Raw genomic sequence first — 52,731 nt, forward strand, 5'->3', positions numbered from 1 at the left:
GGTGGAAGGGAATGTCGTGGTTGACCACGACCTTCTGGTAGTCGAAATGGTTGGAGACGACGCCGACGATGTCGATCGGCAGCGCGCCGATCTTCCAGCGGTAGAGCAGGTCGTTGAGACAATGGCCAAAGCGCGACACCATCAGCAGCACCTTCATGCGCTTCTCGCTGTCGTGAAACTCGTAATCCATCGAAAAGGGGGCGGCGACCGGTGGAAAATCGGCGCCGATCTCGGTGCCCGAAAGACCCTCTTCCGAGATGAACGAGACGCGCATGAAGAACTTGCCGGTATCGAGATCGTCGAACTGCGAGCTGTCGATGATGTTGCAGCCCTTGTCGGCCAGATAACTCGAAATCGCCGCCACGATGCCGCGCGTCGACTTGCAGGATACCGTCAATACATAGCTTCTCATGTCTCTCGCTCTTCCCTCTTCAAGACCGCCGCCGTGCTTAGATCAAAGCCCCGGCGGCGAACAGGCCGGCGCACTTTCATTCATGCGACAAATTGCAAGATGAACCGTCATGTTTCTGCAAGTTCTCTCACGTTGGGCATAGCTTAGGAGAAGTTGCGCGAAAAACTGTGCCGCCAGCGCCGCCGGGATGCGTATTCTCGCCTTCGAGCGCTGAATCTTAGGCCGGCGGGCGGCCTGCCACGGCGACCTTGCGGCGGGGCGTGGTGATTTCGTGGATGAGTGCGCCGCCGATCGACGAGAGCACCAGCGACAGGATCACGAAGAGGACCGGCTGCTTCAGGATGCCGATCGGCAGGCGGTCGGCGGCGACCCTGAGGAAAGCCAACGTGAAGGCGTGGGTGATATAGATGCTGTAGGAGCAGTCGCCGAGATAGTTCAGCCAGCCGATAAAAGGCAGCCTGGAAAAGTCGATGGAGACCGCGCCGTAGACGATGAAGATCGCCGGAATGCCCCAGGCGTAGAACCGGCTTTCCGGCCCCATCAGCGCCTCGTTGATGAAGAGAAATGCGAACCCCAGGGCCAGTGCCGCCCATGCCCAGCGGTTCGGCAGAAGCACCTTTTGCCGGTAGAGCCAGCCGAGCACGACGCCGGCGAGAAACTCCAGGATGATCGGCTCGCCGTAGAACCGGCTGGCCGTCATCTCAGGCAGCAGCCGACAGCCGATCAGGATCATGGCAAAGACGGCCAACATCGCTGGAATCCGGCGGACTTCCGGGAGTGCCAGCAGCAGCGCAAACACGAGGTAGAAGAACATCTCGTAATTCAGCGTCCAGCCCGGCACGACGACGGGGGCGATCGTGCTCGGATCGGCGGCATTGGCCCATGGCAGAAAGAACAGCGAGGCGATGAGATGCGGCAGGTCGAACACTGTCGATTTCAGCAATGACGGGGCCGCCAGCGCCACGACGGCCGAAAACAGCGTTGCCAGCCAATAGAGCGGCACGATGCGTTTGATCCGCCGGCGGGCAAAATCGATGGGGCTCATCGCCCGCCCACTCGTTGTTAGCCACATTACCAAACCGCTGAGCACGAAGAAGATGTCGACGCCGGTCTCGCCATAGACGAAGGCGGTGGCGTCGACGGCGGGGTTGACCTTGGCAAGCTGCAGTATCGCGTGGAAATAGACGACCATCAGCGCAGCGATGGCGCGCAGATATTGAAGCTGGACAAGCATCGAGCGTCTTGCTCCTCGGGCTCGCGCGGGCGCCGTGCCGCTACGGTCAACTCATTACATCTGCCGCACGATCCTGCCGGATGCGCGGGCTGTCGTGGAAGCGCATATATCCGACGACGAACCACAGGAGACCGGCGATCTTCATCGAGAAAACAGCGGTCCCCCCGATCATCATATTCAGAAAAATGAAAAGAGAAAGTGAATGGGCGCAACGCCGCTGCGCCGCCGTGCGTCCCGCCGGAAAAAGGCAAACAAACAGCCAGAAGGCGATGACGCCGAAGATCGTCGCCGCGTAGATCAGATAAACATAGCCACTGTCGGCAAATTCGGCGACCCGGTCGACCGAAAGCCCGAGGATGGCGAGAGGATCGAGATCCATGACCTTCTTCATCGTCAGGTTGATGCGGCCGGTGAAATTGTCGCCGGTCGCATTGGGTTTCAGAGTGTAGACGAGGAAACCAGCGGCGACGATCAGCGGCATCAGCGCCAGATTGAAATTCTTCGGGATCTTCGGAAAGACGAAATAGCCGCCGATGCAGGCAAGGCAGAAGATTAGCATCGTGCGCGTATCGTTCGTCACCAGGATCAGCACCGCCGTGCCGATCATGAGCAACCGGTCCCAGCGACTAAGCCTTTCCCACATGGAAATCAGATAGATCGCGATCACGCCGCAGAAATTGGCGAGCGACACCTGTTCGAGGAAGATCGACGACGAGCGGTGGTCGATAATGCCGAAGGAGAAACGCTCGGGAAAGCCGAGCGCGTTCTGGAACAGGCCTGTCGTGTTGTAGCTCAACGGCAGCAGCCCGCGCGTATTGGCGAAATAATCGGACGGATGGACGATGCTGACGTAGAACGGCACGCTGACGATCTCGAAGATCAGGAAGATCATCACGGCAAGGCTCGCCCAGCGAAAGGCGAGCTTCATGGTTTTCTCGTTGCTCCAGCCGCCGAGGCCGGTAAAGCAGAAGATGATCAGCACGTTGCGGAAATGATCGACGAACAGCATGCGGTTCAGCACGCTGACGTAGATCGTCACGACAAGCGTGAACAGCAGGAACAGGAAGGCCGGGAGGTCCGTCTCGTAGATCCCCTTGTGCAGAATGTAGAGGATGGCGCTCGCCATGATCAGCCCCTCGCTGGCGGCGACATGCGTTATCGAGAGCGGCATGATGTTGTGGTTGATGAAGGCGAGAATGCCGTTGTAGAGCACCGACAGCAGGCCGAGCCAGAGCACCGGGTAGTCGATGCGCGACGCTTGACCGGCGGCATTGAGCCGGTTGCCGGCTATGGTGAAACTCGCTGCCTTCTGGTCGAGGATCGCCATGTCAATTCCCCGCCGGCTTGACGGTGACGCAGGCGCCGGCTTTGGCTTTTGCCGAGGCGGCGAGAAGCCGCATCTGCGGCCGCTCGGTGCCCTTTCGCGGCTGAACGTTGAACGGTTCGTCGGCCGGCCACCATTCGCCCGCCGCCCAATAGGACCAGCCAAGCCAGGCGTCGCCATTATCAGACATGGTGGAATAGATCTCGGTTAGCCCGCTCATGCAGTCCTTGTCGGCGGAGGCGCCGAATTCGCCGAGAAAGCCGCGCTTGTGGTTCTTCTTCAGCCAGGCGGTGACGCCGGTGATCGCCTCGACGGCGGCGCCTGAGCCTTCGCAGGTCGGGTGGGTTCCGGAGGAATCGGCGTCGAGATACTGGTGGACCTCATAGGCGTAGAAGTCGAGCGGATCGCGCACGCCGAGCATCACCGTGCCGTTGGCGCCGCCGATCACGTCCTTTTCCCAGCTTGCCGCGCCGCTCCAGGCGGTGCCCGGCACCAGGATGAGGTTGCGGGCGCCGACGGCGCGGATGCTGCGGATCGCCGCATTGGCGGCATCGAGCCAGTCCGTCGCCTTGATGTCGTGCGGTTCGTTCATCAGGCCGAAGAGCACGCCGTCCTGATTGGCGAATTCGACCGCGAGCCTTGCCCAGAAATCACCGAAGGCTGCATCCGTCGCCGGCACCGTGCCGATCTGCGTCTTATCGTAATAGCCGAAATTATGCGGGTCGAGCAGCACGGTCATGCCGTGCTTGCGGATCAGCCCGACGGTATCCTTGATCCGCTCGAACTCGTCCTCGTCGAGCCGCCCGCCGAGCGCCGGCTGCAGCCGCTCCCAGCGGAAGGGCAGCCGGATGATCGTCATGCCTCTTTCTGCGAAATAGCCGATCGTGTCTTCACTGGGATAGGTATAGTTGATGCCGAAGGCGCCGCCGCGCTCGCCATATTCGCCGCCGGAAAGATTGACGCCGCGAAAACAGGGCGCGTCGGCGGCAAGGGCCAGCGACGGGACGAGAGCGGCCGCAAGCAGCAGCGCCGTCAGATGTCGTCTGGTCCTCATGGCTATCCTCGCAATCGCGGCAAATCGCAACATCGGCGTTGCAGAAATTATTTTAACGGTCCGTTAGCTAAGAATTTCTAAAGTCTCAGCACCTCGGCTTCAGTCTTTCACGCTGGGCGGGACACGAGTGCGCGTATGGACCAGTATGACAGGAACAGGGTAAGCCGGCTCCCTGGCTGGCGCAGTTATGAGTCAACTCAGACTGCGCCGGAAGGCGTGCGCATGCGCAGCCCCGTCGTCCGTCCGGACGATTTCGTGCCGCCGGTGCCCGAACCCGCCGCTCCTGCCTTTGTGCCGCCACCGGCAAGTGTCGTGGAACCCCGCCGGTCCGAGCGCCCGGCGCCTTCGCCTCCGACCACACCTTTGAAACAACCGACCGTGGACGCGCGGTCGAACGCAGCGCCCGCGCCTGCCGCACCGCTTCTCGATCTCCGCTCCAGCGTTGCGGCGATCTGGAGCCGACGGCTGGTCGTGCTTGGTCTGGCGCTGCTCGGCGCCGTTGCCGGCGGGGCGGTGGCGCCGTCCATCGGGCAGAAATTCACCGCCATCAGCAGCCTCTATTTCGATCCGCGCCAGATCGGCCTTGCCGATGCAGGCGGGCAATCGTCGGGGCCTTCGCCGGAAATGATCTCGACGTTGATCGACAGCCAGGTGCAGATCCTGACCTCGGGCAATGTGCTGCGCCGCGTCGTCGAGACCATGAAGCTTGACCAGGATCCGGAATTCACCGGTGGCCGCACCGACGGCGCCGCCGTGATCGGCGCCCTGCAGAAGGCATTGGTCATCACCCGTCAGGCCAGCACCTATGTCGTTTCGCTTGCCGCGACGACCAATGATCCCGAGAAATCCGCAAGGCTCGCCAACCAAGTCGTCACCTCCTTCACCGAGGAGGAGAACAGCGCCTCGAACGGCATCTACGAAAACACCTCCTCGACGCTCGACGGACGCCTCGACGATCTGCGCCAGAAGGTACTGGAGGCCGAGCAGGCTGTCGAAACCTTCCGCGCCGACAACGACATGGTCGCCACCGAAGGCAATCTGATCTCCGATCAGCGGCTCGTCTCGCTGAACACGCTGCTGGTGACGGCACAGGAAAAGACCATTCAGGCGAAGGCCCGCGCCGATGCCGTCGCCAATCTCCGCGTCGAGGACATCGTCGCCGGCAACCAGGCGGAGGGTGGCGTCACCTCGCCGCTGGTCAGCCTGCGCCAGCAATATGCCACCCAGGCCGCCGCCGTCGGCAGCCTCGAAAGCCAGATGGGCACGCGCCATCCGCGCCTGCAGGCGGCCCGCTCCTCCCTGCAAAGCATTGCCGGTGAAATCAAGGGCGAATTGCAGCGTCTCGCCACGTCCGCCAGGGGCGAGTACGAGCAGGCCAAGGCCGCCGAGGACAGCATCGCCAAAGAACTTGCCGTGCAGAAGGCGCTGCAGGCGAGCACCTCGGACAAGCAGGTGGAATTGAACGAATTGCAGCGCAAGGCGACGGCGGCCCGCGATATCTACGAGACGGTGCTGAAGCGCTCCAGCCAGACGAACGAGGAGCAGAACCTCAACCAGAGCAACATTCGCGTCATCTCGCCGGCCGAGCCGCCGGTCAAGGCCGATGGCCCGGGAAAGAAGATCCTGCTGGTCGCCGGCGTCATCGGCGGTCTTCTCGCCGGTTTCGTCGCCGGCGCGGCCTTTGCGATCCTTGCCGGCCTCTTCGGCCATCCCGTTATCAGAAGTTATTTCAGGAAATCGCCCGCGACCGCCGCTTGATGACGGTCTCCGGTTTTCCTACATCCTGTGAGTGCCCTATTGCCGGCAGGAGAATTCCCATGCGGCTCATGATGATGCTTCTGATGTCGCTCGTTGCCGTGTCCGGCCTCGCGCCCGCGTCCGCCTCTGCCGTCGACTGGACGAAATCGGCCGATTCCAGCGTTCAGCCTCTCTATCCCTACAAGGGTCTGCCCGGCGTCAAGGCGCAGCCGGACAAGAAGGAGGAAGAATCCTATAATTGCCGCACCGAAACCGTCCAGATCCGCCGCCGTTACGACGAAATCTTCCGCTCGGGCGGCATGCCGACGCTGATGTATGTCTGCGAACGCGACGGCTTCATCTCGATGGACGACAAGGTTCCGCTGCGCGGCCACTATCAGCCGGTGCGATAGAGCCTTTCCTGGTCAGATTGAAGCATTCTGTTGGCTCAAACGGAGTCGGATGCTCGACCGGCCGGCGCGCGTCGTAGCCTAGCTCTACGGCCAAGCCGGCCGGTCGAGCAGGCGGCCCGTTTCAGCCAACCCTCCCGCAGATTTGCCTGGCAAATCTGCAAGACTTGGAAATCGCCGGACGCACTTATCGCTTTGCCATAGCGAAGCGGTGCGGCCGGTGGGCCGGACATCTTTCCGCCAGGATCAGAGGCGATCGGCTCGGATGTACCTGGGGTATGCCCATCGCCAATCGCCTCTGCCCTGACGAAAGCCTGCTCCGGCAGAGTGCTTCAATCTGACCAGGAAAGGCTCCAGGCGCTTCAGCCGGTCAGCAAAGCCGCTGAATGCGCCTGTCGGAAACGTTCGATCGGAAATTCCATCCTCAGATAGTCGAAGCCGGCATTTGCTTCTGGTCGATCAACGACCGAATATTTGACCATGTCCTCTTCCTCGATGCGCCGCAGCGGCAGGCTTTCGGCTGCCGAAAAGCCCAGCCGTTTGTAGAGGCCGATCGCTTTTTCATTGTGGGAGAAGACGTGCAACTCGGCCGTTTCGGCCCCAAGCCCGGCGAACGTCCACTCCAGCATTGTCATGCCGCAATGGAACATCAAATTGCGGATATCGCTCGCCCGGCCGCGGATGACATTGTCGAATTCGGCCGAGCCGGGCCGGATGTTGCAGACGCCGAAATTGCCCAACCGGTTTCCGCCGGGATCGCAAATGACGAATAGGATTCGGTCATGGGCGGGCAGCGAGATGCTTTCGAGCCACCGCCGCGTACGTTCCTTGCTGGCGCTAAACTGGGTGAGGAAAAACGGCATCGACTGGTTGCGCCACGTCGTCAGGTCGTCGATCAGGCCAGGCTCGTCGAGTATCGATCTGTCGATGCATTGCAGGTCGCCCACATGCCTGCCGCTATCGTCCCTGATCGGAAGTCGGAGCCGTCGTGCCGGATCCGCATTGTCCTTGAGGTTGACGATATCCACTTGCGCCATGAACGGCTATCCCTGATTGTCCGCTCACGCCTTGCGGCAGATGCAGTAGCCGCCCGGCGACGAAGACAGCACGAGCTTGCCGTTCAGGACCGGATCGACTTCGAAGCGGTCGGTTTCCGCCAGATAATCGGTGACTGCCTTCAGCGGCTCATTGCCGCGCAGCCAAATCTGGGAGCGCTTCGTGAAGGCCTGCTCCTCGGTCAAGTGGCCGATGAGCGTGTCGGCGACGACGAGGTAGCAGCCTTCCGTCACCAGCGGACCGTAGGCTCGGCATTCCGCCAGAACATGCTCGTAGGAATGGTCGCTGTCGAGCACAACCATGACGCGGGCGCCCGGCGGGATCTCGGCCTTCACGGCGGCAAGCACGTCGTCGTCGACGGAACCGCCCTGGATCATCTTGATCCGGCTCGACATCGGATGGGATTCGATCGACTCGCGATTATGGGCGCGGATGTCGATGTCGACCCCGACAACTTTGGCCTTGTCATTGCCCGTGGCGGCGAGGATCGACGCCATGAAGATCAGCGAGCCGCCGCGCGCGATGCCCGTTTCGATGATGACATCGGGTTTGGTCGCCCAGATGACTTCCTGTGTCGCCAGGATATCGACCGGAAGCTGGATGATCGGCACGCCCATCCATGACCAGAGATAGAAGTAGTCGAACTTGTCGAGCCCGATCAGCGTGTTCAGCGACTGTTGGAAACTTGCCTCGTCCTTGCCGAGCGCAAGCGACATCTCCCGCCTGTGGGCTTCGAATTCGAGACGATCGTCCTTCGTGGTCATGACTGTTCTTTGTCCTTCGCTGTAGGGCTGCCTTAGACCGACTGCCGCAATGCCGTGCTGTTATGGTAGATCCGCCCGGCCGCCACATCGAGCAGCGTTGCCGCCACCCGGTCGATATCGGCTTCGCTCATGTCGTGATAGCTGGGCAGGTTGATCGCGCGGCCCGGAATGCTCCAGGCGTTGACGTTCTCGGGCCGGTCATCGAACATGGAGAGGCTGGAGAGGGGATGGAAGAAGACGCGCGCGTCGATATTGGCGGTCTCGAAGGCCTGCTGCATCATCTCGCGGACAATACCCGTCGACCGATGAAAGACCGCGGTCGGCATCCACGCGCCGTTAATCGTGCCGCTATATTCCGGGTTCATCGAGATGCCCGGCAGGGCGGAAAGCCGGACCATGTAAGCGGCGAGGATTTCCCGCTTGCGGGCGACGAGTTCTTCGATGCGCTCGAGCTGTGCGCAGCCGATGGCCGCCTGGATGTTGGACATTTTGTATTTGAAGCCGATTTCGTCGGGCCAGAACTGCTTGGTCTGGCCGCGCGCGCGGCCGTGGTTGCTGAGCGTCAGCACCCGTTCGTAAAGCGCGGCGTCGTTGGTGACGAACATGCCGCCTTCGCCCGTCGTCAACGTTTTCGTGCCGTGGAAGGAGAAGGTGCCGAAGGCGCCCATCGAGCCGGCGCGGCGGCCGTTCCAAACGGAGCCGATCGCTTCCGCCGCATCCTCGATCACTGGGATGCCGGTGCGCTTGCCGATCTCGAGCAGCGCATCCATGTCGCAAAGATTGCCGTAGATGTGGGTTGCGATGATCGCCTTGGTCTTCGAGGTGATGTGCCGCTCGACCTCGTCTGGATCGATGCACCAGGAGTCCGGCAGCACGTCGACGAAAACCGGCTTGGCGCCGAGGTGGACGATCGGCGAGACGGTGGCGACCCAGTTGGTGTCAGCGAGGATCACTTCGTCGCCTTCGCCGACACCGAGCGCGGCCAGGCCCATGTGCATGGCGCCGGTGCAGCTCGATGTAGCGATGGCGAAGTCGCTACCGAGATGGGTCTTGAAGTCGCGTTCGAAGCGGTTGATGTAGTCGTAGCAGCGTGCGCCCCAGCCGGTCGCTGCCGCGTCCGTGGCATAATCGATTTCAAGCTGGGTGATGGAAGGCTTGGTGTAGAAGATCCTGTTTGTCATGCCGCTAATTTCTGTTGAATTGAAATCGAGACGCGGGCGCCCGCCACGACGCTAGCTTTTGAAACTGGCGCGAGGCTCACATGATGATGTGCCGGGCGACATCGTGCTCGTGGAACACCAGATTGGGCAGGTAGCCGAGTGCTACGAAATATTCCCGGTCGCTGTCGACGTTGATGAAGACGGCAGTGCTTTCCAGTGGGCTGTCGCTGATTTCCACCGTAACCTTCACCTTTTCATTGAGGCCGAGTTCGCGCATCAGGCCTTCGAGTGCGGTGATTTCCGAGAAGCCGCCGAGAAGCAACGTGTCGATGCCGATTGCCGAATTCACTTCGCTCACCAGCGTCTGGATGGCGACCATCAGAGGCAGCCCTTCGCGGAAGGGGCGAATTTCCGGGTGGTCGAGCATCCCGCCCCACATGATGCGGGTATAGAGCTCATAGGCCTTGATGAAATTCTTGCGCGCGGCCCAGAAGCGGAAGGCGACCGCCATGCGGTTGAGCGTGAAGATCTTGCACATCTCTTCATACTTGAGACGTGACTCGGGCGTCAGGATCACCGCCCCGCGCCTGGCGCCCGTATAGAGGAAATATTCAAGTCCGCCGCGATAACGATCCCAGCTCGTCATGACGTCATTGGCGCCTTCCTGTGGACGGTCACGAACGATCGCCGAATTGGCGATGGAGCGATAGAACGGCCGCTGCAGGAAGGCGACCGCGCCTTGATCGAGGAAATGCGCAAGGAACGGGAACGGGTAGAAGCAGATGTCCCGCGGGATCCAGGCCGACCGCAGGGCCGACGCGCGGTAGATCGCGATTTCCGGAAAGATGTGGCGTTCGAAGATATACTGAAAGACGTCGCCGAAGCTGCCGCGCGGAAACTTCCGATCCTCCTCGACATTGTAGAACTTGGTGATGTCGTTTTTGGCGACTTCGTCATAGAGGAACCAGGGCGCATGGGCGCAGGTCACATCCTGGTTCTCATCGAGATATTTGACGGTGTTGGCCACCGCATCGGCAATCAGGATGTCGTCGTCGGCGAGATAGACGACGTATTCCCCCCTGCCGAGGCGAAGAGCGCTCGTGACGTTGGCGTTAGCGCCCGCATTGACCTCACGCTTGTAATAGCGGATCGGCAATCCGTGCCCGATGAACTCCTCGACAACTTGCTGGGTGTGATCAGTGGAGGCATTGTCACAGATGACGATCTCGAAGGGAAAATCGAATTTATAGTCGTTCCGGCAATAGGTCAGCGCGTTTCTGAGGTAGGCCTCGCGATTGTACGTCGGGATGCAGATGCTGAGTTTGATGCCGCTCAAAGGCTTGTCTCCTGGCCGTAGCTCTCAAGCGCGGCGTCGCGCTCGCTGATGATGCTCGGCATGAACGGCCAGGCGATGGAAAAGGCGGGATCATCCCAGCGGACCCCGCGGGCAAGTTCCGGTACGTAGGTTTGCGACATCTGGTAGAAGAGCTCGCAGTCGTCCTCGAGGGTCAGGAAGCCGTGCGCGCATCCGACAGGTATGTAGAAGGCATTGTGACTGATGGCATCGAGCTCGACGGAGGCCCACTTGAGATAGCTCGGCGAATCCGGCCTGAGATCAAGTGCCACGTCGAAGACCCTGCCGCGTGTGGCGCGCACCAGCTTCGCCTCCGGCCGCGGCTCGGCCTGGTAATGCATGCCGCGCAGCGTCCCGCGCATGTGGTTCTGGGAGACGTTGCACTGCGGGTAGACGGGCACCAGACCCCGCGCCGCGAAGGTCTGTGCGTCGAAGGTTCGTGCGAACATTCCCCGGTCGTCGGAGCGCGCGTCGACTTCCACGACAAAGGCGCCCGAAACCGCCGTCGGAAGGAATTTCATCCGAGCACCGTCAGTTCCGGCACGGCGACGGCAAAGCGTCCACCCCAGGCTCCGACCCTGCTGTTGGCCGCAACGACTTCGTTCTTGATGTTCCAGGGCAGGATGAGAATGTAGTCCGGCCGCGTCTCGTCGATCTTCTCAGGCGCATAGATCGGCAACTTGCTTCCCGGCAGGAAGTGTCCCTGCTTGTGCGGATTACGATCGACCACGTAGTCGATCAGGTCGGTGCCGACACCGCAGAAATTCAGCAGCGTATTGCCCTTGGCTGCAGCGCCATAGGCAGCGACCGTCTTGCCGTTGCGCTTGGCCTCGTTGAGGAAGGCGAGCAGCCCGTCCTTGATCGGCGCGACGCGGTTCTGGAAGGCCTCGTAGATCTCGACCTTGTCGAAGCCGGCAGCCGCCTCAGCGGCGCGGACTTTGGCTAGGCCGTGACCGATTGCGTGAACCGTGGATGTTGCACGGCAGGCAAGCACGCGGAGGCTGCCGCCATGGGTCGGCAGTTCCTCTACGTCGAATACATTGAGGCCGTGCGCGGCGAAGACTTTTTCGACGGCGAGCAGCGAAAGATAGTAGAAATGCTCGTGGTAGACCGTGTCGAACTGGATGTTTTCCATCAGCCGCAGCAGATGCGGGAATTCAACGCTGACAACGCCATCCGGCTTCAGAACGGCAGAGAGCCCGCCGACGAAGTCGTTGATATCAGGCACGTGGGCCAGCACGTTGTTGCCGATGACGATGTCGGCGGCAAGGCCGCGGGAGACGAGGTCGGCAGCGGTTTCCTTGCCGAAGAAGCGCGCTTCCGTAGGAACGCCGATCTGCCGCGCCACCTCCGCGACGTTCTCAGCCGGCTCGATGCCGAGCACCGGCACGCCGGCCTCGACGAAATGTTTGAGAAGATAGCCGTCATTGCTCGCCACTTCGATGACCTGCGACGCCGCGGTAAGGCCGAAACGTTCGCGGGCCATGATGGTAAACTGGCGGGCATGCTCCACCCAGCCGTCGCTGTAGGAGGAGAAGTAGGCATAGTGGCTGAAGATGTCTTCCGGCGGGACGAAAGCATCGGCCTGCACCAGCCAGCATTCGGAACAGACGAAGGCGCGCAGCGGATAGGATGGCTCCGGCTGCTCGAGTTGCTCTTCCGTCAGATAGGCATTGGCGAGCGGCGTCGAGCCGAGGTCGACGAAACGATGCTTCAACGGAGCATCGCAAAACCGGCAATTGTGCGCTGTCATGATACTGCTTCCTCATATGCCGCGATCTGGCCGAGCGAGAAGGCGCGCATGTCTTCGCCCTCGCGGTTGGCTTTGTACCAGGCGGCAGTCCAGTCGATGGTCTGTTGCAGGCTCAGCCGCGGGCGCCAGCCGATGGTGTCGAGCGCGAGCGCCGAGCTCAGGGTCAGCGCCGGCGCTTCGGGCAGATGTTCCCCCGGCGCCAGCCGCCACACGTCTTCGACGCGATGCGCACGCCCGAGCGCCTCGGCAAGTTCGGAAACAGTGGCGAAGCTTTCGGGATGCGGGCCGAAATTCAACGCATTCGGCAGATCCTTGACGCGTTCCTCGGTCAGCGCTTTCGCGAAGCCGAGATAACCGCCAAGCGGCTCCAGTACGTGCTGCCAGGGGCGGATCGCCGCGGGATAACGCAGCATGATCGGCTGGTTGCTTTCGAAGGCGCGGATGAAATCCGGGATCAGCCGATCCCTGGACCAGTCGCCGCCGCCGATGACATTACCGGCGCGCACCGTGGCGAGCCTGAGATCTCGGCCATTGAAAAAACTGTCGCGGTAGCTCTGGCAGATGAGTTCGGTACAGGCTTTGGAATTGCTGTAAGGATCCTTGCCTCCGAGCGTATCGGTCTCGACGAAGGGGATGCCGCTGCCATTATTGGCGTAGACCTTGTCCGAGGTGATGACCAGCACTGTTTTGACGGAGGGCGTCTGCCTGACTGCGTCGAGAACATTTGCCGTTCCCATGACATTGGTCGAGAAGGTCTCGGCCGGGTTCTCATAGGAACGCCGCACCAGCGCCTGCGCCGCCATATGGATGACGATCTCCGGCTCGAAACGCCTGGAGAGAGAAAGAAGCGCCTCGGCGTCGCGGATATCGACGATGTGATGGCCGCGATCGTCCCAGGGAGCGAGTTTCCGATAGAGTGACGGTTCGGTCTCAGGCGCCAGGGAAACCGCGCTCACCTCAGCGCCGAGCCGTTCCAGCCACAGGGAAAGCCAGGAACCCTTGAAGCCGGTATGGCCGGTGAGGAAAACCCGCCGCCCTTTCCAGAAATCGGTCAGGCCCATTGCTTCCACGGCGCCTTCCCGGAATTCCAGAGTTCTTCCAGATGGGTGCGCTCGCGAAGCGTATCCATCGGCTGCCAGAAGCCGTCATGCTTGAAGGCGGCAAGCTGGTTGTTGGCGGCAAGCCATTCCAGCGGTCCGGCTTCCCAAATCGTGTCGTCGCTTGGGATGAGATCGACCACCGAAGGGTCGAGCACGAAGAAGCCGCCATTGATACGCTGGCCGTCGCCTCGAGGTTTCTCGACGAAGGAGGTGATGAACTGGCCTTCGATATTCGTGGCGCCGTAGCGTCCGGGCGGGGTTACCGCGCACATCGTCGCCTTCAGGCCGTGATCGCGATGGAAGGCGACTTCGGCGGCGATGTCGATGTCGCCGACACCGTCGCCATAAGTCATGCAGAAGGGTTCGCCTGGTGTCAGATGGTCGCGAATGCGCCCGAGACGGCCGCCGGTCATCGAATGCATGCCGGTATCGACCACGGTCACGCGCCAGTTCGGTCGTTTACCGCCGTGATAGTTGATACTGTTGGCGCCGAGGTCGACGGTGATGTCGCTGTGGTGCAGAACAAGGTTTACGAAATATTCCTTGATCATATAGCCCTTGTAGCCGGCGCAGATGATGAAATCATCGAGCCCGTGATGGGCATAGATGTTCATGATGTGCCAGAGGATCGGCATGCCGCCGATCTCGACCAGGGGCTTAGGCCGGACGCTGGTCTCTTCGGCGAGGCGCGAACCCAGACCACCGGCGAGAATTACGACTTTCATCCCGAGCGAACTCCAGAGTGTTTAGAAACAATTATGGTTTCCGGCCTGCCCGGCGAGGCAATCCGGCATGCGGGGCGCTCACAGGCGGCACGGCCGTATGCCCATCCTGGTCCCGGTATCCGATTTCGTTCTTGTGCGAGGCTTGCGGGGGTGTCGGACGAGGCGGCCGCGCTTTCGGCAGGCCATGCGTTGAGCAATGAAACAGCCCCGCTTGGCCGCACTCGTCACGCATCCATTGCCGAGGCCGTCGATAGAAAACGGCTCTATCGGGCAACGATAGCGCCTCCCGCCTTCCCCGGCACGCTTTTTGCATTGTTACTAATATTCTAACTCTTGGGGAGAAAGTGCCATGCAATGGAACACATCGGCGGATTTTGCGCCTCTCGTTCTCTTTCTCGGCGACCGGCACAAGCGCAAGATCGTCAGGACGCTCCACGACGCAGCCGAAGTTCTGATGGTGGACTGGCCGTTTGAGGATGGAGAGGAGTACGTGGCGGCGGTGAAGGCTTGCGCCGATGCCGTCATGGGGCAAGCGGGGATGGACCGACTCAGAGAATTGCTTCTGAGCGCCGCCAGAGAGGCCGGCATGGGGGTTCTGACCGTTATTCCAGACAGCAGGAAGACGACGGTCGAAATGGCCGCGTGAAGGCCATCAACCACGCCATCACGCGCCGGCCAAAGCGGCGCTGACGCATGAGATGCACATGCTGCGAACCGCCCGATAAGGGAAAGCTCTGCTGATGGCTCCCGCAGGATACCGGTCCGCCGGCCGCTTACTGTCGACAGATGCACACGTCGTCACGAAAAAAACCTCACTTCGGAATCCCGAAATTCCCCCGCTTCGGGATTCCGAAATCCGCCGGGTTTTGCGAGGTGTTGCCGTGGCGAAACATCCAATGATTTCAAGTCGGCAACCAATTTCGGGATTCCGAAGTGCTATATAGAATATGGGAGGAGTTCGCGGAATCGCCGCTATTCTTGTCCCGAAGAGACGGTTAGGCCTCTAGATCAAGCTGGAGTGGAGTGCTGGCTGCTTCGGCTACTTTAGCCTTCCGATTTTTTGCCGCACGGCGTGGTGGCTTTGTGATCTTTGGCAAAGTGTCGGAGCCGAACTCGTCTGACTCGGAGCCGACCAGCAGCGGATAGGCAGCAAGCGCCGCACCGGCCGAGGATACATCAACGACCTGGTTGGGCGGAGGCATTTCAATGGCCGGCTTGGCGGCTGGCGCCTCGCGCGCCTTTGAAGGCTCAGGGGCGCTGGCTACGGATGTGGCGTATCGGATCATCACAAGGCTCCATTTTGTTCGCTTTATGTTCCATTCGGCAATGAACAAGTCAATGGCGGCTGGGTATCGGCGACCGGAATACGCGTTAATATGGATTTTGAAAGTCCGTGGAATTGAGCAGGCAAGCCTTGAACGCATTGCTGCTGGCCTGTTTCCACAGGCACAAATGCGTAAATTTTGGATAGGCTTAACTCCTTGATCCGGTAGCGATCAAGAATGGAATGGTGCCCAGAAGAGGACTCGAACCTCCACACCCTTTCGGGTACCAGCACCTGAAGCTGGCGCGTCTACCAATTCCGCCATCTGGGCGACGGAGAGCGATGTAAGGGGGCGGCTCCTGACTGTCAACCGGGTTTTTGAAGTTTTTCTGACAGTTGGCGAAAAACAGTCGGTCATATGAGAGGGAGCGGCCGGAGGGCAGGCATAGCGCTTCGCTTGGTACGCCCTATATAAAGGAAATATCGAAAGGAATCCCTCATGCCCGTTGTCCGCATGCTAGTGTTCGCCGGTCTTCTCGCCGTTCTCGCGCCTGCCATGGCGGGCGCTGATTCGCTGAAGCTGGGCAAGCCGGGGATCGGGCCGCTCAACACCGGATCGACGCTCTGCGATTTTCGCGGGTGCTTCGGTTTCGGGCCGCAGCAATGGCATCGACCCGCCTATGTCCAGCCGAATTACCGCCCGCGCGGCGCGACGGGTCCGACCTATTACCAGCCGGGTGCGGCTGGCCGGCCGCAGCTGACCTATGAGCCGCCGCCGGTGCGCCGGCTGCAGCCGAAGGTGGCTGACAAGAACAGCCATGTCGCCTGGTGCAGCAATGAATACCGCTCCTACGATCCAAGAACGGATCGCTTCCTCACCTATGAAGGCATCTACAAGACCTGCCGCTCGCCCTATCGCTGAGTTGCCGCCATTAGCTTTCGAGCAAGGCGCGGTCGACATGACCGAGATCGCGGCCGGGCTCGATGATATCGCGCACCCGCTGCTTCAGTTCCTTCGGCCCGGGAAAGCCGCCGTCGCGCTTGCGCTCCCAGATCAGATCGCCGTTGACGCGGATCTCGAAATTGCCGCCGGTGCCGGGGATCAGCGCTACTTCCCCGAGACTGTCGGAAAAAGTGTGCAGCAGCTCCTGCGCCATCCAGGCGGCGCGCAGCAGCCAGTTGCACTGAGTGCAGTAGAGGATCGAGACACGGGCTTTTTCGGTCATGGCAGACTCCTTTTCTCTGCGCTGATGTAAGCCCTGTTGTTGGCGCGCGCAATCGCCAGCGTCTTGCGCGCCACCCGCCGGCATGGTCTCTTCCTCTATCGGCAATACCGGGAAAAACCCATGCGAGTCGCAGTCATCGAAAATATGAAGAACACCGGCCTCGGCGCGCTTGCCGCTGCACTCCATGAGGCGGAAGCGGAGATCGAGTGGTTCCGGGTGTGGCAGGACGGCGTCCTGCCGCCGGATATATCCGGCCATGACGCGCTTGTCGTTCTTGGTGGCGAGCAGAGCGCGCTGGATGACGAGACGCACCCCTATCTGCCGGAGCTCGTCCGGCTTTCGCGCCGCTTCGGCGATGCCGGCAAGGCCGTGCTCGGCATCTGCCTCGGTAGCCAGATCCTCGCCCGCGCCTATGGCGGCGACAATTTGCTAGGAAGCGCCCGCGAATTCGGCTGGCACGGGATCGGCGTCACCGAGGAGGGCCAGGCCGACCCGCTGCTGTCGGCGCTTGGCGGCGAATTCACCATCTTCGAATGGCATGTCGATACGTTTTCCCTGCCCGCCGGCGCGGTGCGTCTGGCGACAAGCCCTGTCGCCGAGAACCAGGCTTTCCGCATCGGCCGCGCCGTCTATGGCACCCAGTTCCATTTCGAGGCCAATTCCGCGGTCGTCGCGCAATGGAAGGCCGAATTCCCCGATACGATCGAGCGCATCGCGCCAGGCTGGCTGGAGAGCCATGCCGAACTGGCGGCAAGACATGGGCGTGGCGCCGATGCCGCGGGCCTTGCCATCGCCCGCGCCTGGGTCAGCCTGATCGAAGCAGACGAGATCGAGATGCTGTCAGAGGCCTCGGCGTGAGAGGCGAGGTCATGCCGGCAAGCGAACGCGAGAAGATGGCGGCAGGCGAATGGTATTGCTGCCTCGATGACGAACTCGATCTCTTGCGCCGGCAGGCGCGCCGGGCTGTCCATGCCCACAATACGCTGCCGCCGGACGAACGCGGCGCCATGGCGCCAGCCCTGAGGGCGCTCTTTGCGGGCATGGCACCCGATGTCTTCATCGAAGCGCCGTTTCACTGCTCCTACGGCATCAACATCACTCTCGGCGAGCGCGTCTATTTCAATGCCGGCTGCACCATCCTCGATTCCGGCCGGGTGACCATCGGCGACCGCACCATGTTCGGCCCCGGCGTGCGGATCTATTGCGCCGAACATCACAAGGACCCGACGCTTCGCAGCCGGGGCATCGAGATCGCTCGGCCGGTCGTTTTCGGCAGCGACGTCTGGATCGGCGGCGGCGCCATCATCCTCGGCGGCGTCGCGATCGGCGATGGTGCGATCGTCGGCGCCGGCGCCGTGGTGACCAGGGATGTGCCGGCGAACGCCACCGTGATCGGCAACCCGGCGCGCGCTCGATAGGCTTCGCCCAAATTCATCTGTCGCGGCATGCAGGCCAAAGCCCCCGCCAGCATTCGTTGCCCGGCTAAAGGCCGCTGTCGGCTCGCGCATCGTAGCGTTGCCGCGCGGCGATGATGCCGGCCTGGTTCTGCTCGGTCCACAGCACCAGCGAACGGATCGTTTCGTGCAGCGTGCAGCCGAGCGGCGTCAACGCGTAATCGACCTTCGGCGGCACGACCGGATAGACGGTGCGCTCGATGATACCGTCCCGCTCCAGGTGCCGCAGCGTCGTCGTCAGCATGCGCTGGCTGATGCCGTCGATATTCCTCTTCAATTCCGTGAAGCGAAGCGTGCGTTTTTCGAGCAGCGCAATGACGAGCAGCGACCATTTGTCGGCGATCCGGTCGAGGATCTGCCGGACCTCGCATTCCTCGCGCGCATCCCATTGCAGGACGTCATAATTCTTGCCGGTGCTGCAAATGTCACTCGGTGAGTTTGAAGTGCCTTCTTCCATGGTGCCGGATCATGTCTTAACTAGGCTTCGGTTACAAGAGGGAACCGAGGCATGAAAAGTAACTCGCCTCATCCCCGTTGTTTCAGCTCGTCAACCGAAGGAACGGATCCATGTCCACCCCATCTTCCCAGACCAAATCAGAAGGACGCATGAGCCCACGCTCAGCCGGGGCACTGATCGTGCTCTGTGGCGCGATCTTCCTCGAAGGCATCGATGTCGCCATGCTCAATATCGCGCTGCCGGCGATCCGCGCCGATCTCGGCCTGTCGACAACGACGCTCAGCGCCGTCGTCAGCGCCTATGTGCTCGGTTATGCCGGCTTCATGCTGCTTGGCGGCCGCGCCGCCGATATCTTCGGCAGGAAGCGCGTCTTCCTGACGGCGCTCGCCGTCTTCCTCGCCTTCTCCGGCCTCGGTGGTTTTGCGAGCGAGGGCTGGATGCTGCTCGTTGCCCGCTTCGTCACCGGTGCAGCTTCCGCCTTCATGACGCCCGCCGGCCTGGCGCTCATCACCGCCAATTTCCCCGAGGGAGCGCAGCGCAACCGGGCGGTAATGATCTATGCGTCGACGGCGTCGGCCGGCTTCTCGCTCGGCCTTGTCGCCGGCGGCCTGCTTGCCGCGATCGACTGGCGCTGGGTGTTTTTCGCGCCGGTGGTGCTTGCGGCGAGCCTCCTTGCCGTCGCCCCGCGGCTGATCGTCGACCGGGGTGCGGGAACCGCGCGTGGAAAATTCGATCTATCTGGCGCAGTGACGCTGACCGGCGCCATGCTGCTTGCCGCCTACGGCGTCACCCGGCTCGAGCATCCTGGCGAGCGCGCGGAATGGACGATCGCCGTCTTTGTGGCAAGTGCGCTGTTCTGGCTTGCCTTCATTCTGATCGAGCGCTCCTCGGCTGCCCCCTTGGTGCGGCTCGGCATTCTGCGCTCGGGCGCCCTGATCCGCGCCAATCTCGGCGCCCTGCTGTTTGCCGGCTCCTTTTTCGGCTTTCAGTTCATCGCCTCCCTGTATCTGCAGGAGCTGCTCGGCTGGACGCCGATGCAGACGAGCCTGGCGCTGCTGGCGATCGGCATCGACGCGGTGGTTGCGCCGATCCTGACGCCGCGGCTCGTCGACCGCTTCGGCAATGTCTGCGTCATTCTCGGCGGTTTCCTGCTGGCGCTTGCCTGTTATGCGCTATTCTCTCGCATGGGCTTCGACTGGACCTATGCTGCCATGTTCCCGTCGATGCTCCTGCTCGGCCTTGCCTTCGCGCTCGGCTATGGCCCGTTGACCATCGTCGCGACCGACGGCATCGCCGAAGACGAGCATGGGCTTGCCAGCGGCTTGGTCAATACCGCGATCCAGTTCGGAGCCGCGCTCGGCCTTTCCGGCGTCAGCGCCATCGGCGCCTATATTCTGGGCGAAGAAATCTCTCCCGAAGCCCGGCTGGAATCGCTACGTGTGGCGCTTCTGGTGCCGATGGCGGCTGCAGCCCTCGGCGCGCTGGTCATGGCAACAGGCCTGCGGGGCCGCGGCGGCTCCCGCCGCGAAGCGGTCGCCTGACCATGCTCGGCAAGGCTACGCATCGTGGCCTTGCCACCTCGACAGCGGCGATCATTCCGCTAGATCATCGGCAAACGGGAGAAATATCATGACAGCGCAAACCCTACCCATGGAAGGCGGCTGCCGTTGCGGCCAGGTGCGGTTGAAGATCAGCGCGCCGCCGCTGCTGACCATGGCCTGCCATTGCACAGGCTGCCAGAGGATGACCGCGAGCGCCTATTCGCTCAGCGCCGCCATCCCCAGTGAAGGCTTCGAGGTGACGAAAGGCGAGCCCGTCATCGGCGGCCTGCACGGCGTTACGAAACATTATTTCTGCCCGCATTGCATGAGCTGGATGTTCACCCGTCCGGAAGGCATGGACTGGTTTGTCAACCTGCGTGTCACCATGCTCGGCGATCCCAGCTGGTTCACCCCCTTCATCGAGACCTGGACGAGCGAGAAGCTGGCCTTTGCCGAGACCGGCGCCGTGCACAGCTATGAGGCGCTGCCCGAAATGGACGCTTATGAGGGGCTGGTGAAGGAGTATATGGGCAAGGGATGACGGCTCAGAAGCCCTGGAAGAGAAAATCCAGGGCGCTGGTGATACGATCGCTGTCGGAGGTGAGATCCGCGGCGACGACGCCGATCTCTTTAATGGAAATCGCACCGACAAATTGGGTCGCCATCACGTATGGCACGTCGTTGATCACAAATTGCGGATTGAGCTGGCGCATTATTTTGGGAAGAGCTTGCAGCGGAAGCATCGGTGCCATGATCCGCGTCGTCAGCTCGCCATGCAGATCTGACTGCAGATCGAGAGCAAGCGCATCGGTATGCACGAGATTGTAGACGTGAAACCGTGCCATCAGAATTGGCGATATTTCTGAAACGGCAGGCCGTGCTTTTCGACATAGGCATTGGAAGCGGCGATAGCCTCGGCATTCTCGATACGCCACAGCCGCTCGCGTTCCGCCTTTATGGCTTTCGCGATTCCATCTTCCGCCGCCCTGGATATATTGATCTTGAGGTCGCGCGCCTGCGAGACGAGACCTTCATCGAGAGAGAGGTTCGCTGCTTTTCTCGCATGCTGCGCCATGACGATCTCCTTGGCTTGATGCGCACACTATATGCGCATCAGATGCCATTGAGAAGCATTACTCGTCGCCCATCTTCAGCGCTGCAATAAACGCTTCCTGCGGAATCTCGACCTTGCCGAACTGGCGCATGCGCTTCTTGCCAGCCTTCTGCTTGTCGAGCAGCTTGCGCTTGCGGGTGGCGTCGCCGCCGTAGCATTTCGCCGTCACGTCCTTGCGCAACGCCGAGATGGTCTCGCGGGCGATGACATTGCCGCCGATCGCCGCCTGGATCGGAATCTTGAACATGTGCTTCGGGATCAGCTCCTTGAGCTTTTCGCACATGTCGCGGCCGCGCTTTTCGGCCGCCGTCCGGTGCACCATCATCGATAGCGCGTCGACCGGCTCGCCATTGACGAGGATCGACATCTTCACCAGGTTGCCCTCGCGGTGGTCGGTCAGCGTATAGTCGAAGGAGGCGTAGCCCTTCGAGATCGACTTCAGCCGATCGTAGAAATCGAAGACGACTTCATTGAGCGGCAAGTCATAGGTCAGCATCGCGCGCGTGCCGACATAGGTGAGTTCGATCTGGATGCCGCGGCGGTCCTGGCAAAGCTTCAGAATGCCACCGAGATAATCGTCTGGTGTGAGGATCGTCGCGCGGATCCACGGTTCGTGGATTTCGGAGATCTTGACGACATCGGGCATGTCGGCCGGGTTGTGCAGCTCGCGCTCCGTGCCGTCGGTCATGAACATCTTGTAGACGACGGAGGGTGCGGTGGCGATGAGGTCGAGGTCGAACTCGCGCTCCAGCCGCTCCTGGATGATTTCGAGATGCAGGAGGCCGAGGAAGCCGCAACGGAAGCCGAAGCCGAGGGCGGCCGACGATTCCATCTCGAAGGAAAACGATGCGTCGTTGAGGCGAAGCTTGCCCATGGCGGCGCGCAAATCCTCGAAATCGGCGGCATCAACCGGGAACAGGCCGCAGAACACCACCGGCTGCGCCGGCTTGAAGCCAGGCAGCGCCTGGGCGGTCGGCCGCTTGTCCTCAGTGATCGTATCGCCGACGCGGGTATCGGCCACTTCCTTGATCGAGGCGGTGATGAAACCGATCTCGCCGGGGCCGAGGCTGTCGATATTGACCATCTTCGGCGTCAGCACGCCGACGCGCTCCACCTGGTATTTCGCATCGGTGCCCATCATGCGGATCGTCTGACCCTTGGTCAGCACGCCATCGATGATGCGCACGAGAACCATGACGCCGAGATAGGTGTCGTACCAGCTGTCGACCAGCAGCGCCTTCAGCGGCGCTTTTTCGCCGCCGGGGCTCTTCGGCGCCGGCAGCTTGTTAACGATCGCCTCCAGCACGTCGGGAATGCCGAGACCGGTCTTGGCCGAAATCAGCACGGCCTCCGAAGCGTCGATGCCGATCACTTCCTCGATCTGCTCCCTGATGCGGTCGGGTTCGGCGGCCGGCAGGTCGATCTTGTTGAGGACGGTGACGATTTCGTGGTTGTTGTCGATCGCCTGGTAGACGTTGGCGAGCGTCTGCGCCTCGACGCCCTGGCTGGCGTCGACGACGAGCAGCGAGCCCTCGCAGGCCGATAGCGACCGCGAGACTTCGTAGGCGAAGTCGACATGGCCGGGCGTGTCGATCAGGTTGAGAATATATTTCTCGCCATTGTTCGCCTGGTAATGCAGGCGCACGGTCTGGGCCTTGATGGTGATGCCGCGCTCGCGCTCGATATCCATATTGTCGAGCACCTGCTCGGACATTTCGCGCTCGGCAAGGCCGCCCGTCGTCTGGATCAGCCGGTCGGCCAGCGTCGATTTGCCGTGGTCGATGTGGGCCACGATCGAAAAGTTGCGGATATGGGACAGCGGAGTGGTGGAATTGGTGCTCATGCGCGCCATATAGCAGCGCCGCCCCCTGCCGCAAAGCGGTAATTATCCCGCTGTTTACGCTATTTTGTCGGCCGGTCGGGCGCGGATCAGACCGGCCACGTCTCCAGCCGCCAGGCTGAATCCCAGAACATCCATTCATATTGCGAGGCGCGCACGAAGACATCGCTCATCTCGGCGCGCTCCACCGGTGACGCGGCGCGGGCGGCAATGTCGGTCAGCGCGATCACCTCGCGGGCACCGGCGGCAAATTGCGGATCGCCATAGGTGTTGATCCAGGCCTGGAAGGCGTTACCCTCGATCGCCGGCCGGTTCTTGATCGCCTCGCCGACGTGCCAGTAGATCCAGAAGCAGGGAAGGATGGAAGAAAGCGCCACCGCGTAGGAGCGGTGATAGGCGGTGGCAAGCAGGAAGTTGGTATAGGCAAAGCAGGCAGGCGAGGGTTCGGCTGATGTCACATCCGCGGAGGTGATGCCGAACTGGGTGAGGAAGCCTGCATGCAGGCCCTGCTCGACGGTGATCGCCTTCTGCGCCGAACCGAGGAAGCGCAGCACCTGCGCATTGTCGGGCGCCTTGGCCGCGACGATCGCCAGGCAGCGCGCATAATGCTTCAGGTAGAGCGCATCCTGCAGAATGTAGTGCCGGAAAACCTCCGGCGGTAGCGTGCCGTCGGACAGGCGGGTAAGAAGCGGCAAGACCTCGATTTTGGCCATAACGGGCGCGATCCTGTCCCAGGCGGCGGCCGTGAAGCTTGCCGTCAGTTCGGTGCTCTGCGTGCTGGCGTCCATCGTTTTCTCCCATCTGGATTGCGCTGCCATATATCGGCGAGGCTGTGGCGAAAGCAAGGTCAGCGCCGACCGCCTGAAGAGAGTTGATTCCATCATCGGATCATGTATTTCTCTTATAGTGGAATCATGGATCTAGAGATGGAAGACCAACTGGAACAGGCAATCGGCATCCGCATCCGCAAGCTGCGGCTGGAAAAGGGCTTGACGCTGGAGGATCTTGCCGCGTTTTCCGGCGTCAGCCGGGCGATGATTTCGCGCATCGAGCGGGCGGAGGCGAGCCCGACCGCCTCGCTGCTGGCCAGAATTTGCGCCGCCCTCGGCCTGTCGCTCTCGGCCTTCTTCGCGGAGGAAGGGCAGCAGGCCTCGCCGCTTGCCCGCCGGCAGGAGCAGCAGGTCTGGCGCGACCCGGAGACCGGTTATCTCAGAAGGTCTGTGTCGGCTCCGGGCACCGCCTCCGATGTCGACATCGTCGAAGTCGAATTTCCGGCCGGCGCCCGCGTCAGCTTCCCCCCGCATGCCAGCGCCCATGGCATGACCCAGCATGTCTGGCTGTTCGACGGCGAGCTGGAGATGACGGCGGGGGAGGTGGTCTATCGACTGCGCCCCGGCGATTGTCTCTTCATGCCCGTCGGCGAGGGCCATGTCTTCCACAATCCCGGCCATGCCCCGGCGCGCTATTGCGTCGTGCTCGATCGCGGCGGCCGCTAACAGCTTCATTTCAGGAGAACAGCATGGCCGACATTCGTACCCTTTCTGCCGAGGAGGCGCGCGCCGCCATTCCGGCGCTGGCGCAGGTGCTTGCCGATTGCGTCGCGGGCGGCGCTTCCGTCGGCTTCATGCAACCTTACGGGTCTGAGGATGCCGTGCCCTATTGGCGCGATGTCGCCGATGCGGTCGCCTCCGGCGGGAACCTGCTGCTGGTCGCCGAACTCGACGGTCAGATCGTCGGCACGGTGCAGGTAGGCGCCGCGCAGATGCCGAACCAGCCGCATCGCGGCGATCTGAAGAAGCTCTTGGTGCATCGCTCCGCCCGCGGGCGTGGCCTTGCCCGGCTGCTGATGGATGCCGCCGAGCGCGAGGCGGCAAGGCGTGGCAAGACCTTGCTGGTGCTTGATACGGCAACCGGCAGCGATGCCGAGGCGATCTATCCGCGCCTCGGCTGGCAGCGCGTCGGTGTCATCCCGGATTATGCGCTGTGGCCGCAAGGCGGCTTCTGCGATACCACCCTGTTCTATAAGCGGCTCGCCTGATTGCGCCGGCCCGGCTCATCCCAGACGGCTTATCGCGGATGGCTGAAGGCGGAAAGCGTCTCGTGCAGCCTGGCGCCCGCCGTCCATTGCGCCGCATTCCAGCCGAACTGCCGCGCCGCTTCGATATTTTCCACCATATCGTCGATAAAGGCGATCTCGCCGGGCAGGGCCCCGGCCCGCTCGGTCGCCAGCCGGAAAAACTCAGGCGAAGGTTTGCGGTGTCCGAGCGCTGCGGAGTAGAGGATGCCGTCGAAATGCGCGCCGAGGCCGGCCTCTTCCATCAGGTAGCGCGCCCGCCGGTGCTCCTGGTTGGTCGCCAGGAAAAGCGTGATGCCGCTTTGCCGGAGCGCGGCAAGCTCTTTCAGCAAGTCGAGATCGAGGCGGCGATCGTTTTCGAACCAGTATTCCATCAGCGTCGCGGCGCTGAGATGGGGCGCGATCTTTGCCAGCACTTTGGCAAGCCCGGGCTCCAACGCTTCGCGGCCGATAATGATATCGCCCCAGCAAGTCTGGAAGAATTCCTGCTGCAGCAGCTCGAGGCGCAGTCCGAGATCGCGTTCGAGATAGGTGAAGTGCGGCAGGCCGTCGGCCGGCCGGCCATGAATGAGCACGCCGTCGATATCGACCATCAGCACTTTCATGCGGGAAATTTCCTCGTTCAGAAAACACTGGTGAAGGTGGCGTTATCTGCCTCGGCGATCAATGCCTCCTGCGGCTTTTTTGCTGGGGTCAACCCGTGTAAATCTCGACTTCAACCAACGGCAGGATCTGAAATGCGCGTCATCTATTCCGAAGACCACAAGCTGCGCGACGCCAGGACCGAGCTTTACGCCGGTCAACTGGTGACGCCCTTCGAGGCGCCGTTCCGGGCCGAATGGATCCTCGCGGCGGTGAAGGAGGCGGGCTTTGCCGATGTCGTCGCGCCCGGTGCGCACGGGCTGGAAACGGCTGGGAAGGTGCATGATCCCGCCTATCTCGATTTTCTCGCCACCGTCTGGGACCGCTGGGTGGCGGCCGGGTTCGAAGGGGAGGCGATCGCCAATTCCTTCCCGGTGCGCCGCACCAGCCAGCGCGTGCCCGAAAATATCGTCGGCGCGATCGGCCATTATGCCAATGCCGCCGACACCTCGATCACCAAGGGCTCTTATGAGGCGGCGATCGCCTCGATGCGCTGCGCGGTGTCAGGCGCCGACTGGCTGACGCAGGGTCATCGTTTCGCCTTCGCGCTCTGCCGCCCGCCCGGCCACCATGCCGGCATCGATCTCTTCGGCGGCTATTGCTTCATCAACAATTCGGGCGTGGCGGCGCAGCGGCTGCTCGACCGCGGCGCGAAAAAGGTCGCCGTGCTCGACGTCGATTTCCACCATGGCAACGGCACGCAGGATCTCTTCTATCACAGAGGCGATGTCTTCACTGCCTCGCTGCATGGCGATCCTATGCAGGCCTTTCCCTATTTCCTCGGCCATGCCGACGAGGAAGGCGAGGGGGATGGCACCGGCGCCAACCGCAATTATCCGATGCCGCCGGGCACGCCCTGGGAGGTCTGGTCTTCGGCCCTTGCCGATGCGCTCGCCCGCATCAAGGCCTTCGGCGCCGAGGCGATCGTCGTGGCGCTCGGCGTCGATACTTTCGAACGCGACCCGATCTCCTTTTTCAGCCTGACCTCTGACGATTTCACCCGCATGGGGGCGATGATCGCCGCTGCCGGCCTGCCGGTGCTGACCTGCATGGAGGGCGGTTACGGTGTGCCGGAGATCGGGCTCAACGTTGCCAATGTCCTCAAGGGTCTGGAAGCCTGATTGCTTGATATGACCGACGAGACCGTTCCATCCGATATCCCGACACCCCGCATGCTGAGCTGGGCGCGCAACTCCGCCATCTATCGCCTGGAGCGGCGGATGATGACGGAAAAGCAGCTCTTCGACGCCATCACCCGCAAGGCCAGGGAGAAGTTCGAGGATATCAGCGCGGCGCAACTCAAGGCCGTTGCCGATTTCGCCGTCAAATTTGCCTATGACAACAAGGTGCTCGACGATAGCGCCTATGCCGAGATCAGCACGCGCTCTGCCATGCGCGGCGGCAAATCGAAACGCGCGATCGCCCGGAAACTGACAGCCAAGGGTGTCTCCAGCGACAAGGTCGAGACGGCACTTGAGGAGGCTGACGATCTCTATGCCGCGGCGATATTTGCCCGCAAGCGCGCCTTCGGTCCCTTCCGCCGGGTCGAGCTCGACGACAAGCGAAAAGCCAAGGAGCTATCGGCCTTCGCCCGCAACGGCTTCAGCTTCGAGATCGGCAAAAAGGTCTTCGAAATGAGCTTCGACGACGCCGAAGAGGTGATCCTTGCCGGCCGCCTCTGATGCATCAGGTCTTTTGCTGCCCGGATCAGAAGTTTGAATTTGTCCGCCGCAAATCGCCTTCGTATGAAGAGCGCTCAATCGGAGACGCACATGGAAGACAGAACGAACGACGGTTCCGGCGTGCTGGCCATCGAAGCGCCGGCAACATCCGGCGGCCTGGCGGCGGGTGCCCTGATGTGCCTCATGTCCATGTCCTCAATCCAGTTCGGCGCGGCGCTGTCCTCCTCCGCTATCGCCACCTATGGACCAGCCGGCGCCAGCTGGCTGCGCCTTGCCTTTGCCGCCATCATTCTGGCCGTCGCCGTCCGTCCGCGCATATTCAGCTATAGCCGGGAGCAATGGACAAGCGCGCTGGTTCTCGGCACGACGACAGCGCTGATGACCATGAGTTTCTTCGCGGCGATCGAGCGCATACCGCTCGGTCTTGCCGTGGCGATCGATTTTCTCGGCCCGCTTTCGGTGGCGACCATCGGTTATGGCCTCAGCCGCCGTCTCGTCTGGCCGCTCATTGCCGCGCTCGGCGTTCTGGCTCTTGCCCATGACGGTGAAGGCTGGGTTGGGAATATCCAGGGCATTCTTTTCGCCTGCGGCGCGGGAACCGGCTGGGCGATCTATATCGTGCTCACGAAGAGGATCGGCGCAAGCTTCAAGGGGTTGGAAGGGCTTTCCATGTCGCTCATGGTCGCCGCTCTGGTCGCCACACCTTTCGGCTTCTCAGGCGCCGTGCCGGCGCTCGATAGCTACGGCCTGATCGAAATGGCAGGCCTTGCCATTCTCGTGCCGCTACTGCCCTACACGCTGGAGCTGATTGCTTTGCGGCGCATGCCGACGACCTCCTTCGGCATTCTGATGAGTCTGGAGCCGGCCATTGCGGCGCTTGCAGGCTTTGCCATTCTGGCGCAGCCCCTGACCCTTCTGCAGATGGCCGGAACGGCCCTGGTAGTCGCCGCAAGCGCCGGCGCCACCTTCTCCGCAAAGCAGTAGGGATCAGCCCGTCTTCTTGGTCGGATCGTCGAGGGCGGGATTGTAGAACAGCGAGAGCGTCAGGCTCTTGGCGATCCGCTCCGCCGTCGCCATGAACCAGGCCTTGGCCTCCGGCGTTGGGGCGATATCGTCGAGCGTCGCGGCAAACAGCGACAGCCACTTCGGAAAGAGGTCAAGCGTCAGGTTCTGGACACCGGTATGCGCCTGCACCGGCTTGCCGCCATAGGCGCCGCTACGGAAGGCGACCGCCGACCAAAAGCTCTTCATCTTCGCCATATGCGCCGGCCAACGGCCAGACAGCCTGGCGTCGAACACCGGGCCGAGATCGGGATGCGCAAGCACGCGGGCGTAGAAAGTCTCGACCAGCCTGTCGATGACGGCCGCGTCGACGCCCATTTCCCGCATTTCGGCCTCCGCCCTTTCGCGGATCGCCGCGACATGGGCAGGGCGGCCCTGAATCTCAATCATCATTCCAAAAACCCCGGCGCCGCGTGATGCGGCAGCCCTTATATAGGCCTACATGGCAACGAGCCAAAGTCGTCGGTGCCGATTGCGGCAATCTGTCAGTCGGTTCGCCCCACTAATCCTAAGCACTTGACCGTCATTGCGTCGTTCTTTAGATTTAGAATTATTCTAAAGAATTGGAGAAAGTCATGCTGGCGCGGTTTTTCAGATCCCCGAAACGATCCTTTGAGTCGCTGTCCGAGCAGGAGATTCTCGCCCTTGCGATCGCCTCCGAGGAGGACGATGCCCGCATCTATCTCGCCTATGCCGATAGGTTGCGCCGCGAATTTCCGGCCTCCGCCAAGGTCTTCGAAGATATGGCCGAGGTCGAGGATACGCATCGCAAGTCGTTGTTCGATATCCATCGCCAGCGTTTCGGCGAGCGCATTCCGCTGATTCGGCGTGAACATGTCGAGGGCTTTTACGAACGCAAACCCGACTGGCTCAGGGCAAATCTTACGCTGGATGCGATGCGGCGGGAAACCGAGGCGATGGAGGAGCAGGCCTATCGTTTCTATGTCGAGGCGGCAAAACGCACCTCGGACGCCTCGACACGCGAGCTTCTCGGCGATCTCGCCCTTGCCGAACAAGGGCATGAGGACATCGCCCGCATGCTGGGCGACAAACATACGCCTGAAGATGTCAGGCGCGACGAGAACGAGACGGTGCACCGGCAGTTCGTGCTGACCTATGTGCAGCCGGGTCTTGCCGGTTTGATGGATGGCTCGGTCTCGACGCTGGCGCCGATCTTCGCCGCCGCCTTCGCCACGCAGGATACCTGGCAGACTTTCCTTGTCGGTCTTTCCGCCTCCGTCGGCGCCGGCATCTCGATGGGCTTCACCGAGGCCGCCCATGACGACGGCAAGATCTCCGGCAGAGGCTCGCCGGTCAAACGCGGCCTTGCCTGTGGCATCATGACGGCGCTCGGCGGCCTCGGCCACGCGCTGCCCTACCTCATCCCGCACTTCTGGACGGCGACCATCACCGCCGCCATCGTCGTCTTCTTCGAACTCTGGGCAATCGCCTTTATCCAGAACCGCTACATGGAAACACCCTTCCTGCGCGCCGCCTTCCAGGTAGTGCTCGGCGGCGGCCTGGTGCTCGGCGCCGGTATATTGATTGGCAATGGGTGAGGAGCGTTAGCGACGAACACCTTGAGCGGAAGCGAAAGGTAACGGTAGACGCCTCTCCGCCGTCCAGAAAAACAAAAAGGCCGACTTTCGCCGGCCTTTTTCCCCACATTCCCCCCGGAAATCCTTACCGCAGCGCGCCGACCAGTACGTCGCGGCCGTTCTCGATGGTGACCCAGCGGCCGGAATTGTAGCTCGACTGCCGCTTGACGAAGGAATAGGGCGTTCCAAACCACGGCTTGACGTCGGAGGCGAGGTTGTCGAGCACGAAATCGCCCTCGGCGGTGCGCAGCGTCAGCACGGCATGGCCTTCACCGTCAGGCTTGCGCACGACGGTCATCAGCAGATCGGCAGCCGAAAAGCCGCGCTGGATCAGCGTCCGGCGCTTCAGCAGCGCGAAATCCTCGCAGTCGCCGGCAGTGGTCGGATAGGCCCAGACCTCATCCTTGCCGTAGATTTCCTTGTCGGTCATCGGCGTGATCGTGCGGTTGACCGTGGCGTTGACCGAACGCACCAGCGACCACTTTGCCGGCGTCATCTCGACCGGGCCAGAATTGCGGTTTGCGCCGCATTCACTGCGGTGGATCTGACAGAAATCGTAGTGGCCAATTGGCTGGGAGGTGGCATTGCCCGTTACCATCGAAGCATTTCTGCTGGGGGCCGGTATGGCGGCCGTCGCCATCGCAAACATGGCCATCATGGCCACAAAAATACCCTTTATCCGCACGCCCGCTCTTCCTCGCATCGCCCCTTATTTATTAACAAAGTGTTAATGGAGAGGGCCAAGAAGAGTCAATCGTTACTTCTTGGGAGCACCTTACGACTCGCCGACATGGTTAAAATGCAACGGGTTGGGGGCTTGCGTCAGGGGAATTTCTCGGCCGGTGCTGTTCAAACGGGCATCTGCACATTTGTCGATGAACGGATGATGCCTTTGACGGCGCTAAGCAGAAGCGCGATATCGCTCGCGCGGGAAAGCCGGTGGTCGCCGTCGCGAATGAATGTCAGCACCACGTCGTCGGCGGGAAGATGTTCGACCAGTTTCATCGCATGCGCATGCGGCACGTCGGCGTCTTTCATGCCTTGGAGGATATGCACCGGGCAGCCCGTTTCGATGATGCCGTCGAGCACCCGGTTTTCGCGGCCGTCCTCGAGCAGTGCCCGTGTGTAGATGTTCGGCTCAGGGCTATATTGCGAGCGCTCTTCGAAATAACCCCGCTCGGCAAGCGACTTGCGCTCCTTGGCCTTGAGGTTCGGCTCGATCAGCTCGGAGGTGAAATCGGGGGCCGGCGCAATCAGCACCATCCCCTCGAGTTTTGGCCCTTCAAGTTTTGGCCCCTCGAGTTTTGGGCCTTCGAGCTTCGGGCCGTCCTGCCGCGCAAGCTCCTGCGCCAACCTGAGCGCGATCCAGCCGCCCATCGACGAGCCGACGAGGATCACTCGCTCGGGGGCAACGTGGCGGATGACGGCAAGCGCTTCCTCCAGCCAGCGTGAGATCGTGCCGTCGCTGAAGCTGCCGCCGGACAGTCCGTGGCCGGAATAATCGAGACGGATGCAGGCGAGCCCAAGTTCCGCCGCCAGCCCGTCGAGTTCCACCGCCTTGGTGCCGCTCATGTCGGAGCGGTAGCCGGACAGCCAGACGAGCGCTGGTGCGCCATTGCCGGCCTGCGCCGGGCGCACCAGCATCGCGATCTCGCGCGCTGCCTCTCCCTCGCCGACCGTCAGGAACTGCGGCTGGGTATTGGGCATCTGATCGAACATCGGCGAAACTCCTGTTATTTTGCCCTATAAAACAGATTCTTGGCAGGCTGACAGCGGGTGATTTTTCCGCTAAAGGATGATATTGACTCCGTTGCAGCGATGACGCGACACGTTTGTGCACCCCGATATGGGAGCGCGAGGCTGCAACGTTCCGAAAACAACGCGAGGAGAATACGACCATTCGCAGACCTTTTAAAACCGACGCGCCCGTGAAGGACGGACCGCGCTCGAACCGTGAAATCCGCATTCCCAAAGTTCAGCTGATCGGGGCTGACGGCGAGAATATGGGCGTCGTGCCTACCGACCAGGCCTTGAAAATGGCTGAGGAAGCCGGCCTCGATCTCGTCGAAATTTCCCCCAATGTCGAACCGCCTGTGTGCAAGATCCTCGATCTGGGCAAGCTGAAATATGCCAACCAGAAGAAGGCTGCCGAGGCGCGCAAGAAGCAGAAGATCGTCGAAGTCAAAGAAATCAAAATGCGCCCGAACATCGACACCCATGATTATGAGGTGAAGATGAAGGCGATGGGTCGCTTCTTCGACGAAGGCGACAAGGTCAAGGTGACGCTGAAGTTCCGCGGCCGTGAAATGGCCCACCAGGAACTCGGCATGAAGCTTCTGCAGCAGGTCAAGGCTGATACGATCGAGTTCGCCAAGGTCGAAGCCGAACCCAAGCTCGAAGGCCGCCAGATGATGATGGTGCTGGCGCCGAAGTAAGCGCCAGGCACTTTTTCGCCCCAAGGCCGTCCGCAAGGGCGGCTTTTGTGCTTTCGGCCATGATGATTCGGGCCTTGTACTGGATGCGCGAAGATTCCTCCGCCGCCCCGTTGCACTTTCAGAACGCTGCGGTTATAAGCGCGCGTCCGAACTGACCGGCAGGGCATGCCGTGGCAGTTTCGAATGCTTGCGGAACGGTTCGTCGCCGATGCCGCAGATCAACAACAAACGCTCCCGCACCTTGTTGCGACGGCCGGAGAACCGGACTTCGCGAGAAGGGCTTTTTTGATGAAGCGCGCAGGGAGGACAGAAGGAGTAGCAAAATGCCCAAGATGAAGACGAAGTCCTCTGCCAAGAAGCGGTTCAAGATCACCGCAACCGGCAAGGTCAAGGCTGCCGCTGCCGGCAAGCGCCATGGCATGATCAAGCGTTCCAACAAGTTCATTCGCGATGCACGTGGCACCATGGTTCTCGCAGAACCGGATGGCCGCAAGGTTATCAAGAATTACCTGCCGAACGGTCTCTGAGACTCGTCCGCGAACGCTAGATTTAAGGAGATCATGATATGGCACGTGTAAAAAGAGGCGTCACCTCTCACGCCAAGCACAAGAAGGTTCTGAAGGCCGCAAAGGGCTTTTACGGCCGTCGCAAGAACACCATCCGGACTGCCAAGGCTGCTGTCGATCGTTCGAAGCAGTACGCTTACCGCGACCGCAAGGTCAACAAGCGTAACTTCCGTGCGCTCTGGATCCAGCGCATCAACGCCGCTGTCCGGGAATTCGGCCTGACCTACGGCCGCTTCATCGACGGCCTGACCAAGGCTGGCATCGAAGTCGACCGCAAGGTTCTCTCCGACATGGCGATCCACGAGCCGGAAGCATTCGGCGCGCTGGTCAACGCCGCCAAGAAGGCTCTTGAGTACCTCAAGGAAGCCGGCACGGCGAACGAGTTTGAAGGCGCGGTCAAGTAACCAGCGCTTCCCAAGCTTTGAATTTTTGATTTTGGGAAACCCGCGCTGGTTTGGGCTAGCGCGGGTTTTTCTTTCTTTATATCCCTTGCGCCGGCCGGCGCCGCCTGCCTCCCGATCGCCCGCCTGATACTGGACGGAAAGAAGTGACAATGTCAGATATCGACCAGCTCAACGCATCGCTGCTCGCCGAAATCGCCGCCGCCGATGACGAGGCGGCCCTCGAGGCCGTGCGCGTTTCCGCCCTCGGCAAGAAGGGCTCCGTCTCCGAACTGTTGAAGACGCTCGGCGCCATGACGCCGGAGGAGCGCCAGACCAAGGGCGCTGCGATCAACGTTTTGAAGAATGCGGTGACCGAGGCGCTCGCCGCCCGCAAAACGACGCTCCGCCAAGAGGCGATCAATGCGCGGCTGAAGGCCGAGACGGTCGATGTCAGCCTGCCGGTGCGCTCTTCGCCTGCCGAGCGCGGCCGCATCCATCCGATCAGCCAGATCGTCGACGAGATCACCGCGATCTTCGCCGACATGGGCTTTTCGATCGCCGAAGGTCCCGACATCGAGACCGACTATTACAATTTCACCGCGCTGAATTTCCCCGAAGGCCACCCGGCCCGCGAGATGCACGACACCTTCTTCTTCCACCCGGACGAGAATGGCGAGCGCAAGGTGCTGCGCACCCATACCTCGCCGGTGCAGGTGCGCACCATGGAGGCGCAGAAACCGCCGATCCGCATCATCATTCCCGGCAAGACCTACCGCCAGGACAGCGACGCCACGCATTCGCCGATGTTCCATCAGGTCGAGGGCCTTGTCGTCGACAAGACGGCCAATGTCGCCAACATCCGCTGGGTGCTCGAGGAATTCTGCAAGACCTTCTTCGAGGTCGACAGCGTGACGATGCGTTTCCGCCCGTCCTTCTTTCCCTTCACCGAGCCCTCTTTCGAGGTCGATATCCAGTGCGACCGCTCCGGCCCGATCGTCAAGTTCGGAGAAGGCACCGACTGGATGGAGATCCTCGGCTGCGGCATGGTCCATCCGAACGTGCTGCGTTACGGCGGGCTCGATCCGGACGAGTATCAGGGTTTTGCCTGGGGCATGGGCCTCGACCGCATCGCCATGCTGAAATACGGCATGCCCGACCTGCGCGACTTCTTCAACGCCGACGTCCGCTGGATGACGCATTACGGCTTCCGCCCGCTCGACATGCCGACGCTGTTCGGCGGCCTCAGCGCTTGAACGGAGAATTGGGACGATGAAATTCACGCTCTCCTGGCTGAAAGAGCATCTGGAAACGGATGCCGGCCTCGATGAAATCTGCACGCGCTTGACCGAGATCGGGCTGGAGGTCGAGGATGTCGACGACAAGGCGGCGTTCAAGCCCTTCGTCATCGCCAGAGTTGTCTCGGCGGAAAAGCATCCTCAGGCCGATCGCCTGAAGGTGCTGATGGTCGATACCGGGGCCGGCGCGCCGGTCCAGGTCGTCTGCGGCGCGCCGAATGCGCGCGCCGGCCTCGTCGGCGCCTTTGCCGCTCCCGGCACCTATGTCCCCGGTATCGATGTGACGCTTGCCGTCGGCAATATCCGCGGCGTCGAAAGCCATGGCATGATGTGCTCCGAAAAGGAGCTGCAGATCTCCGACAGTCACGACGGCATCATCGATCTGCCTGAAGATGCGCCGGTCGGAAAGAGTTATGCCGCCTATGCCAATCTCGACGACCCGGTCATCGAGATCAACCTGACGCCCAACCGGCCGGATTGCACGTCGATCCACGGCATTGCCCGCGATCTTGCCGCCTCCGGTCTCGGTACGCTGAAGACCCGGCCGGCGCCATCCTTCGCCGTCGACGGCGAGACGCCGGTGAAGCTGAAGCTCGATCTCGACGATCAGAAGCTCTGCCCGGGCTTTGCGCTACGCCTGGTGCGCGGCGTCAGGAACGGCCCGAGCCCGCGCTGGATGCAGCAGCGGCTGATCGCCATCGGCCTGCGTCCGATCAATGCGCTGGTTGATATCACCAACTACATGACCTTCGATCAGGGCCGGCCGATGCACGTCTTCGACGCTGCCAAGGTCAAGGGCAACCTCACCGTCCGCCGCGCCGCCGAAGGCGAGACCGTGCTGGCGCTCGATCAACGTGAATACAAGCTCGGCCCGAACAATGTCGTCATCTCCGATGAAGACGGCATCGAATCGATCGGCGGCATCATGGGCGGCGAACATTCCGGCTGCGACGAGAACACCGTCGACGTGCTGATCGAATCCGCCCTCTGGGACCCGATGAACATCGCCAAATCAGGCCGTAGCCTCGGCATCATCACCGATGCCCGCTACCGCTTCGAACGCGGCGTCGATCCGGACTACATGGTTCCCGGTCTCGAACGCACGACGGAACTGGTGCTGGAACTCTGCGGCGGCACGGCCGCCAGGGCCGAGGTCGTCGGCTATAAGGGTTACGAACCAAAGATCGTCGATTTCCCTTATTCTGAGGTCAAGCGCCTGACGGGGCTCGAAGTCTCGGATGAGGAAAGCAACAGCATTCTGACCCGCCTCGGCTTCACGGTCTCCGGTTCCGGCGAGCGTGTCTCCGTCGCCGTTCCCTCCTGGCGTCCCGATGTCGATGGCAAGGCCGATCTCGTCGAGGAGGTCATGCGCATCCACGGCGTCGACAATATCAAGCCGGCGCCGCTGGAAAGCCATGCGGCGGTCAACGGCAAGATCCTGACGACGCTGCAGATCCGCACCCGCATCGCCAAGCGGGCGCTTGCTTCGCGCGGCATGCTCGAAGCCGTTACTTGGTCCTTCATTCCGGAAGATCAGGCCAAACTCTTCGGCGGCGGGGCGGCAGCCCTCAAGCTTGCCAACCCGATCGCCGCCGAAATGTCGGATATGCGCCCTTCGCTGCTGCCGGGCCTGCTGACGGCAGCCCAGCGCAATGCCGACAAGGGTTATGCCGACGTCGCCCTCTTCGAAGTCTCCGGCACCTATGAGAACGACAGGCCGGACGGCCAGCGCCGCGTTGCCGGCGGCATCCGCCGCGGCACGGCCTCGCTTGCCGGCGCCGGTCGCGCCTGGTCGAATGCCGCCAAGGGCGGTGGCAAGCCGGTCGATGTCTTCGATGCCAAGGCCGATGTGCTCGCCGTCATCGAAGCCTGCGGCCTGCCGATGGGCAATGTCCAGATCGAGCGGGGTGGACCGGATTGGTACCATCCCGGCCGCTCCGGCACCATCAAGATGGGGCCGAAGGTGGTGCTCGGCTATTTCGGCGAATTCCATCCGCTGACCTTGGAAGCGCTCGATGTCTCCGGCGCGCTCTGCGGTTTCGAGGTCTATCTTGATGCGATGGCCGAGCCGAAGAAAAAGGCGACTCGCACCAAGCCGGCGCTCGAACTGTCGCCCTTCCAGGCGGTCAAGCGGGATTTCGCCTTCGTCGTCGACAAGACGGTGGAATCAGGCGCGGTCATCAAGGCTGCGACAAGCGCCGACCGCAAGCTGGTCACCGGCGTCAATGTCTTCGATATCTTCGAAGGCGCGTCGGTCGGCGAGGGCAAGAAGTCGGTGGCGATCGAGGTTCAGATCCAGCCGGTCGAGCGTACGCTGACGGATGAAGATTTCGAGACACTGACGCAGAAGATCATCGCCAGCGTGATGAAATTCACCGGCGGCGTCCTCAGGAGCTGATCCTGCCGGCTTTGCCGAGACAATGGGACCGGTCGTTAAGCGGCCGGTCTTTTCACGTATGAAGATGGTAGAGCTTGCTGACGATTGTCCAGCGGCCTTCGATCTTCAGCAGCGAGAGATAATCGGTGAAGCGCATTCCGGCGAAATCGTCGGTAACCTTGACGCTCGCCGCATCGCCCTCGACATCGACGCTTTGGATATCCATGAAAGGCTGCGTTCCGGGCGGGGCAGGCTCCTCCGCCAGGATTGCGGAGATGAATTCGTCCCGCGTCAGCCATTCGACGGCATTCTGGTAATAGCCGATGATCGAGCTTTTCGGGTGGAAGGCCTTTTTCAAGGCCGCCTCATTGGCGAAGGCCATGCCCTCGACATAGAGATGAACCGTCTGTTCGACTGCTTGCCTGTCCGACATGTTTTCATCCCGTTTGGTGGGATGGCGGTAAATAGTTTCGCCAGCCGCCAAGGCAAGCCCGGCCGGTTGCATCAGGCCGGGCTTTGGTTTCAGTAAGGGCTCAGAGGTTCGTCATAGCAAGCGAGGTATCCGAATAACGCTTGCCGGCCACCTTCCCTACGGGGATTGCATGGCCGAGCTCTTCAAGCTCAGCCGCACTCAGCACGATATCGGCAGCGGCAGCATTCTGTTCGAGGTGGTGAAGCTTGCGGGCGCCGGGGATCGGCACGATGTTGTCGCCCTGGCTCAACACCCAGGCTAGCGCCAGCTGTGCGGCGGTCACGCCTTTGTCGGCAGCAAGCCGCTCGAGCGTTGCGACGAGTGCCGCGTTGGCGTCGAAATTCTCCGCCTGGAAACGCGGAACCTGCCGGCGGAAATCGTCGGCGGCGAGATCGTCGACCTTGCGAATCGCGCCCGTGAGGAACCCGCGGCCGAGCGGGCTGTAGGGCACGAAGCCGATACCGAGTTCGCGGCACGTGGCAAGCACATCCTCCTCGGGATCGCGCGTCCAAAGCGAATATTCGCTCTGCAGTGCTGCGATCGGATGCACCGCATGGGCGCGGCGGATGGTGGCGCTGCCGGCTTCGGAGAGGCCGAGGGCGCGGACCTTACCCTCCTTCACCAGCTCGGCCATGACGCCGACGGTGTCCTCGATCGGCACATTGGGATCGACGCGGTGCTGGTAGAAGAGGTCGATGGTCTCGATCCCCAGGCGCTTCAGCGAGGCCTCGGCGACCGCTCTGACATGCTCCGGGCGGCTGTCGACGCCGGTGATGGCGGCAGTGCCCGCCTGGCTGGTATCGATCTTGAAGCCGAACTTGGTGGCGATCACCGCCCGGTCGCGAAACGGTTTCAGCGCCTTGCCGAGAAGAACCTCGTTGGTGAAGGGACCGTAGACTTCGGCGGTGTCGAAAAAGGTGACGCCGAGATCGATGGCGCGATGAAGGGTCCTGATCGATTCTGCCTCGTCGCTGGCGCCATAGGCAAAGCTCATGCCCATGCAGCCAAGGCCGACGGCAGAGACGGTGAGATCATTTCCGAGTTTTCGGGTTTTCATGCTGCGCTCCTTTTGAGCTGAACCGCTTTTGGGGGTTTGTGCGGTACGAACAGACCATATTCCTGCCGTATCGCTCAGAAAATACATGCAATTTATAACGGGTTGTTCTATCTGTTCGATCAATGAACCGAACACAGCTCGCACAACTTGCCGTTCTCGCAGCCGTCTCCGAGCATCGCAGCTTCCGGGCCGCTGCCAAGGAACTCCTCGTTGCGCCCTCGGCCGTCAGCCATGCGATCTCGAGCCTCGAGGAGAGCCTGGGTGTCAGACTCTTGGCGCGCACCACCCGCAGCGTCGCGCCGACGGAGGAGGGCCGCCTGCTTCTCGAACGGCTTCGCCCGGCGCTCGAAGAGATCGGCATTGCTTTGGAGGCGGTCCGCGATACGCGTGCCAGGCCTGCCGGAAACCTGCGCATCACCGCGCCGCGCTTTGCCTCCGATCTCCTGCTCGCCCCGCGCCTCGGCGACTTTCTCAACCTCTATCCCGATATCACCCTGGAGATCGCCAATGAGGACGGCTTCACCGATATCGTCAAGGAGGGGTTCGATGCCGGCATAAGGCTGGAGGAGAGCCTGGAAGCCGATATGATCGCGGTCAAGGTCTCGCCCGATCTGACGACGGTGATTGCCGCTTCGCCCGATTATTTCAAGCGCTTTCCGAAGCCGCAGCATCCGCGCGATCTCGTCGGCCACCGCTGCATCAAGCGGCGCTTTACCAACGGCTCAATCTATCGCTGGGAGTTTGAAAAGGATGGGCAGGAACTGGTCGTTTCCGTCGACGGGCCATTGATCGTCAGCGAGGACCGGCTGGCCCTGCTTGCGGCGCTGAACGGCGCTGGCCTTGCCTATCTGTTCGACATGCGCGTGGATGCCGAGCTGGCAAGCGGCAGCCTCGTGCGGGTACTGGAGGATTGGTGCGCGCCCTATTCCGGGGCGTTTCTCTATTATCCCACCCGCCGGCAGATGCGGCCGGCACTGCGCGCCTTCATCGATTTCTTCAAATATGTTTAGGAAGATGCGGGCGACCGGCAAGAGACCTGCCGCCCGTTCTGTTCATCCGTCAGGCAGCCTTTGCCTTCTGGTTCGCAGCCGTGGTGGCGAGCTGGGAAAGGGTCTTGTCGGTCGCCGTTTCCTCCTGCAGCGTCTGGTCGAGCAGGCGGACGGCATCCTTGAGGCCGAGTGTCGCCGCCCAGGTTTTCAGCGTGCCGTAACGGGCGATTTCATAATGCTCGACGGCCTGGGCAGCAGAGATCAGACCGGCATCGAGGGCTGATGTGCCCTTGAATTCCTCCATGATTTCCTCGCCCTCGGCGATAATGCCCTGGATCGCCTCGCAGGTCTTGCCCTGAGCGCGTTTGCCGATCAGTTCGAAAACCTGCTGCAGGCGCTCGACCTGGCCTTCGGTTTCCTCGCGATGCTTTTCGAAGCCCGCCTTCAGTTCGGAAGACTGGGCGGCGCGCGCCATCTTCGGCAGGGCGCGCAAGATCTGCCGTTCGGCAAAATAGATGTCCTTGAGCGTATCGTAGAAGAGATCTTCCAACGTCTTTTCCTTGGCCATTTTCTCGATCCTTGTTCTGGGAAAGGCCGCGAACGCGGCGACACATTAAGAAGCGAGGATCGCGCAAATTGTTCCCGGTCGATTTCGGGTGGACTGGAAATCTGCTCCGGGCGATCATTCCTGCTGTCGATGGAGAAAGATAAAGTCATGCGTAAGCCGGGTTCGATGAAGGGTCTGGAGGATCTTGGCCGCGTACGGCTGTCGCAGAATTTTTTCTTCCGCGATTTCCTGCATTCTGAAATTGCCGATTTCTACCGCATTCCCAACATCCCCGAGGATCCCGATCTGGCGATCGAGGTGGGCAGGAGGCTCTGCGAGGAATTGCTGGAGCCGCTGGAAGCAACCTTCGGGCGCCTGCATATCCGCTCCGGCTATCGTTCGCCCGCGGTAAACCGGTTCGGCAACGAGAACGATCTGAACTGCTCGACCAATGCTACCACCGCCGCGCATCACATCTGGGATATGCGGGACTTCGACGGCTGCATGGGTGCCGCGGTCTGCATTGCCGTGCCGTGGATGCTCGACCACTACAGCAATGAAAGCGACTGGCAACGGCTCGCCTGGTGGATCCACGACCACCTGCCCTATGCCTCACTTTGTTTCTTCCCGAAGCTCTGGGCCTTCAATATCCAATGGCACGAACGGCCGAAACGGGTGATTCAGAGTTATATCAGCCCGCGCGGCATACTCACCAAACCGGGCATGGCGAACTGGGAGGGCGATCACGCCGCTTTCTACCAAGATTTTCCCAGACTCAAAAGCTGATGCGGTAGCGGATGTGGCCGTCGCTCTCAACATAGCTGTCGTAGAGCGCCCGGGCTGTCTTGTTCTGCTCGCTCGTATGCCAGTAGAGCCGCGCCCAGCCCTTGCCCTTGATGGAAACGACTATTTCGCCGAGATGCCACTTGTCGGCAAAACTTCCCACCGCCGCCGGATGTAGCGGGCATAGTCTCGGCGGAACTTGGCGCCCGACTCCGCGACAGTCTGGAACGAGACTTCAATGCCGCGCTGCGCCCGCAGATCTTCTACATGACGCAGGCTCAACGGAATGCGGAAATGCAGCCAAACCGCATGCGCTATAAAAAAAGTGATGGCGCCCTACGTGACTCTTATCGACGGCCGCGATGAAACGTTGTCCACCCGCCGCCGCAGCATTTCTTGAACTTTTCCCCGGAACCACAAGGACATGGATCATTTGTTCGGCGTTGCATTCTGCTGACCAAAGGCAGCAAGACGGTCGAGGGCAAGAGCGCCGCCGCAAAAACGGCCAGTTTAGAGGAGGTACCAGGTACGACGAGGCGCCGCCCGGACCTGAAGCCGCGCCAGGCTCGTTCGGCCACATAGTCCGCGTCCAGCTTCGGGAGAACCTTGAAGAGCGTCGACCGGCCAGCGCCGGATCGCTCCAGAAACTCTGTCGATACTGGTCCTGGAGCGACACATGTCACTGTCACGCCGGTGCCGCGCAACTCTTGATGAAGTGCTTCCGAAAAGGAGCGCACGAAGCCTTTGCTGGCGTAATACAACGCCATATTCGGCCCAGGAAGGAAGCTTGCCACTGAGCCAAGATTGATTACGCCGCCGCGCCGCCGCGCCGCCATTTCCGGCAAGAAGCGAAGGGTCAGATCGCTTAATGCGCGTATGTTGACATCGATAATTCCGAGTTGGTCGTCGATAGGCAATAAGGTCGCGGCGCCGCGCAAGCCATAACCGGCGCTATTGACGAGGACATCGCAGAACAAGGCATTTATCGACAGGAAATTTTGCAGACGCGTCGATGTATCTGTGGCCAAGAGATCCATTTCCAGCACGAAAGCCTCGCCCCCCGCCTCCCGCACGTCTGCCGCCGCCGATATGAGGCCCTCAATCGAACGCGCAACAAGAACAATTGCGGCACGCTCGCGTGCGGCAACTTTGGCGATGGCCCGCCCGATGCCGCGCGATGCGCCGACAACAACGATGGCTGGACGGAGCACGATTTGTAGGCTCATGTCGCGGTTCTCAAGGCTGTCGTGCCAGGGTTGGCTCCTGTCTGAGCGAGACCCTTCAATTCCCCCGTGACTTCGCCATTCAGTATGTTTTCCAACCGATCCAGCGCTCGTGCAACATTTGCACCGTCCATGACCCTGTGGTCGTAATGGATGCGCACCGTTACAGTCCCGTCATCGTCTATTGGGCCGTAGTTGAGAAGCGTGGTTAGCGGCGTAAGGGGGTTGAGGGATTCTGCCCCGAGGCCAGAGTAGACGGAGAATTGGAAAGTGCCAAAAAAACGCGGCCGCTGCCGACCGAGATTCAGTCCAAGCCACATCACAAGCCACCTGATGGGGCCGGGAAGGTGTGCAAACTTCAATATGCGCCGGAATTCCTTGACCTCCATGACAGGGCGGGACCTTGCCGCCTCGATCAAGGTCTGAAGCTCAGTGATGGATCTCTTCTCGGGAGCCCTGATCAGGCTCAGTAGAACGATCCGCTCGCCTTCATATTCACGTTCGTGGGCAATGGACGCCACATTTCCTGAATATTCATAAAGTCGCGGTGTCGGAAACTTGACATAAGCGCGGCGCAGGTCCGGCAGTTCCTGTGCGAGAAGTGCATATGCCTTTAAGAAGAGAACGGTCCATGACGGCCTGACTGGCTGTGCTGTTCTGGCCGCCAGGAGCGCGCTGATATTCATCTTCCGCTGCACCGTGACGCGCGGCACACCGATCGAGAATTTCATCAGATCGCCGACAAGGCGTCGCGATGCGGAGAGTTTAATGGCTCGACCTCGCATGGGGCCACCTCTAGTAGAGATAAGGAATAATTCGTTTTGTCTTGTCCATGTAGGCTTGATACTCGGGACCGAAAACGTCCAGCATCATACGCTCCTCTTTGTCTACTCTGAGGAAAAAGAGGATCCCGGCGCCGAGCAGCCCCGCTAGTCCCGCCACCCAGTTCGACAGGAGGAAGGCTTGGCCAAGTCCCATGAGCAGAAATGATGTGTACATCGGATGGCGGACAAGGGCATAGGGTCCTTGAGAGATGAGTTTGTGCTTTTCGCGGATCTCCAGCGTTATCGACCAATTCTTGCCGAGGGCCTTGTGGGTCCTACGGAAAACCCACATCGCACAGACGAGAAGTATCGCACCAAGTGCCACGGCCCACAGATGGGGCGGGTAGTCGGCAGCGAGGGGAAATCCGGTTGCAACATAGATCGCTGGTATGATGGAGAGGCCAAGAAGGCCAGCGGCAAGTCCTACTGCCTCCGAAGGCGTGCGGCGGTCGCTAACAACCTGCAAGCGCTTGGCGCGGCGCGCATGAGGACGGCGAATGATCGCCCAGACGACGACCCCGAGGACCCAGATGACCTTACCTGCAGTAGCGATCGATAGGTACAAATCAGGTCACCAAAGCCTTTCCGCACTGGCCGGCGTTTGCCGGTTTACCAACGTACATTCATGAGTCGACCTACCTTAGAGCATGTCTCGCAAAAGTGTGCCGCGGTTTTGCGATAAAGACATGGTAAAAACAAAGACCTAAAGCGTGACAAGCGACTCTGAAAGATCGCGACACGCTTTAGCTTCTTGGTCAAATCCAATATGCCCTCAACCGGTATTCATCTCGCGAAGCTTCGTAATGAATTGTTGCGGCCTCAGCCAAATGCCGGGCGCCTTGTATCCCATGTGACGTGCAATGTCCGCCACGAATGCATTGCAGTTGTAGACCGTTGCTTCCCAGAGACGGGAACTTGCCTGTTGTTTGCGGATGAAGCGAACAGCGTCTTCGTACTCGCCGTCCGATAGCATGACTCTCCAGCTTGCCGACCGGTACGCCTCTTCCAGATCACCGTCGGTCGCTCCGGTTGTTGCTGAAACCGGCACGAAATGGCCCAAGACGTAGGCTCCGGGATCGGTCGAGGCCGGGGCGAGGCCGGCGACCTGCGGATCAACCATGTTTCCGTTCTTGTCCGTGCGCCCAAAGACAACATAGGTGTGTCCATAGCTGAGCGCATATCGCGAACGGAACTCGAGGAAATACCGATTTGAATTTTCGTTGGCCGAGATGGTTGTTCGGCCATTGGCATCGGACGTGAAACGCGGCTGCTGGGCTTTGTCTTTGGTCTGGCATGACACGACGGCAATCGCCATCAGGATTACAAGCGGCAGACAACCTCTTGCAAGCGTCATCAATGCACTCCTCTCACCTGCCTCGGTTCGCACGGGGGGTGAATGCTCATATGAACGCGGCTCCGGGGATAGCCCGGTGCTGGCGACTTAAGTTGTGAGGAGGACCGAACTCGACCCTCGTCACAAATCGAGGGATGGTCGCTACTTATATACTTGAGCAGCAGCCGGTGGCGGTGCCTTGCCTTTTCCTTTGCCAATCATTCCGCAGGCGGTGAGATTGGCAACAGCAAGCACAGAGATGATCACGATTAGAATTCTGCTCATCAAGAAGTCCTCTCCTTAGAATCGGCATCACTTATCGTAGGCAACGTCGATAATAGTAGCGTCAACTTACGTAAAGGCTAGTGCAGAAAGAACACAATCTGAGCGCATCCTAGGCTTTTGCTGCCTGCGCAGCGGGAAAATGGGTCGGCTGCCTGCCGATTCGAGCGAGGAATGCCGCCGCTAGATCACTAGGACTCTGGTTCCCACATGGGTGCGCCCATAGAGATCCACAATGTTGGGGTTGGTGAGTCGGACGCATCCGTTCGACACTGCCTGACCAATCGACCACGGCGCGTTCGTTCCATGTAGACGAAACAGGGTGTCTTTTCCGTCCTGATAGAGATAGAGGGCGGCCGCACCTAACGGATTTCCTGGTCCGCCTGGGACGCCTTCAGCGTATTGGCCGAGGCGCGGCTTACGCGCGATCATGTCGGCGGTCGGTGTCCACGACGGCCATTCTGCCTTGCGACCTACCGTGGCTTGGCCCTTGAAACTCAATCCTTCCTGTCCAACCGCGACGCCGTAGCGTGTTGCCTGACCTCCCGCCTCGACGAAATAGAGATATCGGCTGGCGGTATCGACGACGATGGTGCCGGGCGGCTCATCACCACTATAGCTCACTGTTTGCCGCCGGTAGCGGGTATCACGATCCGGGTTCCGCCCAAGGGCGTAATACCCAAATGGCGGCCCGTCCTCGGTAGTACATCCGGACATTATCAGAGCCAGACTTCCCAGAAGAATTCCCCGGCGCGTAACGTGACTTTCGTCCATTTTCATCTGCCAACGCGATTGATCAGCCCACCCTTGTATTTAACATCGCCGCGCTTTTTGGCAAACGCTCTTGCATCAGTGCTTATAGAGCAACGGAAAACGGGGAACTCGCATGCTATGATATCCGTCAAATGCCGGGCATTTTCCTGCGGAGTTTTGGGGTCGACGGCAGGCAGAGTCGTTGTGGTCCACCGATCGGCACCTTCAATGAGTGGTTGTTAGATGAGGATTTGTTTAAAATTCTTGCATGCACGACCCGCCTCTGTTCGATTAGGATCGAGTAAAACTGGGGGGCGGGAATGGAGCTTGGCTTCGACGGAAAAGTTGCGATTGTGACAGGTGGGGGGTCGGGGATTGGCGCTGCGATTTCGCGACAACTTGCTCTTGAGGGGGCAGAGGTCATCGTCGCGGATATTGATGCCGATAGTGCCGACCGCGTTGCTACTGATATACGGACGCAGGGAGGGAAGGCTGTCGATTTCGCCGTCGATGTCACCATCGCCGATGCGGTCGAGCGGTTGGTTGAGTTTGCCGTCCAGAAATGTGGTGGCCTCCACCTAGCGGTGAACAATGCAGGGCTGACTGGCGTCCGGACCGCTACCGCGGATTACCCGCTCGACCAATGGCGCAAGTTGATGAGCGTCAATCTGGACGGTACATTCTATTGCATGAAATATGAGATTGCCGCCATGCTGCAAGCCGGCGTAGGCGGGGCCATCGTAAACATGTCCTCCATTCTCGGTTCCGTTGCATTGCCACTGGCATCGGCCTATACCGCGGCTAAGCACGGGGTCATCGGCCTCACGAAGGCCGCTGCGATCGAGTACGCGCGTATGGGTATTCGGATCAATGCAGTTGCCCCCGGCTGGATCGAAACGCCGATTCTGTGTGAGCCTGTGACAAGCACTCGGAGATTGAACTCGTTGCAGCCAATGGGCCGGCGTGGATCGCCCGATGAAGTGGCGGCTCTCGTATGTTTTCTCCTTTCGGAACAGGCAAGCTTCATTACTGGAAGCTGTCATATGGTCGACGGGGCCTACACCGCTCACTAATGCATGTCGCCGGGAAGTGTGCAGCGGTTCCCGGAAAACGACATGCATAAAAACAAAGAGCTAAAGCGCGTCGAATGAATCAAGTTACATGCGACGCGCTTTAGCCACCGAGGGGTAGCGTCGCCGCATGAAGCGGGCCCATCGTGGGCATCCTTTACCCAAGGCGACGCTACCATCCAGAGTTATATCAGCCCGCGCGGCATCCCGACCAAACCGGGCATGGCGAACTGGGAGGGCGATCACGCCGCTTTCTACTAAGGTTTTCCCAGACTCAAAAGCTGATGCGGTAGCGGATATGGCCGTCGCTCTCGACATAGCTGTCGTAGAGCGCCCGGGCCGTCTTGTTCTGTTCGCTCGTATGCCAATAGAGCCGCGACCAGCCCTTGGCCTTGCAGGTGGCGACGAGGTCGTCCATCAGCGCCCGCCCGACCCCTTTGCCGCGTGCATCGCGATCGACAAACAGGTCTTCGAGATAGCAGTCCCTGCCGCGGATCCATGTGCCCTCATGGGTGAGATAGAGCGCAAAGCCCATGATCCTGCCATCGACCTCGGCGACCCGCATGGCGATCGCCGACGCCGGATCGAAAACCCGGCGCCAAGTGGAATCGGTGATATCGGCATCGACCGTGACTTCGTAAAAGGCGAGGTAGGCCGCCCAAAGTTCGCGCCAGCGGCTCTCGTCCTCGGCGCGGGCATCGCGGATCGTCACGGTCATGGGCTCTTTCTTTCAGTTCCCGGCTTGATCGAGCAGGGCCATTGCGTCATCGGAAAGCTGAAGTGTCGCCGATTTCGCCAGGCTTTCAAGCTGCGAAAGGCTGGTGGCGCTGGCGATCGGCGCCGTCACGCCTTTCTTGCGCAGCAGCCAGGCGAGCGAAATTTCGGCGGGCTTGGCGCCGGTCTCGGCAGAAACCGTGTCGAGCGCGGCAAGAATGCGCAGACCCTTGTCGTCGAAATAGGTCGAAACCCGGCCCTCGCGGGCGCGGCCCTGCGTATCGGCCTTGCTGCGGTATTTGCCGGTGAGGAAGCCGGCAGCCAGGCTGAAATAGGTGATGACGCCGATGTCCTCTTCAACGCAGAGCTCGGCGAGCGGCCCCTCGAAGCTTGCGCGCTCATAAAGATTATATTCCGGCTGCACCACATCGTAACGGGGCAGGCCGGCCTTTTCGGCAGCGTCGAAGGAGGCCTGCAGCAGCGTCGCATCATAGTTCGAGCAGCCGATGGCGCGGATCTTGCCCTGCTGCTTCAGCTTGGCATAGGCGCCGAGTGTTTCCTCGTGCGGCGTATCGGCATCCGGCCAGTGCGACAGATAGAGGTCGATATAGTCAGTCTGCAGCCGGCGCAGCGAATCCTCGACCGCCTTGAGGATATAGCTCTCCTTCAGTGTCTTTCCCTGCCCCATGTCCGAGCCGACCTTGGTAACGATGACCGCCTGGTCGCGGGAAACCTTGGCCTGCTTCAGCCAGCGCCCGATGATCTCCTCGGAATCGCCGCCCTTGTTGCCCGGGACCCATGCGGAATAGACATCCGCCGTATCGATCGTGTTCAGGCCAGCGTCGAAGAAGGCGTCGAGAATGGCGAAGGATGCTTTCTCGTCGGCCGTCCAGCCGAAGACATTGCCGCCGATGACGATCGGCGCGACCGAAAGACCCGTTTTTCCAAGCCGGCGCATTTCCATGACGCTCTCCAATATGGTGATGTGTTTGAAATCGTGGACACGGCAGAACGCCGCCTTGCAGCAACCTAGCGCATTCCGGGCATCCGGGAAGGCAAACTTCCGTGATTTCAGCCCGCACCATTGCGCCGTGGCTAAGGCCTGAATATGGTTCGCGGAAATCTGTTTGGGAGGTTTGGATCATGCTGCGTTTTGGTATCATTTCAACGGCGAAGATCGGCCGTGACAATGTCGTTCCGGCAATCCAGGACGCGGAAAATTGCGTCGTCACGGCGATTGCCAGCCGTGATCTCACGCGCGCAAGGGAGATGGCCGACCGCTTCTCCGTGCCGCATGCCTTCGGCTCCTACGAGGAGATGCTGGCCTCCGACCTCATCGACGCCGTCTATATCCCGCTGCCTACCTCGCAGCATATCGAATGGTCGATCAAATCAGCCGATGCCGGCAAACACGTGCTTTGCGAAAAGCCCCTAGCGCTGAAGGCCGATGACATCGACGATCTGATTGCCGCCCGCGACCGCAACCGGGTGGTGGTCACCGAAGCCTATATGATCACCTATTCGCCGGTCTGGCAGAAGGTGCGCGCGTTGATCGACGAGGGCGCGATCGGTACGCTCCGGCATGTGCAGGGCGCCTTCACCTATTTCAACCGCGATCCCGCCAACATGCGCAACGTTCCCGAACTCGGCGGCGGCGGCCTTCCCGATATCGGTGTCTATCCCGTGATGGGCACGCGTTTTTCCACCGGCAAGGAGCCGCTCTGGATCCAGGCGATCACCGAGCGTGATCCGGATTTCGGCACCGATATCTATTCGAGCGTCAAGGCCGATTTCGGCGATTTCGAGCTGAGCTTCTATATCTCGACGCAGATGGCCAACCGTCAGGTCATGGTCTTCCACGGCACCGAAGGTTACATCGAGGTCAAGTCGCCGTTCAACGCCAATCGCTGGGGGCCTGAGGAAATCGAGCTTGCCGATCGCAGCCACAATGAATCACGCATCTTCCGCTTCCAGGACAGCCGTCAATACAAGCGGCAGGTCGAAGCCTTCGCCCGGGCGGTGAAAGGTGGCAAGGAGGAGATCGTCACGCTCGAAAATTCGAAATTGAACCAAAAGGTGATCGACGCGATCTACCGCGCCAGCGAGAAAGACGGCTGGGAAGCCGTCTAGCGCATAATCCTTTCCGAAAATCGGAAGCGATTATGCGCCAATTTAAAGTGTTAGAGCGTCCTTTGCGCGTCCAGTGACGCGCGGCGCTCTAATCATTCGGCGCGGAAGACGAAACGCGAATAGCCGAAGAAGCTGAAGACCATCGAGGCGATGCTGGCGACCACCATGGCCGCAAGCGGCTGAAGTGCCGGCAGCGAAAGCAGAAGTGCGGAATAAAGCCCGTAATTGACGAGCGCTGCCGTTACCCCGACCGAGCCATAGCGGAAGCCTTCGGCGGCCAGCGACCGGCTGGACCGGTCGAAGGTGAAGCTCCGATTGAAAATCCAGGTCACCGCCATTGCAGCCGCGATCGCCACGAGCCGCGCCAGAAACGGCCCGAGCGGCGTCAGATGCAGCAGCGCCGACAGCACGCCGGCATCGACGAGGAAGCCGATGCCGCCCGCGATCGCGAAACGGATGAGCTTTCTCATGCCGCATCCGCCTTGCGGGGGCGGGCGCGCGATACCGGCCCTGCTTCGCCGAGCGGCGCTTTGACGGCGCTCGGCGTTTCCAGGCTCATATAATGGATACGAAGCTGTTCGGAGCGGGCGCGGGCAACCGAATCCAGGATGACGCCGGCGGTAAAAAGCATGAAGGAGATCATCATCAGCGCTGTCGACAGCACCCAGGTCGGCATGCGGCTGACGAGACCCGTCTGGAAATATTCCGCCAGCACCGGCGCCATGAAGCCGAGGCTCGTCAGCATGAAGATGGCACTGATCGCGCTGAAGAAGGCGAAGGGCCGGGTTTCCTTCATCAGCATCGCGAACATCCAGAGGATCTTGGCGCCGTCGCGAAATGTCGAAAGCTTCGAGTGCGAGCCTTCCGGCCGGCGGCCATAGTCGAGTTCGAGTTCGCTGACCGGAAGCTTCAGCCGCGAGGCATGCACGGACATCTCGGTTTCGATTTCGAAGCCGCCCGATACCGCTGGGAAGCTCTTGACGAAGCGGCGCGAGAAAGCGCGGTAGCCGGAAAAGATATCGGTGAAGTCGGGGCCGAAGATCGTCCGGTAGAGCAGGTTGAAAAGCCGGTTGCCGAGCGCATGGCCTTGACGGCCGGCATCGGCACGAACGCCGCGCCGGGTTCCCACAACCATGTCGGCGCGCTCGGTCAGCAGTGTGCGCACCAGCTCTTCGGCATCGCTAGGCGCGTAAGTGCCGTCGCCGTCGGCGATGATGTAGATATCGGCGTCGATGTCGGCGAACATGCGGCGTACGACGTGGCCCTTGCCTTGGCGTCGCTCGCGCACGACATGCGCGCCGGCAAGCATCGCCTGCAGCGCGGTGCCGTCGGTGGAATTATTGTCGTAGACGTGGATCGCAGCATCCGGCAGCGTCGCGCGGAAACCCCGCACGACCGCGCCGATCGTCGCGGCTTCATTATAACAGGGAAGCAGGACGGCAATATTGGGATTATCGGTACGCGATCGGGCCATGACTCTACTCGTTACACTGAAAGCCGCACTCAGCCTAAATCACCCGCCGTTAATAAGACCCTATGACGCAGGCAAAATCGGCACTTCCGCAAACGGCTTTACACTTTCTTGATCGGCGATCGCTAAGCTTCGGCCATCTGAAACGAAGCGCTAACCACGATGAACGCTGTGCAGCCGATCGCCAATGCCTCCTCCGTGACCACTGCTCCAAGGGGAGGGCTGAGCAGGTTGCTGATGCGCCTCTGGCCAACCGTCATTATCTATAGCGTCATCCTCGCCGCTATCCTCCTTGTCACCAAGCTATCCACCGCTACCGATTACGTCGGTCCCGATAATGACGACGGAATGCGTCTCATCGAGGTTCGCGATCTTCTCGCCGGGCAGGGCTGGTTCGATCTAATGCAATACCGCCTCGGCCTCGAGGGCGGCACGCTGATGCACTGGTCGAGGCTGATCGATCTGCCGATAGCTTCGCTGATCTGGTTCTTCGGCCTGTTTACGCCCCACGAGACCGCTGAGGCGCTGGCGCTCGCCGTCTGGCCGGTATCGCTCGTCCTGCCCGCCATGCTCTCCATGGCCGTCGCCGGGCGGCGTATCGGCGGAGTTGCCGGCATGCATCTCAGTCTCGCCATGACCGGCCTTGCGATTTACACCGGCAGCCGTTTCGCGCCTGGAGCCATCGATCATCACAATGCGCAGCTGGGACTTGTCGCGACGATGGTCGCGATGCTTCTGGATCCGGAACGCCGCGGCTGGAGCTATGCGGTCGCCGGCATCGCCGCAGCGGTCGCCATCGCCATCGGCGCCGAGACGACGCCTTTCGTCGCCGCCGTCTGCCTGACCGTCGCTTTACTCTGGGCATGGGAGGGGCAGAATTTCGCGGTTGCCGCAGGGGCCTTCGGCCTGGCGCTGGCGATTGCCATCAGCATGCTCTTTGTCGCAACGGTACCGCCCCGGCTCTATTCGATGGTTACCTGCGACAATCTCTCGCTCGGTTATTACAGCCTGGCGGCGATCGGCGGCGGGCTGATGCTGTTTTCGGCAGTCTTTGCGAGCGGCCTGCGTCGCTCCCTGCGCTTTGCCGCGCTTGGCCTCGTCGGTGCCGGCGTTCTCGGTTCGGCGATGGTGATTGCGCCGCAATGCCTGAGCGACCCGCTGGCCGGTCTCGATCCGATGCTGGTCGAACTCTGGCTGAGGAACGTGTCGGAAGCGCAGTCGGCCTTGGTGCTCGCGCGCACCGATCCGTTCTCGATCGGGGCCTTCTATGCGGCCGGCCTGTTCGGCATGGCCGTCTGTATCTTCCGCATCGTTCGGCGCGACCGTATGCAGATCCATCTGGTGCTGCTCTTCCTGCTCGCCACCAGCTGGGCGATCGCGTTGATCCAGGTGCGCGGCGCGACGTTCTCGAACCTGCTCTCCATTCTGCCACTTGCGCTGCTGATCATCGATATCAGGCGGATCTCCAACAGCGACAGCGACAATGTTGCCGCGGCCTTCGTCTATATCGTGACGGTGCTCGCGAGCGTCCCGGCGGCCTGGGCGGTCGCCGGCGGACTTGTCTCGCTGCAGATGGACAATGGCGCGCAGAAGAAGGCGGCGGCGGCAAAGGTGCTTTCCTGCACCTCGAAAGAGGCACTGGCGCCGCTTGCCGGGCTTCCGGACGGGCTGATCTCCGCACCGTCGCAGATGGGCGTTCCGATCCTTCGCTTTACGAAAAACCGGGTTCTTTCGGCGCCATATCATCGCAATCAGGGCGGCATGCTGACGGAACTGCATATCGGCCTGGCGGAGCCGCAGGAGGCGGAGGCCTTCCTGAAGGGGACAGGGGTGACGGTGGTTGGCTTCTGCCCCAATGACCCGCAGACGCGCGAGATTGCCAAGCTGAAACCGGATGGCCTTTATGCTGAGCTCGGCAAGGGCAATATCCCGCCCTATCTGGAGCCGCTTCCGAAGGCAGCGGAGGTGGGCGTTCAGTTCTTTCGCTATC

The 52,731-nt window shown here is 61.2% G+C and carries 61 protein-coding genes, 1 tRNA gene and 1 pseudogene (1 of these 63 only partly in view); 25 read left to right on the forward strand and 38 right to left on the reverse strand.

Features of this window, described 5'->3' with window-relative positions; all coding sequences use genetic code 11:
• From HJB82_RS16125 to HJB82_RS16140, 4 genes are all read right to left on the reverse strand, one after another.
• A partial coding sequence (locus HJB82_RS16125) for an ACT domain-containing protein (protein WP_221140661.1) occupies positions 1–412 on the reverse strand: 412 nt, incomplete at its 3' end.
• A gap of 217 nt (positions 413–629) precedes the next feature.
• Complete coding sequence (locus HJB82_RS16130) at positions 630–1,646, reverse strand: acyltransferase (RefSeq protein ID WP_207582505.1); 1,017 nt, start codon at positions 1,644–1,646, stop codon at positions 630–632.
• A 46-nt stretch (positions 1,647–1,692) separates the two neighbouring features.
• Complete coding sequence (locus tag HJB82_RS16135; protein WP_207582506.1) at positions 1,693–2,973, reverse strand: hypothetical protein; 1,281 nt, start codon at positions 2,971–2,973, stop codon at positions 1,693–1,695.
• A gap of 1 nt (position 2,974) precedes the next feature.
• Positions 2,975–4,024 carry a glycoside hydrolase family 5 protein gene (locus tag HJB82_RS16140; RefSeq protein WP_207582507.1) on the reverse strand — a complete coding sequence of 350 codons (1,050 nt, stop codon included), beginning with the start codon at positions 4,022–4,024 and terminating at the stop codon, positions 2,975–2,977.
• A 135-nt stretch (positions 4,025–4,159) separates the two neighbouring features.
• Between HJB82_RS16140 and HJB82_RS16145 the strand changes: the two genes are divergently transcribed.
• Both HJB82_RS16145 and HJB82_RS16150 read left to right on the forward strand, forming a co-directional pair.
• The gene (locus HJB82_RS16145) at positions 4,160–5,782 is read left to right on the forward strand and encodes a GumC family protein (RefSeq protein ID WP_207582508.1); all 1,623 of its coding nucleotides are present in this window, start codon (positions 4,160–4,162) and stop codon (positions 5,780–5,782) included.
• Between the two features lie 59 nt (positions 5,783–5,841).
• Positions 5,842–6,174 carry a hypothetical protein gene (locus HJB82_RS16150; RefSeq protein WP_207582509.1) on the forward strand — a complete coding sequence of 111 codons (333 nt, stop codon included), beginning with the start codon at positions 5,842–5,844 and terminating at the stop codon, positions 6,172–6,174.
• 359 nt (positions 6,175–6,533) lie between these two features.
• On the opposite strand, the gene HJB82_RS16155 is transcribed toward HJB82_RS16150, so the two are convergent.
• From HJB82_RS16155 to rfbF, 8 genes are all read right to left on the reverse strand, one after another.
• A complete protein-coding gene (locus HJB82_RS16155) occupies positions 6,534–7,208 on the reverse strand; it encodes a GNAT family N-acetyltransferase (protein WP_221140663.1) in 675 nt (224 codons plus the stop codon).
• Positions 7,209–7,232: 24 nt separating this feature from the next.
• Positions 7,233–7,991: a cephalosporin hydroxylase family protein gene (locus tag HJB82_RS16160; protein ID WP_207582511.1), complete on the reverse strand. Its 759-nt coding sequence runs from the start codon at positions 7,989–7,991 to the stop codon at positions 7,233–7,235.
• 32 nt (positions 7,992–8,023) lie between these two features.
• A complete protein-coding gene (locus HJB82_RS16165) occupies positions 8,024–9,172 on the reverse strand; it encodes a DegT/DnrJ/EryC1/StrS family aminotransferase (protein WP_207582512.1) in 1,149 nt (382 codons plus the stop codon).
• A gap of 76 nt (positions 9,173–9,248) precedes the next feature.
• Positions 9,249–10,487, reverse strand: coding sequence for a glycosyltransferase family A protein (locus HJB82_RS16170; RefSeq protein ID WP_207582513.1), 1,239 nt, complete (start codon positions 10,485–10,487; stop codon positions 9,249–9,251).
• Complete coding sequence (gene rfbC / locus HJB82_RS16175) at positions 10,484–11,026, reverse strand: dTDP-4-dehydrorhamnose 3,5-epimerase (RefSeq protein WP_207582514.1); 543 nt, start codon at positions 11,024–11,026, stop codon at positions 10,484–10,486. Before rfbC ends, HJB82_RS16170 begins: the two co-directional genes overlap by 4 nt.
• Complete coding sequence (locus tag HJB82_RS16180) at positions 11,023–12,258, reverse strand: class I SAM-dependent methyltransferase (RefSeq protein WP_221132351.1); 1,236 nt, start codon at positions 12,256–12,258, stop codon at positions 11,023–11,025. Before HJB82_RS16180 ends, rfbC begins: the two co-directional genes overlap by 4 nt.
• Complete coding sequence (gene rfbG, locus HJB82_RS16185) at positions 12,255–13,319, reverse strand: CDP-glucose 4,6-dehydratase (RefSeq protein ID WP_207584235.1); 1,065 nt, start codon at positions 13,317–13,319, stop codon at positions 12,255–12,257. The genes HJB82_RS16180 and rfbG overlap by 4 nt, the downstream gene beginning before the upstream one ends.
• Positions 13,310–14,083 carry a glucose-1-phosphate cytidylyltransferase gene (gene rfbF, locus HJB82_RS16190; RefSeq protein WP_207582516.1) on the reverse strand — a complete coding sequence of 258 codons (774 nt, stop codon included), beginning with the start codon at positions 14,081–14,083 and terminating at the stop codon, positions 13,310–13,312. The genes rfbG and rfbF overlap by 10 nt, the downstream gene beginning before the upstream one ends.
• Positions 14,084–14,432: 349 nt before the next feature.
• Between rfbF and HJB82_RS16195 the strand changes: the two genes are divergently transcribed.
• A complete protein-coding gene (locus HJB82_RS16195) occupies positions 14,433–14,729 on the forward strand; it encodes a DUF982 domain-containing protein (RefSeq protein ID WP_221116649.1) in 297 nt (98 codons plus the stop codon).
• Positions 14,730–15,078: 349 nt separating this feature from the next.
• Here HJB82_RS16195 and HJB82_RS31905 read toward each other — a convergent pair whose 3' ends face one another.
• Positions 15,079–15,369, reverse strand: coding sequence for a poly(hydroxyalkanoate) granule-associated protein (locus HJB82_RS31905; RefSeq protein ID WP_221116650.1), 291 nt, complete (start codon positions 15,367–15,369; stop codon positions 15,079–15,081).
• Here HJB82_RS31905 and HJB82_RS16200 point away from each other — a divergent pair.
• Complete coding sequence (locus HJB82_RS16200) at positions 15,290–15,568, forward strand: hypothetical protein (protein WP_221140665.1); 279 nt, start codon at positions 15,290–15,292, stop codon at positions 15,566–15,568. The genes HJB82_RS31905 and HJB82_RS16200 overlap by 80 nt on opposite strands.
• A gap of 23 nt (positions 15,569–15,591) precedes the next feature.
• On the opposite strand, the gene HJB82_RS16205 is transcribed toward HJB82_RS16200, so the two are convergent.
• A tRNA-Leu gene (locus HJB82_RS16205) sits at positions 15,592–15,678 on the reverse strand.
• Between the two features lie 168 nt (positions 15,679–15,846).
• On the opposite strand from HJB82_RS16205, the gene HJB82_RS16210 reads away from it, so the two are divergent.
• Positions 15,847–16,269, forward strand: coding sequence for a BA14K family protein (locus tag HJB82_RS16210; protein WP_207582519.1), 423 nt, complete (start codon positions 15,847–15,849; stop codon positions 16,267–16,269).
• A 10-nt stretch (positions 16,270–16,279) separates the two neighbouring features.
• Here HJB82_RS16210 and HJB82_RS16215 read toward each other — a convergent pair whose 3' ends face one another.
• Positions 16,280–16,573, reverse strand: coding sequence for a SelT/SelW/SelH family protein (locus HJB82_RS16215; RefSeq protein ID WP_207582520.1), 294 nt, complete (start codon positions 16,571–16,573; stop codon positions 16,280–16,282).
• Positions 16,574–16,693: 120 nt separating this feature from the next.
• Here HJB82_RS16215 and HJB82_RS16220 point away from each other — a divergent pair, with 120 nt between their 5' ends.
• On the forward strand, positions 16,694–17,431 hold the full coding sequence (locus HJB82_RS16220) for a type 1 glutamine amidotransferase (protein ID WP_207582521.1): 738 nt from the start codon (positions 16,694–16,696) through the stop codon (positions 17,429–17,431).
• A gap of 11 nt (positions 17,432–17,442) precedes the next feature.
• The gene (locus HJB82_RS16225) at positions 17,443–17,991 is read left to right on the forward strand and encodes a sugar O-acetyltransferase (RefSeq protein ID WP_207582522.1); all 549 of its coding nucleotides are present in this window, start codon (positions 17,443–17,445) and stop codon (positions 17,989–17,991) included.
• Between the two features lie 64 nt (positions 17,992–18,055).
• Here HJB82_RS16225 and HJB82_RS16230 read toward each other — a convergent pair whose 3' ends face one another.
• Positions 18,056–18,484 carry a helix-turn-helix domain-containing protein gene (locus HJB82_RS16230; protein ID WP_207582523.1) on the reverse strand — a complete coding sequence of 143 codons (429 nt, stop codon included), beginning with the start codon at positions 18,482–18,484 and terminating at the stop codon, positions 18,056–18,058.
• 149 nt (positions 18,485–18,633) lie between these two features.
• Between HJB82_RS16230 and HJB82_RS16235 the strand changes: the two genes are divergently transcribed.
• Entirely contained in the window at positions 18,634–20,025 is a 1,392-nt protein-coding gene (locus tag HJB82_RS16235) for an MFS transporter (protein ID WP_246762706.1), read from the forward strand.
• Positions 20,026–20,113: 88 nt separating this feature from the next.
• On the forward strand, positions 20,114–20,566 hold the full coding sequence (locus HJB82_RS16240) for a GFA family protein (protein ID WP_221116651.1): 453 nt from the start codon (positions 20,114–20,116) through the stop codon (positions 20,564–20,566).
• 4 nt (positions 20,567–20,570) lie between these two features.
• On the opposite strand, the gene HJB82_RS16245 is transcribed toward HJB82_RS16240, so the two are convergent.
• The 4 genes from HJB82_RS16245 to tenA form a co-directional block, all read right to left on the reverse strand.
• Positions 20,571–20,870 (reverse strand): CcdB family protein, encoded by a 300-nt coding sequence (locus HJB82_RS16245; protein WP_207582526.1) that lies wholly within the window; start codon positions 20,868–20,870, stop codon positions 20,571–20,573.
• Positions 20,870–21,100, reverse strand: a complete 231-nt coding sequence (locus HJB82_RS16250; protein WP_088940105.1) for a type II toxin-antitoxin system CcdA family antitoxin — start codon at positions 21,098–21,100, stop codon at positions 20,870–20,872. Before HJB82_RS16250 ends, HJB82_RS16245 begins: the two co-directional genes overlap by 1 nt.
• A gap of 58 nt (positions 21,101–21,158) precedes the next feature.
• Positions 21,159–22,991 carry a translation elongation factor 4 gene (gene lepA / locus HJB82_RS16255; protein ID WP_207582528.1) on the reverse strand — a complete coding sequence of 611 codons (1,833 nt, stop codon included), beginning with the start codon at positions 22,989–22,991 and terminating at the stop codon, positions 21,159–21,161.
• 77 nt (positions 22,992–23,068) lie between these two features.
• Positions 23,069–23,767 (reverse strand): thiaminase II, encoded by a 699-nt coding sequence (gene tenA / locus HJB82_RS16260; RefSeq protein ID WP_207582529.1) that lies wholly within the window; start codon positions 23,765–23,767, stop codon positions 23,069–23,071.
• Between the two features lie 138 nt (positions 23,768–23,905).
• Here tenA and HJB82_RS16265 point away from each other — a divergent pair, with 138 nt between their 5' ends.
• Both HJB82_RS16265 and HJB82_RS16270 read left to right on the forward strand, forming a co-directional pair.
• Positions 23,906–24,475, forward strand: coding sequence for an XRE family transcriptional regulator (locus HJB82_RS16265; protein ID WP_221140667.1), 570 nt, complete (start codon positions 23,906–23,908; stop codon positions 24,473–24,475).
• Positions 24,476–24,498: 23 nt separating this feature from the next.
• Positions 24,499–25,017 (forward strand): GNAT family N-acetyltransferase, encoded by a 519-nt coding sequence (locus tag HJB82_RS16270; protein WP_207582531.1) that lies wholly within the window; start codon positions 24,499–24,501, stop codon positions 25,015–25,017.
• A gap of 29 nt (positions 25,018–25,046) precedes the next feature.
• Here the strand turns inward: HJB82_RS16270 and HJB82_RS16275 are convergent, their stop codons facing one another.
• Positions 25,047–25,658, reverse strand: a complete 612-nt coding sequence (locus tag HJB82_RS16275) for an HAD-IA family hydrolase (RefSeq protein ID WP_221140669.1) — start codon at positions 25,656–25,658, stop codon at positions 25,047–25,049.
• Positions 25,659–25,790: 132 nt separating this feature from the next.
• On the opposite strand from HJB82_RS16275, the gene HJB82_RS16280 reads away from it, so the two are divergent.
• The 3 genes from HJB82_RS16280 (at position 25,791) to HJB82_RS16290 (ending at position 28,361) form a co-directional block, all read left to right on the forward strand.
• The gene (locus HJB82_RS16280; RefSeq protein WP_207582533.1) at positions 25,791–26,816 is read left to right on the forward strand and encodes a histone deacetylase family protein; all 1,026 of its coding nucleotides are present in this window, start codon (positions 25,791–25,793) and stop codon (positions 26,814–26,816) included.
• A gap of 9 nt (positions 26,817–26,825) precedes the next feature.
• Entirely contained in the window at positions 26,826–27,377 is a 552-nt protein-coding gene (gene recX / locus HJB82_RS16285) for a recombination regulator RecX (protein ID WP_221140767.1), read from the forward strand.
• 90 nt (positions 27,378–27,467) lie between these two features.
• On the forward strand, positions 27,468–28,361 hold the full coding sequence (locus HJB82_RS16290; protein WP_221116657.1) for a DMT family transporter: 894 nt from the start codon (positions 27,468–27,470) through the stop codon (positions 28,359–28,361).
• A 3-nt stretch (positions 28,362–28,364) separates the two neighbouring features.
• Here HJB82_RS16290 and HJB82_RS16295 read toward each other — a convergent pair whose 3' ends face one another.
• Positions 28,365–28,832 carry a group III truncated hemoglobin gene (locus HJB82_RS16295; RefSeq protein ID WP_221140671.1) on the reverse strand — a complete coding sequence of 156 codons (468 nt, stop codon included), beginning with the start codon at positions 28,830–28,832 and terminating at the stop codon, positions 28,365–28,367.
• A 182-nt stretch (positions 28,833–29,014) separates the two neighbouring features.
• Between HJB82_RS16295 and mbfA the strand changes: the two genes are divergently transcribed.
• Positions 29,015–29,998: an iron exporter MbfA gene (gene mbfA / locus HJB82_RS16300; protein WP_221132375.1), complete on the forward strand. Its 984-nt coding sequence runs from the start codon at positions 29,015–29,017 to the stop codon at positions 29,996–29,998.
• A gap of 124 nt (positions 29,999–30,122) precedes the next feature.
• Here the strand turns inward: mbfA and HJB82_RS16305 are convergent, their stop codons facing one another.
• Together HJB82_RS16305 and HJB82_RS16310 are read right to left on the reverse strand one after the other, a co-directional pair.
• The gene (locus tag HJB82_RS16305; protein ID WP_207582537.1) at positions 30,123–30,722 is read right to left on the reverse strand and encodes a transglutaminase-like cysteine peptidase; all 600 of its coding nucleotides are present in this window, start codon (positions 30,720–30,722) and stop codon (positions 30,123–30,125) included.
• 164 nt (positions 30,723–30,886) lie between these two features.
• Entirely contained in the window at positions 30,887–31,756 is an 870-nt protein-coding gene (locus HJB82_RS16310) for a carboxylesterase (RefSeq protein WP_221132377.1), read from the reverse strand.
• A gap of 179 nt (positions 31,757–31,935) precedes the next feature.
• On the opposite strand from HJB82_RS16310, the gene infC reads away from it, so the two are divergent.
• From infC to pheT, 5 genes are all read left to right on the forward strand, one after another.
• On the forward strand, positions 31,936–32,472 hold the full coding sequence (gene infC / locus HJB82_RS16315) for a translation initiation factor IF-3 (protein ID WP_081525788.1): 537 nt from the start codon (positions 31,936–31,938) through the stop codon (positions 32,470–32,472).
• A 323-nt stretch (positions 32,473–32,795) separates the two neighbouring features.
• Positions 32,796–32,999 carry a 50S ribosomal protein L35 gene (gene rpmI / locus HJB82_RS16320; RefSeq protein ID WP_003544621.1) on the forward strand — a complete coding sequence of 68 codons (204 nt, stop codon included), beginning with the start codon at positions 32,796–32,798 and terminating at the stop codon, positions 32,997–32,999.
• 38 nt (positions 33,000–33,037) lie between these two features.
• Complete coding sequence (gene rplT / locus HJB82_RS16325; protein WP_209879723.1) at positions 33,038–33,442, forward strand: 50S ribosomal protein L20; 405 nt, start codon at positions 33,038–33,040, stop codon at positions 33,440–33,442.
• A 149-nt stretch (positions 33,443–33,591) separates the two neighbouring features.
• Entirely contained in the window at positions 33,592–34,674 is a 1,083-nt protein-coding gene (pheS, locus tag HJB82_RS16330) for a phenylalanine--tRNA ligase subunit alpha (protein ID WP_221116661.1), read from the forward strand.
• Between the two features lie 16 nt (positions 34,675–34,690).
• Positions 34,691–37,114, forward strand: a complete 2,424-nt coding sequence (pheT, locus tag HJB82_RS16335; protein WP_221140673.1) for a phenylalanine--tRNA ligase subunit beta — start codon at positions 34,691–34,693, stop codon at positions 37,112–37,114.
• Positions 37,115–37,166: 52 nt separating this feature from the next.
• Here pheT and HJB82_RS16340 read toward each other — a convergent pair whose 3' ends face one another.
• Both HJB82_RS16340 and HJB82_RS16345 read right to left on the reverse strand, forming a co-directional pair.
• A complete protein-coding gene (locus HJB82_RS16340) occupies positions 37,167–37,526 on the reverse strand; it encodes a nuclear transport factor 2 family protein (RefSeq protein WP_221116663.1) in 360 nt (119 codons plus the stop codon).
• Between the two features lie 100 nt (positions 37,527–37,626).
• Entirely contained in the window at positions 37,627–38,622 is a 996-nt protein-coding gene (locus tag HJB82_RS16345; RefSeq protein WP_221140675.1) for an aldo/keto reductase, read from the reverse strand.
• 122 nt (positions 38,623–38,744) lie between these two features.
• Between HJB82_RS16345 and HJB82_RS16350 the strand changes: the two genes are divergently transcribed.
• Positions 38,745–39,632: a LysR family transcriptional regulator gene (locus HJB82_RS16350; protein ID WP_207582542.1), complete on the forward strand. Its 888-nt coding sequence runs from the start codon at positions 38,745–38,747 to the stop codon at positions 39,630–39,632.
• 49 nt (positions 39,633–39,681) lie between these two features.
• Here the strand turns inward: HJB82_RS16350 and HJB82_RS16355 are convergent, their stop codons facing one another.
• On the reverse strand, positions 39,682–40,179 hold the full coding sequence (locus tag HJB82_RS16355) for a ferritin-like domain-containing protein (protein ID WP_007633960.1): 498 nt from the start codon (positions 40,177–40,179) through the stop codon (positions 39,682–39,684).
• Positions 40,180–40,326: 147 nt separating this feature from the next.
• On the opposite strand from HJB82_RS16355, the gene HJB82_RS16360 reads away from it, so the two are divergent.
• Entirely contained in the window at positions 40,327–40,944 is a 618-nt protein-coding gene (locus HJB82_RS16360; protein ID WP_221116665.1) for a hypothetical protein, read from the forward strand.
• Between the two features lie 79 nt (positions 40,945–41,023).
• Here HJB82_RS16360 and HJB82_RS16370 read toward each other — a convergent pair.
• The 7 genes and pseudogenes from HJB82_RS16370 to HJB82_RS16400 all read right to left on the reverse strand — a co-directional run.
• Positions 41,024–41,271 (reverse strand): annotated as a pseudogene (locus HJB82_RS16370) (IS6 family transposase); the annotation flags it as partial.
• Positions 41,272–41,288: 17 nt separating this feature from the next.
• Positions 41,289–42,167 (reverse strand): SDR family oxidoreductase, encoded by an 879-nt coding sequence (locus HJB82_RS16375; RefSeq protein WP_207582544.1) that lies wholly within the window; start codon positions 42,165–42,167, stop codon positions 41,289–41,291.
• Positions 42,164–42,949 (reverse strand): hypothetical protein, encoded by a 786-nt coding sequence (locus HJB82_RS16380; protein ID WP_221140677.1) that lies wholly within the window; start codon positions 42,947–42,949, stop codon positions 42,164–42,166. The genes HJB82_RS16375 and HJB82_RS16380 overlap by 4 nt, the downstream gene beginning before the upstream one ends.
• Before the next feature lie 10 nt (positions 42,950–42,959).
• Positions 42,960–43,553, reverse strand: a complete 594-nt coding sequence (locus HJB82_RS16385; RefSeq protein ID WP_207582546.1) for a protein-S-isoprenylcysteine O-methyltransferase — start codon at positions 43,551–43,553, stop codon at positions 42,960–42,962.
• Positions 43,554–43,760: 207 nt separating this feature from the next.
• Complete coding sequence (locus tag HJB82_RS16390) at positions 43,761–44,342, reverse strand: hypothetical protein (RefSeq protein WP_221116666.1); 582 nt, start codon at positions 44,340–44,342, stop codon at positions 43,761–43,763.
• Between the two features lie 141 nt (positions 44,343–44,483).
• Positions 44,484–44,606 carry an ABC transporter gene (locus tag HJB82_RS16395; RefSeq protein ID WP_207582548.1) on the reverse strand — a complete coding sequence of 41 codons (123 nt, stop codon included), beginning with the start codon at positions 44,604–44,606 and terminating at the stop codon, positions 44,484–44,486.
• Positions 44,607–44,786: 180 nt separating this feature from the next.
• Positions 44,787–45,377: a L,D-transpeptidase gene (locus HJB82_RS16400; RefSeq protein ID WP_207582549.1), complete on the reverse strand. Its 591-nt coding sequence runs from the start codon at positions 45,375–45,377 to the stop codon at positions 44,787–44,789.
• Between the two features lie 299 nt (positions 45,378–45,676).
• Between HJB82_RS16400 and HJB82_RS16405 the strand changes: the two genes are divergently transcribed.
• Positions 45,677–46,429 carry an SDR family NAD(P)-dependent oxidoreductase gene (locus tag HJB82_RS16405; protein WP_207582550.1) on the forward strand — a complete coding sequence of 251 codons (753 nt, stop codon included), beginning with the start codon at positions 45,677–45,679 and terminating at the stop codon, positions 46,427–46,429.
• Positions 46,430–46,700: 271 nt separating this feature from the next.
• On the opposite strand, the gene HJB82_RS16410 is transcribed toward HJB82_RS16405, so the two are convergent.
• A complete protein-coding gene (locus HJB82_RS16410; protein WP_207582551.1) occupies positions 46,701–47,144 on the reverse strand; it encodes a GNAT family N-acetyltransferase in 444 nt (147 codons plus the stop codon).
• A gap of 12 nt (positions 47,145–47,156) precedes the next feature.
• The gene (locus HJB82_RS16415; protein ID WP_221140680.1) at positions 47,157–48,104 is read right to left on the reverse strand and encodes an aldo/keto reductase; all 948 of its coding nucleotides are present in this window, start codon (positions 48,102–48,104) and stop codon (positions 47,157–47,159) included.
• Between the two features lie 179 nt (positions 48,105–48,283).
• Here HJB82_RS16415 and HJB82_RS16420 point away from each other — a divergent pair, with 179 nt between their 5' ends.
• Complete coding sequence (locus HJB82_RS16420; RefSeq protein WP_207582553.1) at positions 48,284–49,270, forward strand: Gfo/Idh/MocA family protein; 987 nt, start codon at positions 48,284–48,286, stop codon at positions 49,268–49,270.
• Between the two features lie 92 nt (positions 49,271–49,362).
• On the opposite strand, the gene HJB82_RS16425 is transcribed toward HJB82_RS16420, so the two are convergent.
• Positions 49,363–49,740, reverse strand: a complete 378-nt coding sequence (locus tag HJB82_RS16425) for a GtrA family protein (RefSeq protein ID WP_207582554.1) — start codon at positions 49,738–49,740, stop codon at positions 49,363–49,365.
• On the reverse strand, positions 49,737–50,744 hold the full coding sequence (locus tag HJB82_RS16430) for a glycosyltransferase (RefSeq protein WP_221140682.1): 1,008 nt from the start codon (positions 50,742–50,744) through the stop codon (positions 49,737–49,739). Before HJB82_RS16430 ends, HJB82_RS16425 begins: the two co-directional genes overlap by 4 nt.
• A gap of 159 nt (positions 50,745–50,903) precedes the next feature.
• Between HJB82_RS16430 and HJB82_RS16435 the strand changes: the two genes are divergently transcribed.
• Positions 50,904–52,731 carry the 5' portion of a hypothetical protein gene (locus tag HJB82_RS16435; RefSeq protein WP_221140683.1) on the forward strand. Its footprint extends 17 nt past the window's final position, so only the first 1,828 of its 1,845 coding nucleotides appear in the window; the start codon lies at positions 50,904–50,906; the stop codon falls past the right edge of the window.

Origin of the sequence: Rhizobium sp. NZLR10 (assembly GCF_019685125.1) — a bacterium.
Classification (GTDB): domain Bacteria; phylum Pseudomonadota; class Alphaproteobacteria; order Rhizobiales; family Rhizobiaceae; genus Rhizobium.

What these genes read in the sequence shown, in the direction of transcription:
- HJB82_RS16130 (WP_207582505.1), bottom strand. Translation starts at nt 1,646, where the DNA reads ATGCTTGTCCAGCTTCAATATCTGCGCGCCATCGCTGCGCTGATGGTC.
- HJB82_RS16135 (WP_207582506.1), bottom strand. Translation starts at nt 2,973, where the DNA reads ATGGCGATCCTCGACCAGAAGGCAGCGAGTTTCACCATAGCCGGCAAC.
- HJB82_RS16140 (WP_207582507.1), bottom strand. Translation starts at nt 4,024, where the DNA reads ATGAGGACCAGACGACATCTGACGGCGCTGCTGCTTGCGGCCGCTCTC.
- HJB82_RS16145 (WP_207582508.1), top strand. Translation starts at nt 4,160, where the DNA reads ATGGACCAGTATGACAGGAACAGGGTAAGCCGGCTCCCTGGCTGGCGC.
- HJB82_RS16150 (WP_207582509.1), top strand. Translation starts at nt 5,842, where the DNA reads ATGCGGCTCATGATGATGCTTCTGATGTCGCTCGTTGCCGTGTCCGGC.
- HJB82_RS16155 (WP_221140663.1), bottom strand. Translation starts at nt 7,208, where the DNA reads ATGGCGCAAGTGGATATCGTCAACCTCAAGGACAATGCGGATCCGGCA.
- HJB82_RS16160 (WP_207582511.1), bottom strand. Translation starts at nt 7,991, where the DNA reads ATGACCACGAAGGACGATCGTCTCGAATTCGAAGCCCACAGGCGGGAG.
- HJB82_RS16165 (WP_207582512.1), bottom strand. Translation starts at nt 9,172, where the DNA reads ATGACAAACAGGATCTTCTACACCAAGCCTTCCATCACCCAGCTTGAA.
- rfbC (WP_207582514.1), bottom strand. Translation starts at nt 11,026, where the DNA reads ATGAAATTCCTTCCGACGGCGGTTTCGGGCGCCTTTGTCGTGGAAGTC.
- HJB82_RS16180 (WP_221132351.1), bottom strand. Translation starts at nt 12,258, where the DNA reads ATGACAGCGCACAATTGCCGGTTTTGCGATGCTCCGTTGAAGCATCGT.
- rfbG (WP_207584235.1), bottom strand. Translation starts at nt 13,319, where the DNA reads ATGGGCCTGACCGATTTCTGGAAAGGGCGGCGGGTTTTCCTCACCGGC.
- rfbF (WP_207582516.1), bottom strand. Translation starts at nt 14,083, where the DNA reads ATGAAAGTCGTAATTCTCGCCGGTGGTCTGGGTTCGCGCCTCGCCGAA.
- HJB82_RS16195 (WP_221116649.1), top strand. Translation starts at nt 14,433, where the DNA reads ATGCAATGGAACACATCGGCGGATTTTGCGCCTCTCGTTCTCTTTCTC.
- HJB82_RS16200 (WP_221140665.1), top strand. Translation starts at nt 15,290, where the DNA reads ATGGCCGGCTTGGCGGCTGGCGCCTCGCGCGCCTTTGAAGGCTCAGGG.
- HJB82_RS31905 (WP_221116650.1), bottom strand. Translation starts at nt 15,369, where the DNA reads ATGATCCGATACGCCACATCCGTAGCCAGCGCCCCTGAGCCTTCAAAG.
- HJB82_RS16210 (WP_207582519.1), top strand. Translation starts at nt 15,847, where the DNA reads ATGCCCGTTGTCCGCATGCTAGTGTTCGCCGGTCTTCTCGCCGTTCTC.
- HJB82_RS16215 (WP_207582520.1), bottom strand. Translation starts at nt 16,573, where the DNA reads ATGACCGAAAAAGCCCGTGTCTCGATCCTCTACTGCACTCAGTGCAAC.
- HJB82_RS16220 (WP_207582521.1), top strand. Translation starts at nt 16,694, where the DNA reads ATGCGAGTCGCAGTCATCGAAAATATGAAGAACACCGGCCTCGGCGCG.
- HJB82_RS16225 (WP_207582522.1), top strand. Translation starts at nt 17,443, where the DNA reads ATGCCGGCAAGCGAACGCGAGAAGATGGCGGCAGGCGAATGGTATTGC.
- HJB82_RS16230 (WP_207582523.1), bottom strand. Translation starts at nt 18,484, where the DNA reads ATGGAAGAAGGCACTTCAAACTCACCGAGTGACATTTGCAGCACCGGC.
- HJB82_RS16235 (WP_246762706.1), top strand. Translation starts at nt 18,634, where the DNA reads ATGAGCCCACGCTCAGCCGGGGCACTGATCGTGCTCTGTGGCGCGATC.
- HJB82_RS16240 (WP_221116651.1), top strand. Translation starts at nt 20,114, where the DNA reads ATGACAGCGCAAACCCTACCCATGGAAGGCGGCTGCCGTTGCGGCCAG.
- HJB82_RS16245 (WP_207582526.1), bottom strand. Translation starts at nt 20,870, where the DNA reads ATGGCACGGTTTCACGTCTACAATCTCGTGCATACCGATGCGCTTGCT.
- HJB82_RS16250 (WP_088940105.1), bottom strand. Translation starts at nt 21,100, where the DNA reads ATGGCGCAGCATGCGAGAAAAGCAGCGAACCTCTCTCTCGATGAAGGT.
- lepA (WP_207582528.1), bottom strand. Translation starts at nt 22,991, where the DNA reads ATGGCGCGCATGAGCACCAATTCCACCACTCCGCTGTCCCATATCCGC.
- tenA (WP_207582529.1), bottom strand. Translation starts at nt 23,767, where the DNA reads ATGGACGCCAGCACGCAGAGCACCGAACTGACGGCAAGCTTCACGGCC.
- HJB82_RS16265 (WP_221140667.1), top strand. Translation starts at nt 23,906, where the DNA reads ATGGAAGACCAACTGGAACAGGCAATCGGCATCCGCATCCGCAAGCTG.
- HJB82_RS16270 (WP_207582531.1), top strand. Translation starts at nt 24,499, where the DNA reads ATGGCCGACATTCGTACCCTTTCTGCCGAGGAGGCGCGCGCCGCCATT.
- HJB82_RS16275 (WP_221140669.1), bottom strand. Translation starts at nt 25,658, where the DNA reads ATGAAAGTGCTGATGGTCGATATCGACGGCGTGCTCATTCATGGCCGG.
- HJB82_RS16280 (WP_207582533.1), top strand. Translation starts at nt 25,791, where the DNA reads ATGCGCGTCATCTATTCCGAAGACCACAAGCTGCGCGACGCCAGGACC.
- recX (WP_221140767.1), top strand. Translation starts at nt 26,826, where the DNA reads ATGACCGACGAGACCGTTCCATCCGATATCCCGACACCCCGCATGCTG.
- HJB82_RS16290 (WP_221116657.1), top strand. Translation starts at nt 27,468, where the DNA reads ATGGAAGACAGAACGAACGACGGTTCCGGCGTGCTGGCCATCGAAGCG.
- HJB82_RS16295 (WP_221140671.1), bottom strand. Translation starts at nt 28,832, where the DNA reads ATGATGATTGAGATTCAGGGCCGCCCTGCCCATGTCGCGGCGATCCGC.
- mbfA (WP_221132375.1), top strand. Translation starts at nt 29,015, where the DNA reads ATGCTGGCGCGGTTTTTCAGATCCCCGAAACGATCCTTTGAGTCGCTG.
- HJB82_RS16310 (WP_221132377.1), bottom strand. Translation starts at nt 31,756, where the DNA reads ATGTTCGATCAGATGCCCAATACCCAGCCGCAGTTCCTGACGGTCGGC.
- rpmI (WP_003544621.1), top strand. Translation starts at nt 32,796, where the DNA reads ATGCCCAAGATGAAGACGAAGTCCTCTGCCAAGAAGCGGTTCAAGATC.
- rplT (WP_209879723.1), top strand. Translation starts at nt 33,038, where the DNA reads ATGGCACGTGTAAAAAGAGGCGTCACCTCTCACGCCAAGCACAAGAAG.
- pheS (WP_221116661.1), top strand. Translation starts at nt 33,592, where the DNA reads ATGTCAGATATCGACCAGCTCAACGCATCGCTGCTCGCCGAAATCGCC.
- pheT (WP_221140673.1), top strand. Translation starts at nt 34,691, where the DNA reads ATGAAATTCACGCTCTCCTGGCTGAAAGAGCATCTGGAAACGGATGCC.
- HJB82_RS16340 (WP_221116663.1), bottom strand. Translation starts at nt 37,526, where the DNA reads ATGTCGGACAGGCAAGCAGTCGAACAGACGGTTCATCTCTATGTCGAG.
- HJB82_RS16345 (WP_221140675.1), bottom strand. Translation starts at nt 38,622, where the DNA reads ATGAAAACCCGAAAACTCGGAAATGATCTCACCGTCTCTGCCGTCGGC.
- HJB82_RS16350 (WP_207582542.1), top strand. Translation starts at nt 38,745, where the DNA reads ATGAACCGAACACAGCTCGCACAACTTGCCGTTCTCGCAGCCGTCTCC.
- HJB82_RS16355 (WP_007633960.1), bottom strand. Translation starts at nt 40,179, where the DNA reads ATGGCCAAGGAAAAGACGTTGGAAGATCTCTTCTACGATACGCTCAAG.
- HJB82_RS16360 (WP_221116665.1), top strand. Translation starts at nt 40,327, where the DNA reads ATGCGTAAGCCGGGTTCGATGAAGGGTCTGGAGGATCTTGGCCGCGTA.
- HJB82_RS16375 (WP_207582544.1), bottom strand. Translation starts at nt 42,167, where the DNA reads ATGAGCCTACAAATCGTGCTCCGTCCAGCCATCGTTGTTGTCGGCGCA.
- HJB82_RS16380 (WP_221140677.1), bottom strand. Translation starts at nt 42,949, where the DNA reads ATGCGAGGTCGAGCCATTAAACTCTCCGCATCGCGACGCCTTGTCGGC.
- HJB82_RS16390 (WP_221116666.1), bottom strand. Translation starts at nt 44,342, where the DNA reads ATGACGCTTGCAAGAGGTTGTCTGCCGCTTGTAATCCTGATGGCGATT.
- HJB82_RS16395 (WP_207582548.1), bottom strand. Translation starts at nt 44,606, where the DNA reads ATGAGCAGAATTCTAATCGTGATCATCTCTGTGCTTGCTGTTGCCAAT.
- HJB82_RS16400 (WP_207582549.1), bottom strand. Translation starts at nt 45,377, where the DNA reads ATGGACGAAAGTCACGTTACGCGCCGGGGAATTCTTCTGGGAAGTCTG.
- HJB82_RS16405 (WP_207582550.1), top strand. Translation starts at nt 45,677, where the DNA reads ATGGAGCTTGGCTTCGACGGAAAAGTTGCGATTGTGACAGGTGGGGGG.
- HJB82_RS16410 (WP_207582551.1), bottom strand. Translation starts at nt 47,144, where the DNA reads ATGACCGTGACGATCCGCGATGCCCGCGCCGAGGACGAGAGCCGCTGG.
- HJB82_RS16415 (WP_221140680.1), bottom strand. Translation starts at nt 48,104, where the DNA reads ATGGAAATGCGCCGGCTTGGAAAAACGGGTCTTTCGGTCGCGCCGATC.
- HJB82_RS16420 (WP_207582553.1), top strand. Translation starts at nt 48,284, where the DNA reads ATGCTGCGTTTTGGTATCATTTCAACGGCGAAGATCGGCCGTGACAAT.
- HJB82_RS16425 (WP_207582554.1), bottom strand. Translation starts at nt 49,740, where the DNA reads ATGAGAAAGCTCATCCGTTTCGCGATCGCGGGCGGCATCGGCTTCCTC.
- HJB82_RS16430 (WP_221140682.1), bottom strand. Translation starts at nt 50,744, where the DNA reads ATGGCCCGATCGCGTACCGATAATCCCAATATTGCCGTCCTGCTTCCC.